This window comes from Paenibacillus sp. NPDC056579, assembly GCF_042793215.1.
Lineage (GTDB): Bacteria > Bacillota > Bacilli > Paenibacillales > NBRC-103111 > Paenibacillus_S.
In genome coordinates this window covers 56741-113418 of record NZ_JBHTVD010000001.1, presented here as the reverse complement: position 1 = coordinate 113418, position 56678 = coordinate 56741, and the positions used below count along the sequence as shown (strand labels likewise).

Here is a 56678-nt window from a genome sequence, read left to right as displayed (position 1 = left end):
ATTAATGGCAGTTCAAAAAGTTGTCTTTAGATCACGAAGGCATAAGAAGCTCAATTCGACTTCTCACAACCTTCATGGTTCTGAAACTCAACTTTTTGAACTGTAATGCTATTAATTCTTTCCTATTAATTTTCTCACAAATTCGTGAATTTGCAAGAGCGCTTGTGAACGAGTCTCATCCTGTTCAAATAAAGGCAGTACTTCTTCCACCTGACGAACCAGTGCGCTGCCGACGACAACGCCGTCGCAAATCTCTGCGAATCTAGCAAATTGTTCATTTGTAGAGACACCGAAGCCGATAGCAACAGGCAAAGAAGTCGACTGCTTGACGGTTTCTAAGAAGCCATCGATGCCGCTGTGGAATTCCGTTCTTGTCCCGGTAACTCCGAGCGAGGAAACGCAATAGACGAAGCCGGAGGCACGCGAAACAATACGGCGAATCCGGTCGTTCGACGTTGGTGCGACAAGCGGAATCAAATGAATGTTGTACTCGGCTGCCCGCTTGCGTACCTCTTCATCCTCTTCCATCGGAAGATCGGGAATAATAAGGCCGCTGATATCGCTCTCCTGCAGCATCGGGAAAATGCGGTCTAGACCGAACTGCAGAACAGGATTGTAATAGGTAAAAAGAATAAACGGCAGCTCGCAGCCTTCGCTCCGTGCTTGACGAGCCGCATTCATCACATCCAGGATGGATACTTGATGATTTTTCAACGCGCGCATCGAGGACCGCTGAATAACCGGACCGTCGGCTAGCGGATCGGAGTACGGTACTCCAAGCTCTACAATGCTCGCTCCGGATTGCTCCAGCTGCTTAATAATATCGACGGACGTCTTCAGGTCCGGATCGCCTATGGTCAGAAAAGGAATAAATGCAGGCTGCTTGCGCTCCTTCAGCTCGGCAAACGTGCGATCAATGCGATTCATGAACAGCACCTCCCAAGTAGCCCATAATCGCTTCCACGTCTTTATCTCCGCGGCCGGACAAGCTGACGACAATAATCTCGTCTTTCCCCATCGTAGGAGCAAGCTTCATCGTTTGAGCGATGGCATGAGCGCTTTCCAATGCCGGAATGATTCCTTCCGTACGGCTCAGCAGCTGCAGTGCCTCCAAGGCCTCTTTATCGGTAATAGGATAGTATTCGGCGCGGCCGGAATCCTTCAAATACGCATGCTCCGGTCCAATTCCCGGATAGTCCAGTCCTGCGGAGATCGAATGCGCTTCCTGCACTTGACCGAATTGATCCTGCAGCAAATAGCTCATGGAGCCCTGGAACACGCCGTGGCTGCCTTTGGTCATCGTTGCCGCATGCTCTTTCGTATCGATCCCTTTACCAGCCGCTTCCGCGCCGATCAAACGGACACCCTCGTCTTGAACGAACGGATAGAAAATACCGATCGCGTTGCTTCCTCCGCCTACCGCCGCTACTACTGCATCCGGCAGCTTGCCTTCGAGCTCTACGATTTGTCTGCGGGACTCGTCTCCAATAATGCGCTGAAAATCGCGAACCATCATCGGATACGGATGCGGGCCGGTTGCAGAGCCAAGAATGTAAAACGTATCGTCGACATGGCTCACCCAGTAGCGCAGCGTTTCGTTACACGCATCTTTAAGAGTTTTCGTACCGGAAGTAACAGGGACAACCTCCGTACCCAACAAGTTCATTCGGAATACGTTCAGCTGTTGGCGCTTCATGTCTTCTTCGCCCATGAATACTTTACATTCATAGCCTAACAGCGCCGCTACGGTTGCGGTAGCTACACCATGCTGTCCTGCCCCGGTCTCGGCGATCAGCTTCTTCTTACCCATCCATTTGGCCAGAAGACCTTGTCCGAGCGAGTTGTTGATTTTATGGGCACCCGTATGGTTCAGGTCCTCGCGCTTCAAGTACACTTTGGCCCCGCCCAAGTGCGCGGACAGCCTCTCGGCATAGTACAGGGAGGTCGGTCTGCCGGAATACCGGTGGAGCAAATAGTTCAGCTCCTGCTGGAACTTCTCTTCTTTTACGAATTTCTTGTAAGCTTCTTCCAATTCAATCAGTGCGTTCATCAAAGTTTCGGGAACGTAGCGCCCTCCGAATTTACCGAACCGGCCATGATCATCTGGAACGTTATACATGATGCTTCACCCTTTCGACAAAGCTGATAATTTTATTCCGATCTTTAACGCCATCCGTTTCAACACCGCTCGATACGTCCACTCCATCCGGCGCATAGGCGCCGAGCAGCTCTCCAACATTGTCCGGCTGAAGCCCTCCCGCAACGAGCAGAGGAATCCCAGCATGACGGCACCACTCCCGATATGGCGGAATGGTTTCCCAAGAGAACGTTTTGCCGGAGCCTCCGCCGTATACCGGATCGAACGTATCCAGTAACAAGGCATCGACGATTCCGATATACGGATTCAACACTGCTGCAATCGACTGCCGTGCGGATTCGCTGCTGCCGGCAGCATCCCCTTGGTTCGCCTGGCTAACCGATACGACCTTCCACAGCTTGACCCCAGGAAAAGTCTCACGGATCCAGCGGCATTCCTCCGGTGTCTCCTGCCCGTGCAGCTGCAAAATATCGATAGGCGCCTCCGCTATAATTGCGGTCAGCTCTTCCCTTGTCGGGTTTACCAGCACCCCGACGGTAAGCGGAGCGGAATTGCCCGCTTCCCGGTAATCCTTAATGACTCGGATCATATCGCTTGCTTGCGCCGGCGTAACCTGACGCTTGCTTTTGGCAAACATCAATCCGATATAGTCAATCGGCAAATGCAGAATGGATTTGAGCATCTCCGAATCTTTTAGCCCGCATATTTTTACCGTAGTCATCTTGGCAATCCTTTCGCCGCTTCGTAGACGCCCATCAGATCGTGTACCGCCTGCCCGACGACCGGCTGCCGCATGAAGTGCTCTCCGATCAGAACGGCTTTGGCGCCTATCGACTGCAAATAGCCGATCTCCGAAGGCTGTGAAATCCCGCTCTCGCTGACTACTGTTACATGGTCAGGTATATGGATAATCAGCTGCTCCGTCGTTTTCAAATCCGTTACGAAGGTTTTCAAGTTCCGGTTATTGATTCCAACCAATGTAGGGTTCAATTCGAGCACACGGTCCAGCTCTTCCTTATCATGCACTTCAATCAGCACATCAAGTCCTATGCTTCGGGCCGCTTCGCTGAACTGCTTCAGCTGCTCCGTCGTCAAGATCGCGGCGATCAGCAAAATCGCGTCGGCTCCGATGCAGCGGGCCTCATAGATCTGATGAAGATCGATCGTAAAATCCTTCCGCAGAATCGGCACCTTCACCGCTTGCCTGACTTGAGACAAATAGTCGTTCGAGCCTTGGAAATAGTCCACGTCGGTCAGAACCGAAAGGCAATCCGCACCTGCGCTTACATAAGCCTGCGCAAGCTTGACAGGCTCGAAATCTTCCCGGATAAGCCCCTTGGACGGAGAAGCCTTCTTCACTTCCGCAATAAGCCCCATGGAGCGGTTCCGACCTGAGGATATCGCTCTCTCGAATCCTAGGCAGGAAGGCAAGGACGCAATTTGCCGCTCCATTTCGGCGATGGTGATTTTCTCTTTCAATGCAGCAACCTCGTGCTGCTTGGTCGCAACGATTTTATCAAGAAACATGTCTGATTTCTCCTGTGAATTGGACTAGCTCCTGCAATTTGGACGATGCTTGCCGCGAATCGATCACATGAGCCGCATATTTGACGCCTTCCTGCAGCGTTGCGCACTTGCCGGTAACATAGAAGCACGCGCCGGCATTGGCCAGGACGATATCCCGGCATGCTCCGGTAGCGCCTTGGAACACGCTGCGAATAATCTCGGCGTTCGTAGCCGCGTCTCCGCCTACAACTTCCTTCAAGCTGTAGCTGCGCAGCCCGAGCGCGTCCGGTGTCAGGTCGTAGGTTGTAATATCCCCGTTCTTGAGCTCCGTAACCTGGGTCGCATCCGAGATGCTGATTTCATCCAGTCCGTCGAAGCTCGCAACAACCAATGCACGTTTGACGTCCAATGCCCGCATGACGTGCGCCATCGTCTCTGTTTTGCCTCGATCGAAAATGCCGAGCACCTGACGGTCGGCGCCTGCCGGGTTCGTTAACGGGCCAAGCAGGTTGAACACCGTCCGTACGCCAAGCTCTCTTCGCGGGCCCGCCGCATGCTTCATCGACTGATGATAGCGTTGGGCGAACATGAAGCAAATGCCTACCTGCGCGAGACAAGCAGCAGCTTGCTCCTGGTCCAGCTCGATATTGACGCCCAGAGCTTCCAGCACGTCCGCGCTTCCGCTCTTGCTGGACATGGCCCGGTTGCCGTGCTTGGCAACGCGCACCCCGCCTGCTGCGGCTACTATTGCCGCCGTGGTGGATATATTGAACGTGTCCGCACCGTCGCCGCCGGTTCCGCATGTGTCGAGCAGATTGACCTGCTCGGTTTGTACGCGGTTGGCCTTAAGGCGCATTGCTTCGGCAAAGCCGGTGATTTCCTCGATCGTCTCACCCTTCATACGAAGCGACGTGAGGAAACCTCCGATCTGCGATGGTGTAGCCAAACCGTCCATGATGTCGGACATGACAGCCTTCGCTTCCGCTCGTGTCAAATGCTGCTGCCCGATAATTTGTTGAATCGCCTGTTGAACCGTAACCGTAACTTTAGTTTCCATGTGAACTGCCTCCCCATTTTATATAAGCAGCCGACATTGGCTCCGAAGCCCTTCGGCTGAAAGAGCATTTTTTAATAGTAGTCGTGGTTAATAGCCGCATGAGCCAGCGGTTTGCGGGCGAACACCGCTTCCGCCGTACGAATGGATTTGAGCATCCCTTTCGCTTTATTGATCGTTTCCTGGTACTCGCTCTCGGCAACGGAATCCCATACGATTCCCGCTCCGGCCTGGACATACGCTTTGCCGTGCTTGAAAATAATCGTACGGATCGTGATGCACGTATCCATATTGCCGGAGAAGCCCAAGTAACCGATGGCGCCTGCATATGCGCCGCGGGCTTCATTTTCCACTTCCGCTATAATTTCCATCGCTCTCAGTTTAGGTGCTCCGGAAACGGTTCCTGCAGGCAAGCAGGAGATGAAGGCATCGAAGAAATCCTTATCCTTCGCGATTTTACCTGTTACGTTGGACACGATGTGCATGACGTGGGAATAACGCTCCACCTGCATGAACGTATCGCAATGCACGCTGCCGAATTCGGAAACGCGGCCGATATCGTTGCGTCCCAAATCGACTAGCATCAGGTGCTCCGCACGCTCCTTCTCATCTGCCAACAGCTCACGTTCGTATGCCGCATCCTCCTCCGGCGTTTTACCGCGTGGACGAGTGCCTGCGATCGGCCGGGTTTCGACCCGTTCTTCCTCTACGCGCACCAGCAGCTCGGGTGAAGTACCGACTATGACTTCGTCGTCCATCTTGAGACAATACATATAAGGAGAAGGGTTCATCGTTCTCAGGATCCGGTATACGTGAAGCGGCGACACGTCGGTTTCAATTTCAAACCGCTGCGACAGCACCACCTGGAAAATATCGCCTGCGCGAATATACTCCTTAGCTTTCTCCACGTTCGAGACAAACTGCTCTTTGGTCAAATTGGACTTGATCTCGCCAAGCTCAATATCTTCCGGAATCGGCTGCTGCGGGACTGCCAATGCGGGAACCGGACGCTTCAGCCGTTCGATCGTCTCTTCGATTTTGGCGCAAGTCGCTTCATATGCGACAACAATTTCGGCGTCCGAGCCATGATGGGGAACATGGACGTTCGCTATGACCTTCAACTGCTGCTTGAAGTGATCGAATACGATGACTTGGTCGCAGAACATGAATTGAATGTCGTTCATCTGCAGATCATCCTTGCGGTGAGCCGGCAGCTTTTCATAATATTGCAATAGATCGTAGCCGAAAAATCCGACCGCTCCGCCTGTAAATCGAGGTAAATCAGGCAAAGCAGGGCTTGAATAAGATCTCAAGTAAGCTTTCAGCACATCAATCGGCTTCTCGATCGATGCTTTCACTTCATTCTGGCTTTCGATTCGGGTCACGCCGTTTTTGGCTGTGATCATCAGGAACGGATCCGTGCCGATAAAAGAATATCGCGCCCATTTCACTCCGCCCTCTACGCTTTCCAACAGAAATGCGCGCTTCTCCTGATAAAATTGCTGGAATACGCGAATCGGCGTTTCCGTGTCGGCCATCAAAGAACGGACAACCGGAATCAAATTGTACTGCTTCGACAACCGGATGACTTCTTTCGCTTCGGGTGTGTACATCATCGCTCTCTCTCCTCTTCTCAACTCAATCGATTCTAAGCTCATTTCATGGTAAAAATAAAAAAACCTCTACGTCAAAGTAGAGGTGGTTTCGCAGATGATCATAACCGTCCCGTCGCTCCTGTGCCACAAAAAAGGCAACAATAAATAAACATAAGTGCATATAGCTGCACACAGGGCTATGGCGTTTCACTCGGCTCTTCTCTGGCTCTGCTCAAACTAAACTCTCGCTCTACTCTGCTCAACTGATCTTACAAATCACTACCGTAACTATACTATGGCTCTTATGCTTTTGTCAATTTGGATAAATCGGGACGAAGACGCATCGCTTCCTTCAAATACACATGCACGATTTCATCCTGTCTTTTTTCCGTATTGGTCATGACCATCAGACGGATACATTTAGGCAGGCTGCCCTCAACCGGGACCTCCAACGAGCACATCAGCGGAACAAGCTCCCAGCCTGGCAGCTGACGAACCGCAACCGCCGGGAATGTCGACGTCAGATCGTTTGTTACCGTAATGTACACACATGCGAGATCTTCCGGATGAATCTCATTTTCCGCGATGATTTGATCCAGCAGCTCTCTGGTCGCTGTCAATACTTCTTCCTTCTCATCATGCTCTACCGTAGTAGCGCCGCGTATTCCTCGTACGAACATGGATTATGCCTCCTGTTTCAGTTGCTCTACGACTTCTCTCACCCATGCCGCAGAAACGTTTTTGTTGATCTCCACTTTGCCGATTTCCGTCGGTATGATGAAAACCATCGTTCCTTCCTGGAACTTCTTATCGTGCATCATCGCGTTCATAATAGCATCCGTATCCAAATGCGCAGGCAGTCGGGTCGGAAGCTCAAAACGCTGCAAAATGCTCTTCGTTCTCGTATAAATGTGCTCCGGGTGACCCAATCGGAGAGCCAGCTTCGCCGCACCGACCATACCGATGGAAATGGCTTCACCGTGCTCAAGCTCGCCGTAGTTGGCTACCGCTTCCAGCGCGTGTCCGATGGTGTGCCCCAGATTCAAAATCGCACGAAGCCCGTTCTCCTTCTCATCCTGGGATACGACGATGGACTTCACCTTACAGCCTTCGTACAGGCCGTGTTGAAGCGCTTCTTGGTCCAAGGAGAGCAGCTTCCCGGCATTTTCCTCCAGCCATGCAGTGAACGCCTCGTCCCAAATGAGACCGTGCTTGATCATCTCGGACAGCCCCGCACGCACGTCACGCGGAGGCAGCGTCCTTAATGTCGCCGTATCGTACAATACCATTTCCGGCTGATGAAACGCGCCGATAATGTTTTTCGCCTTTGGATGGTTTACCGCCACCTTGCCGCCGACACTGCTGTCATGCGCCAAAATGGTGGTAGGAATTTGCACGAATCGAATTCCGCGCATGTAGCTGGCGGCAACGAAGCCGGCCAAGTCTCCTACAACGCCTCCGCCCAATGCGATGACCGTTGACTTCCGGTCCAATCCCGCATCCAGCGCAGTAGCCACCACTTCCTCCAGGACGTGCAGAGATTTGGACTTTTCTCCGGAAGCAACGATATGTGTTACAACGGTATAACCCGCTTCCTTCAGCTTGCCCTCTACATGCCCAAGATGGTACTTGGCGACATTGGTGTCCGTAACAAGCAGCAGCGGCGATGCCTTGCCAATACCGTGCTTGCCGAACAGACTGCCGATTTGCTCCAGAATGCCCTCCCCGATATAAATCGGGTAGGAACGCTCCCCTAAATCAACCGTTAGCTCTTTCATCCGATTCACGCCCCGCTTCTAATAACTTTTCACTTGCTCCAAAAAGCTATTGTAATTATTGCGGATTTCTTCCAGCGAATCTCCGCCGAACTTATCCAAGAATGCGCTCGCCACTTCCCAAGCGACGATGTTCTCCATAATGACGCCCGCCGCAGCGACCGCACAAGTATCGGAACGCTCCACTTGAGCCGTGAATGATTCTTTCGTATCGATATCGACGCTTTGCAGCGCTTTATACAACGTCGAAATCGGCTTCATGACACCGCGAACAACAATCGGTTCCCCTGTGGTCATGCCGCCTTCAAAGCCGCCTGCGCGATTGGATGCGCGATAGAAGCCTCTTCCTTCCTCGTACATGATTTCGTCATGCACCTTGGAGCCTCTCAGCTTAGCCGCTTCGAACCCGATGCCGATTTCACAGCCTTTGAACGCCTGAATCGACAAAACCGCTTGCGCAATACGTCCGTCCAGCTTGCGGTCCCATTGCACATGGCTTCCGAGTCCTACCGGAACGCCTTCGATTACGCACTCGACAATACCGCCGAGCGTGTCGCCGTCTTCCTTGGCTGCATCGATCGCTGCGATCATCTTCGCTTCCGCATCCTTGTCCACTACGCGGAGCGGGGATTCCTCCGTAATGCGGATCAGGTCTTCGATCGGCAATTCCTGGCGCTGAACCTCGATTTCGCCGATGCGAATAACCTGGCTCGCCACTTTAATGCCGAATGCGGACAAAAGCTGACGAGCTACCGCACCTATCGCTACACGCATCGTCGTTTCTCTGGCGCTCGAGCGCTCCAGAATGTTGCGAAGATCCCGTTGATTGTATTTCAAGCCGCCGTTCAAATCAGCATGTCCCGGACGAGGGCGGTTCACTCTGCGCTTCGTCTCATCGCTGCCTTCGATCGGTTCGATATTCATAACAGACGTCCAATGCTTCCAATCGTTATTCTCTACAACGAGCGCAATCGGAGCTCCTGTTGTTTTGCCGTGTCTTACCCCTCCGACAATGCTCGCGGTATCTTTCTCGATTTGCATGCGGCGCCCGCGGCCGTAGCCTTTTTGGCGGCGTGCCAATTGAAAGTTCACTTCTTCAAAATCGATGGTCACATTGCTTGGAAACCCTTCAATGATCGCAGTAAGCTGCGGACCATGCGTTTCCCCTGCTGTTAAATATCTCACGTGTTTGTCCCCTTTCGTCCTATCCCCAAAAAAGCGAAAACGTTCCGAACGGAACGCTTTAGCGCTTTTATGTACTCCATTCATGTGCTAATTATAGTATAGGCGCCACCGTTTGACAAGAAATCGTCGCAAATCCTCTAATAGGATGAAAGCTTGAAAGTCCGTCTAAACGCAGTCGCTATCGGCTGCAAAATAAAAGATACGCTAGCGCAGCTACAAAGCTGCAGAAGCGTATCTCCGGGTTGTCGCGTTATGCAAAAGTTCAGCCATTCACGTGCTGTTTTTTCATGGAACCGGAAAGCTCTTTAAGCTCTGGCTCATTCACCATACCCATCACTTGCAGCGAATCGATGCCCAATATTTGCGCACATTCCTGCATTGTGATGAAGCCTCTCCGGTAAGCTGTAATCACCTTACGTTTGTCCATCAGGTCCCTCCTGAACTTTGTCGACTATTCACAGTATTGGAACGGATGGAAAAACTTATACCTCCAGGCTCAGCTCTTTCTCCGATAAAAAAACGTTTCTGCCGGCTCCAGATCGTACTGTCCCGGGGAGAAGATTTGCTCCGTGCTGCCGACGAACAAGATGCCGCCGGGCTTCAAGGCATTCGAAAATTTTTGATATAATAAGTGCTTTGCTTCTTCGGTAAAATAAATCATCACATTGCGGCAAATGATCAGGTCGAACTGGGTATCGAACGTATCTGTTAGCAGATTTTGCTTTTGATACCGGATTTCCCGTTTCAGCTCGTCCGTAATGGAATACGTCAGATTCTCCTGCTTGTAATATTTCTTCAAGTAGCTCTGTGGAACGTCCCGAATGGAGCGATCCGAATACACCCCGGTTTTCGCTTTCCCCAGAGCCCCTTCATCAATATCCGTAGCAAGAACGTGCGCATCCTTCAGGACATTCAATTCCGCCAGGATCATCGCCAGCGTGTAAGGCTCCTCGCCCGTAGAGCAGGCGGCGCTCCAGCATTTGAGCTTGCGGGACTTGCGGATCATCTCCGGCAAAAACGTCTTCTCCAGCACTTCCCATCGGTTCGGGTTACGCCAGAACTCCGACACGTTGATGGTCATCCGGTCTAGAAATTCGTAGAAGAGCTCCTTGTCCTTCGCCATAGCGTCGAAGAAGGCCGCGAAGGTCGAATAGCCCTTTTTCAGCCTCAGCGTGGTCAGACGCCGTTTCATTTGAGCTTCTTTATACTGGGCCAAATCTATGGACGTGTAATCTTTAACCTTCTTGATGAATAAAAGAAAATCCTGGTCTTCCATGCAGCCATCCCCGTCCTAGATCCACTGTTGTATCGCCTTCGTGTATTTTACCAGCTCATGTTCCTGGAAAAAGTTAGCAATCTCTCTTTGCGCGCTTTCCACTGAATCCGAGCCGTGAATCAGATTGAATCTCGTATGTATAGCATAATCGCTGCGGATCGTTCCGGGTGCGGCCTCCAGCGCATCGGTCTTGCCGATCATGGCTCTGGACAGCGCGATAACTTGATCGCCTTCCCATACCATCGCGAATACGGGACCTGCCGTAATAAATTCGACGAGCTTGGCGTAGAAATCTTTGCCCTTGTGCTCGGCATAATGAAGCTCGGCCAGCTCCGTTGACATTTGAAGGAACTTGGCTCCGACCAGCTGAAACCCTTTTTGTTCGAACCGTTTGACAATCTCGCCAATCAGACCGCGCTGTACGCCGTCAGGCTTTACCATTAGAAAAGTGCGTTCCATGATCCTATTCCCCCTTTGACTCAATATATCACACATCATGTGCGCTGTTAAACGTTATTAGTACGAGCGGTTGCCGATAAAATGGGCTACCCCTATCAAATCCTTCTTGGCCTGAATATCCGGAAGCCCTTGGAGAACGGAGATCGCCTTGTCAATATAGCGGTTAGCCAGCTCTTCCGCCTGCTTGATCCCGGCACTGCCACGAATCAGCTCGATGAAACGGCTTATATCGGTTTGTCCGTCCGCTTCCTGAATACGTTTCAGCTCCGTCAGCAGCATCGGTCTCAGCTCCGGCTCCCGTAATGCGAAAATGACGGGAATCGTAATGTTGCCCTGACGGATGTCGCTGCCCGGCGGCTTGCCGATCTCTTTCTCCGTACCGCACAAATCGAGCAAATCGTCTCTCACCTGAAACGCCATCCCGACATTGTATCCGAACGAGTACAGCCGGTTCGATATGTTCTCGCTGGCTCCTGCGGCAATAGCTCCGAGCTGGCAGCTGATGGCAATAAGCAATGCGGTTTTGCGGCGGATGCGCAGCATATAATCCCGAACCGTTTGCTCTGCATTGAAGAAAAAGCGGATTTGCTCCATTTCGCCGATACTCATCTCGAGGATCGCCTTGGACAAAATTTTGTGGATTTCCGGATTCTCCAGCTTGGTCGCTACAAGTAGCGCTTTGGCAAATATGTAATCTCCGGTATACATCGCTATGCGGTTATCCCATTTGGACCGGACGGTCAGCTGTCCGCGGCGGGTCATGGCGTCGTCAATGACATCGTCGTGCACGAGCGAAGCCATATGAATCAGCTCGAGCGGCACGGCTACATGCTTGATCCGTTCCAAATCGTAGGTGCCGAACTTGGCTCCCAACAGGACGAAAACAGGCCGGATCCTCTTGCCTCCCGCCTTCAATAGATGGACGGAAGCTTCCCGGAGCAGGGCGTGATCCGTATCGATACTTCGTTCGAGCTGCTTCTCGATGTACGAAATATCTTTTTTCATTTTCGCGTACAACTCAATCAGTTTCATTCCGTCACCTGTGTCAAAAATTTATCGTGCCACAATTGAATCGGCACTTCTTTATCCAGTAATCCGAGCTCCCATGCATAACGGTAATACAACTGCAATCCAGCCTGCTGTTCAGGCCCGAACTCATAGGTCAACGCGGCAAAATATTGCTGCCAATACGATGCCGTTCCGCCGATCTGTGTCCTTGCGTCCTCTACAAGCGCTGTCAAATCCTCAAGCGATTTGCTTTTGCTCTCCATGAAAGCCTGATAAATAGGACCGATCAGCTCAGGCCGCTCTCTCACCACTTGCTTGCGAATAGCACAGACGGCAAAGGACATCCACTGTCCGGTTCTCTTGGTCCATTCTTCCGCCAAATCCGTAACCATCCAGCCGTGTTCTATCCAGCTTTCCCGAATTGCATGATCTCCAATCAGGAGAGCCGCATCGGCGTACTGCATCATATCGGACAGAACAGGAGCCGCATAATGGTATACAGGCTGAACTTGATGAAACTTCTGCAATATGATTTTAAGCAAATTGACCGAAGTCGCCGACGTAGTCGGCAATGCTATCGATGCGCCTGTCAGCTCACTCAAGGGCTTACGGTGAAACAGCAATATCGAATGCACTTGGTTATAAGCGCTGACCGACATATCGGGCAGAAGCATGTAATCTTCGAAATGCTCGCCATACGCGAAGGAGGATATAGGTCCGATATCAATCCGGCCCTCGGCCATCGCTTCGTTCAGCTGGGTCGGAACCTGCGTCACAAACTGTACGTCTCCGCGAAAGCGTTCTAAAGGAAAATAATAAAATAACGGCCAAACATTCGTAAAATCAATCCGGCCGATGCGGATTGCCCGTTTCTCGCTGCCCATCCGTCATCCCCCATCTTTTGTACAATTCATGATCCACATCCATATTGTCCAACACTTTACCGACCATGAAGTCGATGATATCTTCAATCGTCTGCGGCCCTTGATAAAAAGCAGGCATAGCCGGTATAATACGCACCCCCATGCGGGACAGCTTCAGCATGTTTTCCAAATGAATCGCATGGAGCGGCGTTTCTCTAGGGACGACGATCAACGGCCTGCCTTCCTTCAGCATCACGTCGGCGGTCCGTTCCAGCAAATTGTCGGAAGCGCCGTTCGCAATGCCCGACAAAGTGCCCATCGAGCAAGGAATGATCACCATGCCGCTGGTCCGGAACGATCCGCTTGCCGTGCTTGCTCCTATATCCTGTATAGGATGGTAGGTATAGCTGCCCGGCTGTCCTCCCAAATGCTTGTCCAGCATGTCTTTGCGGCGGGCTGCATCCCAGCCCAGCTCCTCCTTCAACACGCGCCAGCCGGCATCCGTTATCAGCAGATGAAGATCATAGCCGCGGGACAGCAAAAACCGGCAAAGGCGGACGCCGTATGCGGCGCCGCTAGCTCCGGTAATCCCGATGACCCATGGCCTGCTCATCGCTGAAACACCACCAGATCAATCAGCGTGAAGGCGAACATTGCAATGCTCAGTACGCTGTTAAGCGTAAAAAAGGCGGTGTTCAAACGGCTTAAGTTTTTTGGCGTTACAATTTTGTGCTCATAAAACAGCAGGACGTTGGCGATGATAAGACCGGCCAAGTAGACCCAGCTCAAGTCCGTCAAATAGAACAAGGTCAGCAATCCGACGGCCGTAACGCCATGGAACCAGCGGGCGATAATCAATGCTTTGGCGACGCCGAAGCGCTGAGGGATCGAATGAAGACCCTCATCGCGGTCGAATTCCGCATCCTGGCACGCATAGATAATATCGAAGCCTGCCACCCAGAAGGCGACGGCAACATAAAAGATGATTGCCGAAAGGGTTACTCCGTTCGTCACGGCTACCCAGCCCCCTAGCGGAGCCAGAGCGATCGTAAAGCCGAGAATGATGTGGCAAGCCCAAGTAAACCGCTTCGTGTAAGAATAAAAGACAAGGAAAAAGACCGCTATAGGAAGCAGCTTCATCGATAATGAGCTCAAATTGGCGGTAGCCCAAAACAGCAATGTGAAGGAAATCACAATAAATATAATAGCTTCCTTCGAAGAAATCAGCCCGGCAGGAATGGCTCTTGCCGCTGTCCGCGGATTCTTCGAATCGAATACTTTATCAATGACCCGGTTCAGCCCCATAGCCGCGCTTCTTGCCCCAATCATGGCGACGATAATCCACCCGATCTGTCCCCAGCCAGGCAATTTTTGAAAAATAACGACGGAACCGAGCAGCGCTCCCATAAAGGCAAAAGGCAGCGCGAACAGGGTATGCTCGATTTTAATCATTTCCATAAAAATTTTTGCTTTTTTCAACAGCATGAATGTCCATCTCCCATTTCCCTTATTCCGCTTCCTGCTTCTTGATGCCAATATGGAGTGCTGCGATGCCACCGGTAAGCGGAAAAGCTTGTACATGGGTCAGTCCTGTTTTTCTGAAAATATCGGCCAGCTGCTTATGATCAGGAAAATGAATCAATGATTCCGGAAGCCACTTGTACTGCTCGTAGCGTTTGGCAATCAATTTACCCATCAAAGGTAAAATATTTTGGAAATAAAAATAATACAAGCCTTTGAACGGCTGCCAGGTAGGCTTGGACAGCTCCAGCGAGACGACCATTCCTCCGGGCTTCACGACTCTCTGCATCTCTTCGATAACTTTGACCAGATCCGGCACATTGCGTAACGCGAAGCCGATCGTCGCGTAATCAAAGGTATTATCCTCGAACGGAAGCTGCATGGCGTTACCATGTACAAGCTTGATTTGCTGGTCGAGTCCCGCTTCGCGTACTTTGATCGCCCCGTAATCCAGCATATTTTGACTGAAGTCCAGGCCGACCATCTTCCCCGTCTTGCTTGCTTTGGCCATGCTGATGGTCCAGTCGCACGTGCCGCAGCACAGATCGATTGCCGTCTGGCCCGGCTGCACGTTCATCTTCTTCATGGTGAAGCTTCTCCAAGCCTTATGCTGGTAGAAGCTAAGAATATCGTTCATCATATCGTATTTGGGAGCAATGTTCTCAAATACGGAGTGTACGAATTCTTCTTTGGATTTGGCTTTAGATTGCAACGAAATTCACCTCATATTTCTTCCAGCGCTTTAGGTGTCGAGAGGTAACGCATAAACGGCTCGCCGATCGCATGAAGCTCTTTGCCCAATTCCTTCGATTCCAGCGTCTGCATCTTCTCCTGAAGCTGCTTCATACAATGGTTAAGCATTTGATACAGCTGCGGAGTCACTTTATATTTCAGCCAGATGGACCGTACTTTGGAGTAATCCGGCTCCTCTGCCTGAATATGCTTGCATTCGTCCTTGGACGCTTGCTGCAGCACGTGCCAATACCCCCAGCTGTCACGGTATTGCTGTGCAGCCTCCGAGCGGGTGATTTCCTGCAGCAGTACCTCGCATTGCGTAAAGAGCCGCAAAATGTCCGGCCATGCCTGATGCAGCGACTCCTCCATAAAACCGGTAAAAGCCAAGTAAAGCTGTGATCTTACTTCTACCGTACGTTTTATGTAATCGTCTCCGGTCATTTTCAGCTGCTTCATCGTTTGGTACAAATTCATTTTCAACCGGTTGACTTCGCAGATCGCATTGGACAATATTCCGATCAGATCAATCTGCCCTGCATGCGACAGCAAATAATAAAAGCGGCTGCTGAAATAGTCGCCGGCCAGCACCTTCAGCTGTCTGGATCTTGCCGCTTTCGTCTCCTTGACGTTATTGTTGACGCTGACCAAATCGTGCGTATCCATCCCTATTTGGACCAAGGAAGTCACCAGGCTGAATAGTTCGCTATAACCCGACAGCGAGCTGTGCTTACTCAAGAAAGCATACAGCAGCCGCGTACGAAATTCTGGAAAATGCGGCAAGTCCGTATGCTTCTGGATCATGTCGTACTCCATATATTTTCGGGCCATCTCCGGGATCCGATAAGAATTCATAATTAGCCTCCGAACCAGTACAAAGAATCGCAATTATCTCAATCTAAATTATTATAGCACAATCCCAAGATGGACGCACAATAGTTGGCTCAACTTTTTGTCTCGAACCGGTCGCGCCATTTCTGCGTATACGTCATTTGGAAATGGGATTGTAAATACTGCTCCATCTCCTCGACGCTTTCCGTCCTGGCAAACGTATCGCTTGGGAGCCACTTCTCTCTGCGCGCATCCGCCGCAAGCAACAGCGACGTGCTTTTGCCGCCGTCCTTGGAGCCGTCCAGTACCCGGATCAGGATTTGATTGATGTTCGTCGACGTTCTGAACATATACAGAGGCAATTCGTACAGATCCTCCACAATCTGCTTCTTGTCCGAGGATGGCGATGCGAACAAATCGATCGAGACAATCGCGTGGTTTAACTCGACTTTTCGGATCCGAAGGTGCAGCTGCGTTTTGCTCAGCACATCCACGATATTCGATTCGGAGACAGGCTGTGCTTTGGCGGAGCGGAATACGGCCATATTTTCCAATTGCGGCAGCAAGGAAAGCCCTGCGGCGAGAGCTATCGATAGTACAACGGTTAGCAGAAGACGGGAAATCCATTTCATCGGGCGAACTCCTCCTTCAAGGCTCGTTCGAATGCTTGACCGATCCCTCTTCTATCATTGTACAACGAAAAAAAGCAGGCTATGCCTGCGCAAACTGAAAAATTATTCCTCCGTATCCATAACCCCGTATTTCGTCATAATAACGGCTTTCCCTCTGATTTTGACTGCCGAGGTGTGAGTAGTGAACTGGGCAATCATCACTTCGCCTTTGTCCAGCTTCTCGGTGTGATGGAATTTCGTATCCTGACCACGGGTTAGACCGATCACCTGAACTCCGTTTTCCTTGGCCTTGATGATAAAATAATCCCCTTGCGGTTGCTGTGGTTCCATCATGATCTTCCTTCCCTGTTCCAATCTTTGTTCTACTTGTATGATGCAAAAAATTAAGGGCGATGTCAACTGCACACAGCCGTTTGCATGAAAAATAACAGGCGCTCCGTCCAACTCCCCGGAGACACTTTTTTCAGCAAAAAAGCTGCCTTGTCAGGCAGCCATCGTTCCCTTGCCGTATACGGCCTCTTTCTTGCCGCTGTAGAAGCCCTTGATCCGAGCCGGCACCAAACGCGTCGCCAACCGGATGACAAGATCGGCAAGCTTGACCGTGCCAAACGCGAACGCCATGCCCACAATAACATCCAGCACCCAGTGGATTTGCAGGTACATCGTCGAGAAGATGATCAGTGCGCAATACGTAACCATCATGTATTTGAAAATGCGGTCTTTCTCCCGCAATGCAAGCAGCAGCATCGCAAACGAGATGGAGGTGTGCATGCTAGGGAAGCAATTCATCACCGCCACCAGCTTATCGTTCTCCGTCGCAAAGACGCGGCCGAGCAAGTCAGGCTGCCCCTTTACCCACCATACTTCGCGAAGCAGAATCAGATTGTAAAACGGCAAAATGAGAGGAAACTGCATAATATGCCCGGATAATGCATAGGACATCATCTTCTTGATGCTTTTCGTCCAGAAGCTGCGAACGATGCAAATCCAAAGCGACAGCACAAACCCGTAATTATAAATCCACACCATAATGCGGTCCAGAGATGCACGATGAAACGCTCTCGCCCATGCGGCGTCGTTTCCGGGGATATTCCTCATCATCGTGTCCCAGGTCCAGGGATGGCGGTTATTTTCGAACATCCAGTTGGCTATTTTCCACCACAAGCCGTTGCCCGATCCATAGAAATAGTAAAACACGCCCAATAACGGTATGGCAAAAACAAAAAAACGTTTCCAATCGACGTCGATTTGGTCTTTTCTAACGCCGAGCAAGCATACGAGCAGCAGAATCCAGCATTCCGTGGTCCATCCTCCCGCTACGCCGATACGCCAAACGAGAAAAATGGACGCAATGATGCCGTACATCGTCCAGTCGTTGGATGTGAGCCACACACGCGCTCTGTCTTTCACTCTAGTAGTCCCCCTCTGAAAAGCATAGCTCCAATCACATTTATCCAGTATACCAAATTCGAATCCGTTTGGCTTCATGAAATTTTAATAATACAACTAAACTAAACCAAAAAAGAAAGAGACACCGCTATAACGATGTCTCATCCATGTATGGTCGGAGTAACACGATTCGAACGTGCGACCTCACCCACCCCAAGGGTGCGCGCTACCAGGCTGCGCCATACCCCGATTCACAATGTACTGTTAATTATAAAATGGAAGCGCTGACTTGTAAAGAAGCATTTCCCAAAAAAATGAAACACCTGAATGCAGCCATTCAGGTGTCTCTTATAGAAAGCATGAAGCATATGTACAAAGACTTTGGAGCCGATTATTGAATTCCGTCTCTCAGTGCTTTCCCTGGTTTAAACGCAGGAATTTTGCTGGAAGGAATATCGATCTCTTCGCCGGTTTGCGGGTTACGTCCTTTACGAGCGGAACGTTCACGAACCTCAAAGTTACCAAATCCTACCAATTGCACTTTATCTCCGCTTTGCAGAGCTTCGGAAATTGCTTCAAAAACAGCTTCCACCGCTTTAGTCGCATCCTTTTTGGACAGCTCGCTAGTTTCTGCTACCTTGTTGATCAATTCAGATTTATTCATGCCATTCACCTCCCCCCAAAGCTAATTAAGAGCGATGCCTAAAAGCAACTTTGTCCCGTTACTTCCTTTGTTAACCGAAAAGTCGCAAAATATACATAGAAACGCGCTAATTGCTTGTAAATCAAGACTATAGTAATACACACGCCTTACTTTTTCAAGTAAAAACAAAAAAATGCACCCTCCGGAGTGCATTTTTATAGCCATTTGTGAAGTATATTACAGAATGATGGCAATCAGGCCGCCGGAGCCTTCGTTAATAATGCGTCCCAGCGTTTCCTGCAATTTGTATCTGGCGTTGTCCGGCATCATGGCAAGCTTGCCTTGAATTCCTTCGCGAACGATGGAGTGCAGCGAGCGGCCGAAAATGTCGGATTCCCAAATTTTCAGCGGGTTGTCCTCGAAGTCCTGCATCAGATAGCGTACAAGCTCTTCGCTCTGCTTCTCTGTACCAATGATGGGAGAAAACTCCGACTCGACGTCTACGCGGATCATATGAATGGATGGCGCGGTTGCCTTCAGGCGTACGCCGAAGCGGGAGCCTTGACGAATGAGCTCAGGCTCATCCAAAGCCATTTCCGCCAAGGTCGGAGGCGCGATGCCGTAGCCTGTCGTCTTGACCATCTCAAGCGCTTCGGCAAAGTGGTCATACTCCCGCTTGGCATGGCTGAATTCCTGCATCAGCTGGAGCAAGTGGTCTTTGCCCCGGATTTCGACGCCCACGACTTCCATCAGAATGCGGTCATACAATTCGTCCGGAGCGTACAGGTCGATTTCCGCAACCCCTTGGCCCATATTCATGCCGGCCAAAGCGGCTCTATCGATAAATTCATACTCCTCGAAGTGGCTCACTACGCGGTCCACATCACGCAGCCTGCGGATATCCTGGACGGTTTCCCGTACCGAGTTCTCGAAGTGGGAACGGAGCCAGTGGTTTTCCTCCAGCACCATCACCCAGCTCGGCAGGTTGACGTTGACTTCGTGCACCGGGAATTCGTACAGCACCTCGCGAAGTACGGAGATCATATCGTCTTCGTTCATATTCGCTACGCTCATCGCAACTACAGGAACGTCGTGCTTCGTTTGCAGCTCGCTTCTCAATTCCTGAGCGATCTCGCTGTTCGGCTTCGTGGAGTTGACAATGACGATAAACGGCTTGCCGACTTCCTTCAGCTCGGAGATGATTCTTGCTTCGGCATCAACATAAGATGAGCGGGGAATTTCGGCGATCGAGCCGTCCGTCGTGATTACGACGCCCAAGGTCGCATGCTCTTGAATGACTTTGCGAGTGCCGATTTCTGCCGCTTCCTGGAATGGGATCGCTTCATCGAACCAAGGGGTGTTGATCATGCGCGGTCCGTTCTCGTCCTCATAGCCTTTGGCGCCTTCCACCACATAGCCTACGCAATCCACCAGACGAACATTGACATTCAGTCCTTCAGCAACATGCAGCTGTACTGCATTGTTCGGTACGAATTTCGGCTCCGTCGTCATAATGGTTCGGCCCGCCGCGCTTTGTGGCAATTCATCGGTTGCCCGAATGCGATCCGCTTCGTTTTGAATATTTGGAAGTACGATCGACTCCATAAAGCGCTTGATGAACGTTGATTTTCCCGTACGGACCGCTCCAACGACCCCCAGGTAAATATCCCCGCCAGTACGCTCTGCAATGTCCTTAAAGATATCCACTTTTTCCAATGAGAATCCCTCCTACAGGTTGTTTAAGACGAAACTCGTACACATGCTTTTTGGACTAGTAAAAATATATGTACTAGCTAACAAAATATGATGAACCTTATCATATTTTATTTTTGAATCACTCCTTAGCTGACAACGGCATGGCACCGCGGCTTAATCTCTATGAGAATATATGAACGGCACCGCCGCGTTATTCTTTGGATGAACAAAAAAGAAAAGCCTCTATCTCCCTTGTAAAGGTTAATAGAGGCTTAGATGATATTATTCAACCACCGGTGTCGGTTGGCCGTTCAGCCAGTGATACGGGCCGGTCCGCGCCGGTACATAGAACGATTCCTTAACCAGCAGCTCTCGCAAATCCTGCTTGCTGTCGAGGCTCTTTTGAAGCGATTTTTTGTCGATAAGCCGCATCATTTCCTCGGCATAGTCTATCGATACGCGTCCGGTGTCGTCCAGCAATAGCGGAAGCATGACTTGCCGCGTATACATGCTGGCGGCTTGAACCGGCTTTTTGTTCATTTTGGCAAAATCGATCCGGTAAAAGGACGGCGCCACCTGTTCTCCGGTAGGAAGCTTGCCGTAGTTTTTGGCTCTATAGTCGTCCACCTGCTTCTGAACCTCGGCCGTTAGCTGGAACGAAATCAGATCCATCATTTTGACCGTCGGCTTCGTCTCCACGTCCACCAGGACATAGACCGCGGTGCCGCCGTTCTCGAAGGCATTCGCCGGGATGCTGCTAATCATCGCTCGTTCTTTCAGCTTTTTGAAATCGATGGGATACTTCTCATACAGCGGGGTCGTTTGCTCGCTGTTTTTTATCGGCAATACGCCGGTTTTGGTGTGGAACTGGTCAACGGCATTTTGCACCACGACGACAAATTCGCCGGTGGCGATTTGATTTTGCTTCAATTGATCTTTCGGGTACATGCAGCCCGACAGCATCAGGCTGAGTACAACAATGATTATGGCCAGGCTTGAATTTCGAAGCTTTGCTAGCATTTATAGATCCTCCTGCTGACGTTCCAGCTGTTTCCTGATAGCTGCTTTCAGCGGGTCCTCGGGTGTCGTAACCGTAACATCGCCTGTCACCTTTGCTTGACATGCAAGCCGGTATCCTTGCTCCTGCAGCCCGCCCAGCTTCAATCGCTCGTTTATATTCATCGGAGCAAGACCGCTTCCGTCTGATGCTATTACCTTGCACATCAAACAGGCGGCTTTCCCTCCGCATCGGGTACGGATATTGACTCTTGCTCTGCGGGATGCATCCAACAAAGTCGTTCCCGGCCTCACTTCAACCGATTTCCCGTCTGGCAAAAAGGTAACCCGTATTGGCATCCGCATATACTCCTTCAACGATCAGATTTTATTACCGCTTAACAGCTGCCCCAGCTTCATCGTCACCTTGTCGCTCAACCGGTTGCTTACCGCAAGCTCCTGTAGCGTCCGCGTTGGTCCGCCGTGCCGCTCCAGCATCACCCGGGCTATCGCTTCATACCGGTCGGGACGGTCTCTAAGGATATTGAACACCAGTTCGTGCTCCAAAGGCATGAGCTTGATCGCATTGCTGCTGCGCTCACTGCTTAAGGTATGGGTTACGGCGTATTGCTCGTAATATCGGGCGGCATCGACCCGATACACGCTGTCGCAGGCGGTCACTTGAAAGTCCCCGACCAATTCTACCTTGACGCCACCGATTTGGTAATGGCTTAAGATCGAATAATATATCGCAGAGCGATCCTCTGTCTGTTCGTCAGTGGAATAGGCTTTCAATTCGGCGTGAATGCGCCTTGCCGCTTCGCCGTCCGCATACACATCAAGGTCATGCGGGGCCTCGGCAAGCGCTACCCCCTGCATCAGCAGCCCGCAGCTGCCGCCGACGAGCCACGGCTGACCTATGCCGGTCAAGTCTTCCGCCAGCTGTCTCAGGGCATCGCCCAGATTCTCTATATGTGACACTCTTAGTCCCCTCTTCGTAACAACCGGCGGCTGCCGGTTTTAGAAATATGGCTTGTACAATACGGTCACGGGGCCGTCCTGCTTCACAACCGCTTGGCAGCCGAGACGAAAGCCCTTCTCTATTTCTTCCGGCTCTAGCCGATCCAGCTCGGCGTCCGTCGGCTCGTTTAATAATTCGGCGCCTTCTTTTACATAGCATCTGCAGCGGGCGCACGTCCCTCTGGTACAGCTGAACGACCAATCTACCTCATGCTTCATGGCCAAATCCAATATCGTAAGACCGCTATCGAACTCGACCTCTTTTTGTACTTTACGTCCCATCAATGTGATCATAAATGACTAACCCTCCGCAAGTAAACTAATGGATGCATATCAGGACGTTGGCGCTAGCCCCGCCGCATCAAAGCAAGGAAACTACCATATACAATAAAATAGGAATAAACAGTAAAAATGCGACGAACGACAAAATCGCCCGAACCGCGCCTTTCGTTTTTGTCCTTGCAAAAGAAATAAGCAACGATGCCAGCACCATTAGCCCGATGGCGATAAACGATGCCCACATTTTATCCATGGGTGACATATTCAGACCCCTATCCTTTTATTTTTATGTATCGTCCGGAATACCCAAAATATTCTTTGCTATTATAACATAAAAAAAGCATAAGCGTGCCAAATGGCCGCCTATGCCACGAAACTGTTACTTTTTCGAAAGCAGCTTCATCAGCTGCTCCAATGTATTGCCGTTTTTGCTGCCTTTGACGGATTGAATGATCTCGTTGATCGTCGACTCCGACACCGGTACGTTGACCAGATTGGAAACCTGCTTTATCAATTGTCTAAGCTGAGCCTCATTTTGCATGGTGGAAGGCTTCACACCGCTGGCCAGCTTATAAATGTCCTTCTCATCGATGGATTTGCCGGTTTTCTTCTTGACGACGTTCAACACGTCTTTCGGCGTATTCTTATCAGCCACTGTTCTGTCCCTCCTTACCCTCATAGCTCCTTGCCATTGGCGGAGTTACGAATCTAAGGTATTGTATGAACAGAAGCCTTCAGCCGTGTAGGCTTATAACTAGCTGAACCACTTAGTTTGCACGGGCTTGGCTACTTCTTCAATCTCGTGAGTACGCCCTCTGCCCATCAAATCTTCAACGGCAGCTTCAGGCGTTTTCCCGTTGAACAATACGGCATACAGCTCATCGGCAATAGGCATAGTGGCATCATACTGGCGCGACAGCTTGTAGGCCGCTTGCGTCGTCTTGACGCCTTCCACGACCATTCCCATCTGCTTCAGCACCTCGTCCAAAGGATGCCCTTGTGCCAGCAAATAGCCGGCTCTCCAGTTGCGGCTGTGCTTACTCGTACAAGTTACGACGAGATCTCCGACTCCAGCCAGCCCGGAGAAGGTAAGAGGATTGCCGCCCATAGCCGTTCCCAAGCGGGAGATCTCGGCTAATCCGCGCGTTAACAGCGCCGCTTTGGCATTATCGCCATAGCCTAGACCGTCCGTTAAGCCCGCGCCCAGCGCAATAATGTTCTTGAGCGCTCCGCCGACCTCTACTCCGATGACATCGGGGTTCGTGTACACGCGGAAGCTGGAGTTGATAAGCAGGTCCTGAGCAGCCTCCGCCGCTTCTACGCTTTCTGACGCTACGACGACTGTCGTAGGGGATTGCTGTATGACCTCCTCGGCGTGGCTAGGCCCGGACAGTACCACAATGCGGGAAGCGTCATAATCGGGCAGCTCGTCGGCAAGCACGGTAGACATTCTTTTCAGCGTCTGCGCCTCGAAGCCTTTGGTCGCATGGATGAGAAGGGTCTCCTTGCTCAAATACGGCCGCATTTGCGACGCTACCTCTCTCATCGCCGCCGAAGGGGCAACGACAACAACAGCGTAGGCGTCCTCCAGCGCTTCTTTCATGGAACTGGTCGCTCGAATGGCGGGAGACAGCGCAACATCCCCCAAAAACCGCCGATTGCGGTGCTCCTTATTCATTTCTGTCACCTGCTGCTCATTTCTCGACCACAGCAGGACGTCCAAACCGTTTTCCGCCAATACAGAGGCAATGGCCGTTCCCCAGCTTCCAGCTACAAGCACAGCTACTTTCTTGGGCAAAAGTCAACACCTCCGGATCATTTTTTGGAACCGAGCTTGTTTTCCTGTCCTTTGACTAACTTCACGATATTGGTGCGGTGACGGAACCATGCGAATACGAACAGCAGCAAGCTTAGCCAGAAAATTTCGTTCGGTCCCTGCATAAACCAAAGTAAGATGGGTAAGAGTGCAGTAAACACCAGAGAGCCTAGCGAAACATATCGGGTAAGCGCGATGGCCAAAATGCAGACAATACCGGCGTACACTACGGCCATTGGGGCCAGCGTGATCATGACGCCGATCGTAGTAGCGATCCCCTTGCCGCCTCGGAAGCCGAAGTAGACGGGCCAATTGTGGCCAGATATCGCTGCAATGCCGCACAATACTTCGATCAGCATATCGCCTTGTCCCAGCCATCGGCCGATCCATACCGCCGCAACCCCTTTTAACGCATCGAGCAAGAGTACCGTTATGGCCGGCCCTTTGCCGAGGACCCTAAGCGTGTTGGTTGCCCCGGCATTGCCGCTTCCATGATTTCTAATATCGATTCCCTTCAGCATTTTCCCCGCAAGATAACTAAAGCTGATCGATCCTAACAAATACGCTACAATGATGGAAATTACTGAGAACACCGCTTATCTCTCCCTATTCATCATCCGATTTCTTTCGAGTAAACATTCTTAACGGCGTTCCTTCAAAGCCGAATGCGGCCCGAACCTTATTCTCCAAATACCGCTCGTACGAGAAATGCATCAGCTCAGGGTCGTTGACAAAGAACACAATCGTCGGCGGCTTCACGGACACTTGCGTAGCGTAATTGATCCGCAATCTTCTTCCTTTATCCGTAGGCGGCGGGTTAATCGCAACCGCGTCGGAGATGACATCGTTCAGCACGTGCGTTTGTACGCGCATAGCATGCTGCTCGGCCACTTGGTTGACGATAGGAAGCAATTTATGAACACGCTGCTTCGTCTTCGCGGACAAAAATACGATCGGCGCATAGGTCATAAACAGGAAGTGATCGCGAATTTTTTGCGTAAATTGCTGCATCGTTTTGTCGTCCTTGTCGACGACGTCCCATTTGTTCACCACAAATATGGCCGCTTTCCCCGCTTCATGAGCGTAGCCCGCAATATGCTTATCCTGTTCGATAATGCCTTCCTCACCATTGATGAGAACCAGGATCACATCCGCGCGTTCAATCGCCTTTAGCGCCCGCATCACACTGTACTTCTCCGTATTCTCATACACCTTGCCGCGCTTGCGCATCCCAGCCGTATCGATGATAACGTACTTATGCCCGTCTTTCTCGAACGGCGTGTCGATGGCATCGCGTGTCGTACCGGCTACATCACTGACAATGACGCGCTCTTCGCCCAAAATCGTATTGGTCAAGGACGATTTGCCGACGTTAGGCCGACCGATCAGCGCGACACGGATCACTTCCTCTCCATACTCGTCTTCCTCGGTATCCGGGAAGTGCTGAATGATTTCGTCCAGCAAGTCGCCGATGCCTGTGCCGTGCGAACCGGAAATACCGAACGGCGTGCCGAAGCCGAGACTGTAAAACTCGTAAATATCGTCCAGACGCTTAATATTATCTACTTTGTTGACTGCAAGAACAACCGGTTTTTTCGCGCGAAACAGCATCTCGGCAACCTCCGAATCAGAGGCGGTGACACCCGCTTTGGCGTCAACCATGAACACGATAACGTCCGCTTCCTCAATGGCCAGCTCCGCTTGGGCGCGGATCGATTTCATCATTTCATTATCCCCGTCGATTTCAATACCGCCGGTATCTATTACACTGAAACTCCGATCCAGCCATTCTCCGACTCCATATAACCGGTCACGGGTAACCCCCGGCATATCTTCTACAATTGCAAGCCTGTCTCCGATAATGCGGTTAAAAATAGTAGATTTGCCCACATTCGGACGGCCGACTATAGCCACAATGGGTCTTGCCACTTGACTTCATTCCCTTCTAGCTGCAACATACCGCAACATGAAAAATTTCACAATCTACATCATAGCATTTGCCTTCATTGAAAGCAATGCAATCTATAACCAACTTATCCATCGGACGAGCTTTTGTGATCGACCAGAATGAGCGTTCCATTCTCCAAATCGTGGGCAGACGCATCCAGTATTTTTTCCAGCTTAAACGCCACTTTTTGCTGCTCCTCCGCATTGTGGACAATAAAGATGGGCGCCCCTCCCGCAACCTGGTCTCGATTCGCCGTTACAATCGCCATAATTTTACCCATGTGAATTATGCTTCTCCTTTACTTGGACTGACATCCGCCTCGGAAGGCATTCTTACCGCACTTTCGAGAACCGGCGATTTCAGCAGCACCTGCCTCGCTCTATCCCCATTCAACTCCTGCGGGAGCAGGAACACGGCCAGTCTGCCGTCGGCCATATCCAGCTTGGCGAGAGGCAAAAGCGAAGGCTCGCCCTCATCCCTGTATACGCCCATAATGGTGGACAAATCGTGCAGCATCGCCTGGCGTTGTCCGACATTGGCCAAGGTTACGCGGCAATTTTGGTTTTTGGGAGTCAGGATGAACCCCATTCCGCGCTCCTTGATAATGTTTCTCGTATCCTCCAAGCCTACGTTCATAATGTAAATGTCGCCTACAAAAAGATTCGGCCCGTCCATCCGCACCTTCGCTTCGCTGACATCGGCTATATGGGAGATGCTTTTGCCGCTTTTGAAATGATTCGTGATCATGATGGCGCCGATGCCGGCGACGATTCCCCAATACCAGGCCAATACGATACTGAATAGGGCGGTAACGAACGAGGTGAAGATGACCATATAGTTGCGTCCTTCAAATACCATCGCAATGCCCTCTATGTACGTAGCCCCTCGCGGGACGAGCTCCATGCTGTCGATTTTGGACAACGTTTGCCTCTCCATATTCCGGACGTCGCGAAATTGCTGTGCCGCTAGCGACAGGAAGGTAATCGCGGTATAGTTTTTATCCAGAAGCGACGGCACCGCTACAGAGCCTAATCCGGCTGCTATGACGCCGAGCGAAATATGAATGATCTTTCCGTGAGGATAAGTAGGATATTGCCGGTAATCCGTCCGCAGCATGCTTAGCCTTGCGCCGATCCCGAACAGAACCCCGAGGACGATCCCAACCGTATATTTTTGTTCCACGATCCAATCCAGCATGGTCATCGCCCCTCTTTATTCACTATCGCCGCCGCTCATTCTTCTTATACCATCCGTCACCCAATGGACGCTTTTTTTGCATGCGAACATCGCGCTGGCCAAGAGCAACGAGCATATCCTAGTCATATATACGGTCAGCCACCAGCGATCCTGAAATAGCGGGAATCCGAGCTGAAACCCGGCAAAATCCCGGTGCATATAACCGCGGTACAGCTCAGCAAGCAGCAAGCCTATGGATACCGAAGCCAATTGAACGGCAGGCAGGCGGGTCAAGCCGCTCACTAAGGCTCCTATGAGGAGAGCCATGGATATCTCCGTGCTGCCCATGATCCAGGCCGGTACGAGATGAATCGTCTCCAGCATAAAAAAGTAGATGGAGCCGAGCAGCGCTCCCGCCGATAAGATATGGATCCGGTACAACCAGCCGTGTGCCCGCCATAGAACGCAGATGATAAGTATGCATAGAACGGCAATGCATAAGTTGATTTTCCCGCCCTTGAGCGTTAGGGAAAACTTCGTAGCGATGAACCACGAAATAAAAAAAAGAAGTATCACCTTTGAAGTTATACCTCTTACCAATAAGTCTTTCCAGCCGCTGGCGAACAGGATCAGTGTTACGACCATGAGTAATAAGGACAAGTATCCTGGATTCATGTGCACCCACCTAAGAGCTATAGTTGCTGCGGAGACATAGACGGGATAATGCATCAGCCGAATTTGTCATCCGTTCCTTAGTATGGCTGGGTTATTTAGTTTTTATCAAAACCGGATCGATTTGCATAGCTGGTGATATCGATTCCGCGGGTCATGCACCAGTGCGCGGTCTCGCCGCCAACGACCACCGGAACGTTCCATAGATCAGCTATAGCAGGAGCCCCAAGCGCCGTCATGACAAGCGTCAATTCATGATGAATGGAGCGAATTCGATCTATCAACGCGGCCGTTCCGTCCGTTCGCAATATGCTTAAGAAAGCTCCTGCAATCCCCACCGCGGAAGCGCCGAGAATTAACGCTTTGCTGACTTCCCTGCTGCCGGAGATGCCGCCGGTGGCAATAATCGCTTCCCCCGTCTGAGCTTTACGGCTCTTCAGAGCATGGAGTGCCTCAAGCAAAGCGACCGCCGTCGTGCTGCCCCAATCGTTCAGCCATGAGATCGGCTCGGATCGGCGCGCGTTCTCGATGGCGGCAAAATTGGTTCCGCCGGAGCCTCCGATATCGAACAAGGTGACCCCTAAGCGCGCCAGCGCCGTGACACTTTCGTGAGCCATCCCGAAGCCCACTTCCTTAACAATAACCGGAACGTGTACCCGCTCCATTATGGATGCTATCCTCTCGGACGTCCCGCGAAAATCACGATCCCCTTCCGGCATGATCAGCTCCTGCATCACATTCAAATGGATTTGCAGCGCGTCCGCACGAAGCATCTCGACTGCCTGCTCCGCTTGATCGGGCGTAGCTTCGCTTCCCAAATTGCCTATGACGATGCCTTCCGGATTCATTTGCCTGACGACCCTATAGCTTGAAACGACTTCACGGTTCTTAATCGCCGACATTTGCGACCCAACCGCCATCGCCAATCCGGTTTCCCTAGCGGCAACGGCCAGCTCCCGGTTAATCTCCTCTGTTTCCCGAGCGCCGCCAGTCATCGCATTAATAATAATCGGCGAGCTCAAATTGAGTTCGCCGATCGTAGTTTGCAATGAAATTAGCTTCGTGCAGGATTCAGGGATACAGTTATGAATCAGCTTGATGTCGGAGAAGCCGTGGCTTCCCTTCTGTCCAAGCTTCAGAGCATAATGAACATGCTCCAGCTTCCTAGGAATACGCACCCTGTTTCCCCCTAATTTCCGATGCTTATTTAAATTTGCTCAGTTTATCGCCGAAACGCTCGCCGAGCGTCAGGTTCAAGCCTTGGTTTTGATACTCTTCAGCAATAACCGTTTCTTTTTGGTTTCTTGCAGGCTTCTCCGATCTAGGAGCCGGGGCTGCATCGGCAGGAGCTTCTTCGGTTTCTTTGATGCTCAAGCTGATGCGCTTCTCGTCCACGTTCAGATCGAGCACCTTCACCTTCACTTCTTGTCCTTCTTTCAGTACTTCGAACGGAGTTGCAATATGACGATGAGCGATTTGGGAAATATGAACCAAACCTTCCACGCCAGGAGCAACCTCAACGAAAGCGCCGAACGGTGCAAGACGTTTTACGGTACCTGTCAAGATGTCGCCGATGTTGAATTTGCCGCTCACTTGCTGCCAAGGACCAGGTTGAGTCGCTTTAATGCTCAAGCTGATGCGCTCGCTGCCCGGATCCAGCTTCAAGATTTGCACTTTCACTTGATCGCCTTCTTTAACGACCTCGGAAGGAGTTTCTACATGGTGCCATGCCATTTCGGAAATGTGCACCAAGCCGTCGATGCCGCCGATATCTACGAATGCGCCAAACGGAGTCAGGCGTTGTACTGTACCGGTCAATTCTTGACCAACGGACAGGCCTGCGATCAGATCTTTTTTCTTAGCTTCGAACTCTTCGTCCAGAACGTCTTTTTGCGAAAGAATCACTTTGTTTTTCTCGCGGTCCATTTCTTTCACGCGAAGTTTCAATGTGCGGCCTTTGTAGTCGCTGAAATCTTCAACGAACGTACGCTCAACCATGGAAGCAGGCACAAAGCCGCGCAAACCGATATCCACTACGAGACCGCCTTTAACAACCTCGGCCACTCTAGCTTCGATAATCGTTTTGTTCTCCATGTCGGCTTGCAGCTGTTCCCAAGCTTTTTCGCTGTCCACTACGCGCTTGGAAAGAACAAGCTTTTCTTTGTTATCGTCAATGGTCAATACTTTCAATTCAACATCTTGTCCTACTTGAACGCCTTCGCCGGCGCTTCCCAGGTTAACGGAGGAAAGCTCGCGGATAGGAATTACGCCGTCATACTTATAACCTACATCGACGAAAGCTTGGTCATCGTCGACTTTGATGATTTTCCCTTTTACGGTATCTCCCTTTTTCAGTACGGAAACATTAGCCATGGATTCCTCTTGGGATACCTCTTGCTGTGCTTGCTCTTCTTGTTCGTTTTGCTCCACTCTTGTCTCTTCTGACATGGTTCAATACCCTCCTCAATTAGCAACCTAACTCAATAATAGTAGTTACAATTGCTGCTATCTTATATAATTTACCGACGCATAAAGAATACGCGGTTAATTGTTTTACTAAGTATTCCACAATTTATCATTTCGATTCGTATTCCTTGACCATGGAACGGATAACCTTCAAGATTTTATCGGTTGCCTGCTCCAGGCCTTCACCGCCTGCATCGGCGAACTCGCTTATATCGACGGGCTTGCCGTAGACCAGCTTCATTTGCCGGAACGGCTTGTATTTGCCTACTATAGCGGCTGGAACTACTGTAGCGCCGGACTTCAAGGCCAGCATAGCAGCGCCCTTCTTGCCCATTCCTTCCGCGTTATTGCGGGTACCTTCCGGAAAAATACCGAGAATCTTGTTCTCCTTGAGCAGTTGAAGCGACAACCGGATGGATTCTTTGCTGACGCCGCCGCGTTTTACGGGAAAAGCGCTGATTCTGGGCAGCACCCACCCCAGTACGGGAACGTCGAACAGCTCTGCTTTCGCCATATAATGAACTCTGCGCCCTACAAGCGGCGACCCGAGAAGAGGTGGATCGAAATTGCTCGTATGGTTGGCGCACAGAATGACGGGTACTCCTTCGGGAACGTTTTCTTTGCCGATCACTTTTAAACGGAACACGGTCCGGAATATAAAATGAAATAAGGCACGAAGCGTAGAGTAAAGCATATTACTTCCCTCCGACTTTGGCTCTGCAAAGTTCCAAGATCCGCTCAACCACTTCCGCTATCGACATTTCCGTCGTATCGAGCAGCACCGCATCAGGAGCTTGTACAAGCGGAGACGTTTCTCTCTGCTCATCCATTCTGTCGCGGGACGCAATTTCTTGCTCGAGCTGCTCCAAAGTGACTTCAGGCCTGTCGTCCTGAATTTCCTTGAACCGTCTCTCGGCGCGAATTCTGACGCTGGCGGTTAAAAATATTTTGAGCTCCGCATCCGGAAGCACGCTGCTCCCGATATCTCTTCCGTCCATAACAACACCTTTGTCGGCTGCAAGCAGCTTCTGCTTATCCGTCAAAATGCGACGCACTTCTGGAATTTGCGAAATACGGGACACGTTACCGGTTACCTCGGCGGAGCGGATTGCCGCTGTTACCTCTTGTCCGTCAAGATAGACCTGCTGACCGTCTTTCCCTGGAACCAGACGAATGTCAAGCCGCGTAGCGACTTGTACAACCTCCGCTTCCTGATCCGGGCGAAGATCCGCTTTCAATATACTCCATGTGACAGCTCTATACATGGCACCGGTGTCCACATAAACGAAGTCCAATTCGTTCGCGACAAGCCGAGCGATCGTGCTCTTCCCAGCTCCTGCCGGACCATCTATAGCGATATTGATCTTTTCCAAAACGCGGGCCTCCCAGCACTATAATGAACAAAGTTGAATAAAAACAGGCCCAGCCTGCGATCGAAGAAAATTATACCATAGGTGTTAGAAGGATTGCAAAAGTCTTCGATGCCTACTCGCCCGATAACGAAGCGGTCTAAGAAGCGGTTCGGGAGTATGGAACTCCTTCCAACTGCTCCACTTTGACCATATAATATCGTAGAAAAGGTACTTGCAGCAGCAGCTGGCTCAAGATCAGCAAGGATACGAGCACCAGCAGCACTCTTTTGACCCATCGTTCAAAAATCGAGGAAAATTGTAAAAATAGGTCCTCGTACCCATTTTCCTTTTCCACGCTTGTCTCTTCTTCCATCATCTACCACTCCAAAAAAAGCTCTTTTCGTGGTAGTCTATCCATATTTCGACATTTCATGCAGCGGATTATTTACGCAAGTCCAGCTGCCTTTCGAAGCAATAACGGATGATTTTTTGCCTGTCTCGGTCCGTAATTTCCGCGAACCTCATCATAACCTGCTGTTTGCCTGTTTCCAGCGGCTTGATTCGAACCAGCTCCCCGCGAAAAGGAACATGCTCGATTTGCCCGTTCTTGTAAGGAACCAGCATCCAGCAATGAACCGACTGCTGAATATTCAGCGGTATGTAACCGTCGCAGAGGAAGGAGATCCCTCCCCCGCCGACATCATCGGTTAGAGCGACAAATCGCAGCTGCTCCGAATAAGTAACCGCAAGCTCCAGCTCCGCAGGTACCCGCAGGAAGTTGCGCCGCTGCACCTTCGTTATCGTCTCGGGCTCCGGTTTTTTAATATGAACCATCCGGATCGTTTCTTCCGAGAAGGCGAGCACAGACGTGTTGAAATAATTTTTAACCCCGCCGTCGGTAATAAAATAAACGGACAATTCATCGCCCATATAGAGTCTTTTCAATCGTCCCGTCTTCTCGTTTAACGGTACCTCCATAATGATTTGGCGATCATTGATATCGGCGATTCTCGATTTGAACTCTTGCTTCGCCTCTTCATCGTCGATGGAATTGACTTGTATATGTAAAATCTGATTGACTTTCGGCAGCAAAAAGCTTCCTCCCCCCAGAATTTGACAAAAAACAGTGCCTAAGAACTAGAATCCACCTATATTATACCATGCGGCTTTCATATGGGAAGAAAAAAAGAAGAAGCCTCTCAGCTTCTTCCATCGGATGTTATGTTTGTACTTGTTGATCTTCCTTGCGGACATGCTCGATTTTTTCTTCGGCACCCGTATCGGCGTTAATAAAAATTTTATAGATGCCGCCGTTGATTTTCCCCGTGTACTGATAGCACTGCACTTCTTCCTTCATATCGTTGCGGATCAAAGCCATCGCTTCTCCATCGACTTTGAAATTCGGATTCAGCACCTTGCGCGCCTCCTCCTGCGTCAGCTTAGGTGCCTTCAGCTGGCGTTCCTTGTGATCAAACACGTAGTCGGTTGCCTGAAGCCCGACGATTTCTCCATTATCCATCGCCACCTTGACCGCTACTTTGTCGAGGTAGTTGATCATGTTATTGTCACGGCTGGCAAACGTAATATTGGCATTGTTGCTGTATTCGTCGTAAGCTACCGCCGTCATATTTTTGAAGTCGTGGCTATCGAGGAACTCAGCCGCCGCGTCGCGGGCCCGGCGGAAATCCAGCTTCTTCTCAGGCACTTCTCTGTCGGCCGAGAACCAGAGCAGCTGGCCTCCTTTGGTGCTGTAATCCATTTGGATTCCGCCCGGATTATTGCCCCGATTGGCTGAAACGCTGAACGAATGGTACTCGGTGCCCGCTCCATTCTCGACGACCTGCAGAGCGGAAGGATCGATGTTCAGGAAGGTCGCCGCCTTCTGTTTCACTTCGTCTGCGGTGACGTCGTTGCCGGACAGCATTTTCATATCGCGAGTCTGGAACAGGTTCATGATCGAAGGACTCCACTTGACGTCGGAGTATTCGGATACCTTCTTGTCGACCGTCTGGAAGCCGTCGATGATCGTATTGTCCAGCGGCTCTTTCTCTGTCGCCAGCGCCATTTCAACGTCCATCCATCGCAAATTGTTCGCCAGCACTTTGTTTTGCATGCCGCGCAGATCTTTGCTGATTTCGTCCGCATGGGTGTACAATGCGTTTAATGTGGCCATTTCCTCCTGATTTAACGGCTGCTTGTTAAGATCTCTAACGGCGGCCCGGTACGCGAAGTTCGACATGTTCGCCAGAAATTCCCCCGTTTTATTGAACGGCAGCAGCGATAGTGGAAGCTGGCTTATTTCACTTTGAGCCTGATTCGTTATACGCCATACATTGACCAACCCTTTTTTGTAGCTGTCCTGAGATGCGGTATTAATGGCCAATGTGTTGCCCAGCTCGTTATGGAGCCGGTCCACATGAAAGGAAAGGTCATGGAATGCCCGCTGATACTGGTTTTCCGCTTTAATGAGAATCGCGTTTTTCTCCTGATGCTCCAAATACCCCCATACGCCCGCCCCGATCAAGGCAACGACTAAAATCGGAAACATTACGATGCTTAATCTTCTGTACATGGATGTGAATTCTCCCTTCTTCAGCCAAACTTGGCTTTAGTTTTCGCCCAAGGAAGATGTCTTATTCACAAAAAAAAGAAGCCTGCATCAGGCCTCTCCCGTTTAGAAATCATGGGTTTCGATATCAAAGTCGTTCTCGTTGTTGCAGATGCACTGCTTGAATCCCGTATCGATCTTGCCCTTGTCTCTTCTTCCTTTCAAAATGAACCGTTCCCCGCACCAGTTGCAGCGAATCGTTACCTTTACTCGTTCGTTTACGGTCATGTTTACCCTCCCGGCATGAATTCTATACTGACAAGTATAGACAAACCGGTTAAATTTTAATCTGCTCCTCCCTGCGCACGACGCGCAGCGGCGATCGGGCATTCGCGCGGTTGACCTTCCTTATGCTTCTTATCCACAAGAATGCCATTAACGGGATCATAAACCAGATCCAATACGCCTTGGCGGTAAGGAGCACATAATCGAATACCCCGTGCCAAAAAATCGGGAGCATAAGCGAGAAGATCAAGTGGCGCGTCCTCAGCTCCTCTACGAATTTGGCTCTTCCCAAATGATAGCCCATGATAACGCCGAACATCGCGTGCCCCGATACCGGCAGCAGCGCTCTGTATAACAGACTCGAAATGGACGAGGAATTGAGCAGCGCATAAAATACGTTCTCTAGCGTAGCAAAGCCGAGCGAAGCGGCTACCGCATAGACGATTCCGTCATAAGGCTCGTCGAACGAAGTATGCTTGTAGATGATGAAATAAACGAGAAACCATTTCAGAAATTCTTCAATTCCGGATGAAATGATAAAGCTGAATACGAACGGATTCTCACCCAAGCCATGAACCAAGGCGCGCTGGATGACCATGACCGGGAATACCAGCAGCACTCCGAATAAAAATACTTTCATGACGAGATGGATCGGCTCCGTATCGTAACGGTCCTTCAAATAAAAATAAGCCATCAGAGCGACACCGGGCGCTATCGCTGCCGTCAAGACTGAGAAGACGCTCATGTGTCCCCCTCCGTTTCCGTGTTTTTGATTGAAGCCAACGCGTAGACAAATCCAATGAATACAGGCAGAACTGTGTCTCCGGCCGCTGTTGAAATCGGGTTAAAATGATGAGAATTGGCGGCGATAACCCGATTTCAAAGGCGGCACGTAAACTCTTCCGGCACAACTTCTGCCCTCCATCATCTCATTTGTCGAAGAGAAAAGGCCCCAATCAAAAACATGCCATTAATTATAAAATTAAACCCACCCGCGAAAACGGGCGGCTTCAGCCATCTTACGAACGCCCACCATATAAGCGGCCAAACGCATATCCACATTTCTTGTAATATGAATATTATAGACATTTTCAAAGCCTTTTTCCATTACTTCTTGCAGCTTGGAATGCACTTCCGCTTCCGTCCAATAATATCCCTGATTGTTCTGCACCCACTCAAAGTAAGATACGACCACCCCGCCTGCGCTCGCCAGCACATCGGGAACCAGCAGGATGCCGCGGTCGGTCAAAATTTTCGTCGCTTCCAGAGTCGTAGGACCGTTGGCCGCTTCCACCACGATGGATGCCTTGATCCGATCGGCATTGTCCAATGTGATCTGATTCTCGATCGCGGCCGGGACAAGAATATCGCAATCTTGCTCGAGCAGCTCCTTATTCGTAATTGTATTCTGGAACAGCTTGGTTACGGTGCCGAACGAATCGCGACGGTCCAGCAAGTATTCGATATCCAGCCCGTCTTTGTTGTACAGCGCGCCGTAAGCATCGGATATCCCGATAACCTTCGCTCCCGCTTCATGCATGAATTTGGCCAGGAAGCTCCCGGCATTGCCGAAGCCTTGGATGATCACCTTGGCGTCTTGAATCCGGATCCCTTTCTTCTTCAGTGCCTGATCGATCATGATCGTTACCCCCTTGGCCGTAGCCGTCTCCCGACCATGAGAGCCTCCCAAGACGACCGGCTTGCCCGTAATAAAGTTCGGGGCGTCAAATTCGCGGATCCGGCTGTACTCGTCCATCATCCAGGCCATAATCTGCGAGTTCGTCATGACATCAGGCGCCGGAATGTCCTTGGTCGGCCCGACGATTTGGCTGATCGCCCTAACGTATCCTCTGCTTAGCCGCTCCAGCTCCCGAAACGACATTTGCCGCGGGTCGCAAATAATGCCCCCTTTGCCTCCGCCGTACGGCAAATCGACAATGCCGCACTTCAAGCTCATCCAGATGGACAGAGCTTTGACCTCGTCCTCGGTTACGTCAGGATGAAAGCGGACGCCGCCCTTGGTCGGACCTACAGCGTCATTATGCTGCGCGCGGTAACCGGTGAAAATTTTGATCGAATCATCATCCATACGAATCGGAATGCGAACCGTCATAATCCGCATCGGCTCTTTCAGCAGGTCTACCATCGCTTGTGGGTAGCCCAGCTTGACGAGCGCCTGCTCAATGATTACCTGTGTAGCATGAAGCACGTTAAGGTTTTCAGCCATCGGAACCATCCTTTTTGCTTTCTATTTTTCCGTAAACATTGCTTTCTCCTGCTGGAAGCTTAGCGGAATGTCGACCAGTGTGCCGTTTCTGTTTTTCAGAAGTTTCAGCATGACGGAAGTCATCTCCGTTTCCTGATTTTCTTTAGCCTCTTGCGGTTGGAGCAGCATGATGACATCGGCGCACGCTTCAATGCCTTCCGGGAACCGGTTGGGACTGCATTCCCCGGGCATCGCCGCTATGACCGTTGCATTCCATTCCTTGGACCACTGCTTAAGCGCATAGGTGATCAACGTCCGGTGATCGTCGGAAGACGAAGCATGCCCGGAAGCCCGCGCCGGCACCCTATTCAAATGGTCGATGAAAACAACCGGTGTCTTATCGGCCAGCGAAGCTATTTTTTCAATAGAGCCCATCACTTTATCGAGCGTTGTATCGAGCGAGCATTCCAATGTCCACAGCATTTTGCTTATAGGCAGATACGCTTTGTTTGCTTCGTTTATTTGCTCGGGATCGACCTTTCCGTTCAATACCTTCTGCGGCTCGACGCCGATAATTCTCGCGATGCTTCTCGCCCACAGCTCAAAGCTCGTCATATCCCACGACACATATACGACCGGGGTTTGTCCTTCGGCAATGTGATCGGCCATCTGCTTCATCAGCATCGTCTTCCCGCTGGAAGCCGCCCCGCATATCAAATACAATCCGCTTTGGAAGCCGCCGTACAGTACTTCGTCCAAACGGCTGATACCGCTCGAAACGCCAGTTACCTGCCCGCGGTACCGCTTCATGTACTCTTCGGCATATACCGTAATATTTTTCACATCGGGAGCAACCGGTACAAGCATCGCTTCTTCCATCGTTTGATTCAGAAGCTGCATGAACGTTTCCAGCGGATTTTGGACTTTAACGAAAAAGTCGTTCAAATCGCGGATCGATTCCGGCAAATTAACAATATACGTTTCCGCAGCCGTTTCCTGCAGCATCGTTTGTATTTTGACACTTTCCCTTCTGCCTAATTCATCGTTCCCCATGCAAATAAACACCCGTTTCCCTTTCAAACGCTCGGCATGAATGTCCTTAAAGCCGAACCAGTGAGGGATGCAGACGGCAGGGAGCCTTGCTTGGGCCAGACTCATCACATCGAACAGCCCGTTGCACAGGATGATATCTTCCGTCTCCTCCAATATTTGTTCATTGAACATGTAATCCTCGATGCCGAGAAGCGCTTTATATTTGGGCTCCCGGTGATCGACGGCGCGGCCGATCAGTTCAATGACCGCTCCATTAGCATCACAGACGGGAATAATGACCCGGTTGGCAAAGTAATCGCTCAGAACATCCGGATTGACGGTAAAGCCTATTTTCCCCTGATCGAAGCCCAAGCGATACTGCTCGATCGTCTCTTCCTCGATCCCTCTTTTATACAAATACAAAAAAGCTTCATCCCGAAGCTGCTTCTGATAACGATGGACCAAATCCTCCAAATCGAAGGTGGACTTGGACGCCCCCATATTCATTGCCGTCATACGGTCTCCCCCTACATGCTGCTATCGTCTGTTTGCAAAGCTATCTATTTATGCGCGGCTGCTGTCATTCTCAGCAAAAGAAGCCGCAAAAAAAGCACTCCGCAAAAACTACTGTTTTTGAAGAATGCTTCCGCCAACCTGTTTCTTAATCGTTCATATGGGTTATTTAAAATGGGAACACAGCACTTGTACGGCATTGGTTTCAATCACCGTCTTGCCATATTCCTCAAGCACGGCTCTTGTTACGGTAGCAGCATCGCCAAATTCCGATAATACCGCAATTACTGCTTGGTATCCGCTCTCATCAAGTTCGTCGGCATTTAACAGCAGGAACCATCTGTTCTTGTATGAGAACAGGGTACCTCCGTCAGTAACGAGTGGATTCAACACCTTGGCCATACGGATCAAGTCTTCAAAGTCATGGAAAACGTAAGAAATTTGGTCGGATTGCTCTAGAGTAACCTCCAGCTCATACATTTCCTCCACTTCCTCGTCATAGGTCTCGACGGAGGATTGGAAATCGACTTTACCGCGGGTAACGATGACAACCATACCTTGTGCTGGCAGCTGCAGCACTTCTACGGCTAACGGACCGGATGGTTCGAATCCGAGCTCGCTGTATGCCTGATCCATCATGTCGCTAAACAGCTCGTGTACTTTCGGAATTTCTCTCCACATGTCATCCTTTTGAATGCCTCGCTCCGTCAAGTCGTCGAATGTGAGGAAAATCCGTATCTTGTCCTGACTTAAACGCTCCATTTTCATACAGGTTTCCTCCTTGCCGACGCATATATTAACAGCTTATGAAGTAAGGTTAAAAAGGTGAGTAAGCTTTTACAGCTTGTATTCAATTATATGACTATTATATCACAACATAACAAGAAATGTGCGAATGTCCTGAAAAAAAGAAAAGACACAAGCAGGTTGCTCTGCCTGTGTCTGGTGCTTATGATCCATCTACAACCATCAGTGCTTCTGGTATACTTCTTCTTGGCCGTTCTCGGCTAAAATTTCGTTGACGGTCGATTTGAGCTCGGGATCCTGGCTGATGATTTCCTCTACCTTACCGAGGGTCGAAGAGGATGATAAAGATGAAGATGAATGCTCATCTTTTTTCAGGCTAGAGGCGGCAGTTTGATTCATTTTTGTTTTGTTTTGATTCGATGAATCCATCGAACGCTCATTCGATCTGCCCCTATCGGCCGAGCTGCCAAGCGACTGATTGCTGCTCATCGCGGAGAACAGCATGGACTTGCTTTTATTATTGATATAGATAACCGCAGCAGCGCCGACAAGTCCGCCGAGCAAGAAAGATCCGAATTTCATGGCCATCCCTCCATCAGAGTAGTATTCGAATGTATTTTCCGCTATGATGGGACGAACCATGCATGATAAAATCAGGAAACCATCTGAGAATAGGAGTTACCAACATGAACAAAAAGCTGCTGTGCGGACTTGCCGCCCTTCTTCTCATGGCCGCGGCCGCCTGCCAAAACGAATCGAAGCCGCCTGTCCCATCCGCCGCAGAACCGACGAATGCCGCGCCAGCTCCTAACGCCGGCTCCTCTGCAAATGAGACGAAGCAAGTCCAGCCCGCCCAAGGAAACGGAGCTGCTGACAATAAAGCCGGCATTACAGCTGCTGCAACTCCTGCTCCTACACCTGCCCCGCCTCAACAAGCGAAGCCCTTGTACCGAATGAATCCGAAAAGCTACGATATCGTTCCTATAGATTCTGCCGCGACGGAGAAAAAGGTCGTCCTTTTAACGTTCGATGATGGCCCCAAAGACAAAGACATGCTGGAGTCGATGCTGAACACGCTGGACAAGCATCATGCCAAAGCGATCTTTTTCGTCAACGGCTACCGAGCCAAGCAAAAGCCCGAGCTGTTGAAGCTGATCCATGACAGAGGCCAGACGATTGGCAACCATTCGTGGGATCATATCGATCTCAAGAAGGAAAGCAAGGAGAAGGTGAATCAGCAGATCGGGGACGTTCAGCAGTTAGTAAAAGATACGATCGGCACCGCACCGAAATTTTTCCGTCCGCCGTTCGGTTCCGGGAGCGATGAGGTTCGGGCCAAGGCGCTGGAGGAGCAAATGCTCTTCATGACCTGGTCCAACGGTTCGAAGGATTGGGAAATGACTTCCAAAAGCAATAACCCGGATAAGGTCGTAGCCAATGTGTTGGAACAACTCCGTCCGGGCAGCAATATTTTGATGCACGAGCTCGCATGGACCGATAAAGCTCTGGATAAGCTGCTGACGGAGCTCGAGCAGAAGCAGTACGGATTTGTCGATCCGGCTTCCATCGAGGTCGCACCTTAAACCATACACCTTACAAAAGTCCGTTGATATAACGGCGCCATCCCCATACAAGCAGTCCAACGACAAGCGCAATAAATAACCAAAGCAAGGTCCGGTAAAAGATCGGGAGCCACTTTTCCTTCTCCGTAGCATGAACGGTCTTACGGGGAGGGAGAAAGGTTTCCTCCTTCTCCTCTATCGGATGCTGCATCATTATGCTGTTATCCTCTGGCTGTCTGGAACTCATTAATCCTCTCTCCTGTAACGAATAATACAACCCATAACGAAATCAATGACAAAATGTGCGGCGATAGGCGCCCACAAGGAGCCCGATTGAATATAGATCCAGCCGAGTCCGTAGCTGATGCCGAAAACAAGTCCCGTCATAAGCCAATGCTGCAGGTAGCGGATATGAATGGCTGCGAACAATATGCTTGTCCAATAAGGCCCCCAAGCCGCCTGGACCGCTCCGCGAAACAACAGCTCCTCGCAAAAAGCTACAATAAACGACATTACGGCGATATGCCATAACGGCCGATTTTTGAACAGCATATCGTTGATGCCGCCGTCATCCGTCACTTCAGGCGGTACCCATCTGGAGATGAGAATATCTACAATCAGGACGGCCGCGGCATAAGCGACGCCCCAGAGCAGAATCCAATACCCGCCCTTAATAGAGAACATGGCGCTTAGCGAAGGCTTTTGAAACAGCATAATGATGACGCCCAATAAAAGAACGATAAGTTGCGTTACGTACAAATTGATGAGCAGAAACCGGTCGTCCATTTCGTCAATACTCAATTTCCTGAATTTAAACGGTTTGAAATCGAATTTTTTCATGCAAATTATTCCTTTTATCGACAATATCACCTATACTATCAATTGATAACATACTGCGAGGAGCATGCTTATGGACAGAAGTCTTAACCGTACAGATTACTTGTTTGTCCTCACCTTCATTTTTATGCTTGTCTTATCGGTTGGCACTTTTTTCATGGGGTTGAAACTAGGACAGGAACGATCCGCAGCCAAGTATGAGGAGCTCTTCTCCAAACAAAACGAAGCTGCCAAAGGTTATTCCGCTTATCATCAACAGTATTTGGTGTCATATTATCATACCATTTATGAGCCGTACAGGGAATTTCAGCAGAGCTGGTTCGACAAAACTCACGAGTTGGAGATCAACCGATCGGCTGACGCCTCCTTGATTCTTAAAGATTTGGGCAAGCTGGCCAAAGCGAAGTACGACGCGGTAAGCTCCACGTCCATGCCGGATTCGTCGCCTCTGCTTCAGCAAGGCCAACAAAATTATGCGAAAAGCCTGAAGCTGTTCCATGAAGCGCTGACGAGCTTCCAGGCCAAAGCCAATTCCATACCGGGAAGCGAGCTTGTAAAAGCGATGAATAGCGACCCTTACTTCACTGAAGCACGGAAGTTCGCCTTGGCCGCGCAAAGCAATTATTACGAATCCATCGTGAAATGGAACGAATCGGAAAATCCTCAATTCAAGCACGCGGGCAAAGACAATCCGCTCGCAATAGCGGAGTGGAATACGCTGTCCTTAAATGTGAAGAACTTATACATAGCAAGCAAGCTTGCGCAAGACAATGTGTTCAAGCCGTTCACGCCGCAGGATTTGTCGATGAAAATCGACGAGATGATTGCATCCGGCCAATCGGGCAAGATGAATTTATCCCAGGTGCAGAACGTCATCGACGTGCTGTTGGCGACCAATGCGGTTGGTTCCGGCGATTTTGCCCGCAACAAAACCCGCTGGTACGCGAACGAAACGCTGCCGCAAATCCCGTTTTTCGCCAGTGCGAATTGAGAAAACATTAATTAGTTCCAATATGGTAAGAAAAACAAAAGCCGCTAAGACCAAGACAGCAGCAGCTGACTTATGACTTAGCGGCTTTATTGAATTGAATGCCCTGAAGACGAAATCAATCGTATTGAAACCCTCTCAGCATGGCCACTGCGGCCATTCCGCCCTCTACATTGACCACATTCTCGTATCCCTGCTGGCGCAAATAATAGCACACATTCGCGCTTCGAACTCCATGTGCGCAAACAATATAAAGGGTTTGCTCCTCGGGCAGCTCCCCCATCCTCGCCGGAATCGTATTCATCGGAATGAGCTTCGCTTCGTCCAGATGATAGTACTCCCACTCCCACGACTCGCGGACATCGATGATCAGCGCATCTCCGAGCTGTTTGGTCTCGAGCTTCTCAACAAACGATCTCGGATCTATCATTTCAAACGGTTCCATGACCTTCATCCTTTCCTTCGCGCTGTACTGTATAGAAGCATAACGAAAAATTCACAATTAAACAAGTAAAAACCATTGCAATTCCGGTGAAATTGCCATAAAATATGGTTTGTGACCCGGTAAAGACGAACAATCTATCAATCTTCTCTATGTTATGTACGTAGATTTACCGAGTGTTCCAATGCTGTTACAGGGTGCGTTAATCGTTTTCGACACCTATTGACACAAGCTTGAGGGTCATGTTACGCTAATGAAAATTTCATCTAGTAATCAACACCGACGGAGACAGTGTGAACCGGTAATGCGCAGAGAGCCGATGGTAGGTGCGAATCGGACATTATCTTTTACACGGAGCACTTCAGAGTTGCTGTATTGAACCTCTACCGATTATTCGGACAGAGCCCTAGTAGGTACAGCCGGTTAGAAACCGTTACATTTCTGAGTCATTGGACTCGACAAGGCTGCAACGTGCGAACGCGCAGCGAATTAGGGTGGTACCACGAGAGTTACTCTTCGTCCCTTCATAATACGGCAATCGTATGGGGATGAGGAGTTTTTTTATGCCCAATTTGTCTCCGGCTGCATTCCTACTCGCCACCCGGCAAGCATTCTGGCAATGAAAATGATTATAAATGGAGGTCAATGAACAATGTTTAAAGTGTTAGTAATGGATGGCATCAGCGACATGGGGATTCAAATGCTGTATGATGCGGAAGATGTAACGGTTGAGAAGAAAAACGGATTGTCCGAAGATGAGCTGGTTGCCATTATCGCCGAATACGACGCTTTGATGGTTAGAAGCCAGACAAAGGTAACCGAGAAAATCATGGCTGCCGCTTCCAACCTGAAGGTCGTCGGCCGTGCAGGCGTCGGTGTAGACAACATTGACCTTGAAGCTGCTACCAAACGCGGTATCGTCGTTATCAACGCTCCGGACGGCAACACTATCGCAACTTGTGAGCTGACCTTCGCCATGATGATGTCGGTGGCACGCTCGATCCCTCAGGCTTACAAAAAAACCGTTGGCGGCGAATGGGACCGCAAAACGTTCGTTGGCGTAGAGCTGCGCAACAAAACGTTAGGTATTTTGGGTATGGGACGTATCGGAAGCGAAGTAGCTAAGCGCGCCAAAGTTTTCGGTATGAACGTAGTCGGCTACGACCCGTTCTTGACCGAAGAGCGTGCCGAGAAGATCGGTGTCAAATTGGGCACGGTGAACGAGATTTGTGCGCAAGCCGATTTCATTACAGTTCATACTCCGCTCACGAATGAAACGCGCCATATGATTTCGCGCCCTCAATTCGAGCTGATGAGAAAAGGTGTACGCCTTATCAACTGTGCTCGCGGCGGTATTATCGACGAAATGGCTTTGGTAGAAGCTATCGATGCCGGAATCGTTGCCGGCGCTGCATTTGACGTATTCGAGCAAGAGCCGCCTAAAGCGGATCATCCGTTCCTGAACAATCCGAAAATCATCGTAACTCCGCACTTGGGAGCTTCTACTGTAGAAGCGCAAGAGAACGTTGCGATCGACGTATCGGAAGAAGTACTGCACATTTTGCGTGACCAGCCGTTCAAAAATGCGGTTAACATGCCGCCGGTACCTCCGACCGTCCTCAACAAGCTGCAGCCTTACTTCAACTTGGGCGAGCACCTGGGACAATTCGTCGGCCAAATGACCGAAGGCGCGGTGCAGGAAATTATCGTTAACTACTCCGGTGATTTGAGCGATGTCGACACGACTCCTCTAACCCGTTATATTGTAAGAGGCGTTCTGGCCAACCAGCTCGAAGGCGTAAACATCGTCAACGCTATGCATTTGGCTAAAACTCGCGACGTGAATATCGTGACTCAAAAATCTACGGCATCCAAAACATTTACCAACCTGGTATCCGTTACATTGAAAACCAAAACCGAAGAGCGCACATTGGCAGGAACGCTTCTGTCCGGCTATGGCGAGCGTATCGTGCAAATCGATCAATACCCTGTCGATATTGCGCCTCAAGGCAACCTGCTTCTGATCTCCCATAACGATAAGCCGGGAATCATCGGCCGCGTCGGTACGCTGCTCGGCAGCAACGACGTCAACATCGCTACGATGCAAGTAGGACGTAAAGTGATCGGCGGTTCCGCAATCATGGTGCTCACCACAGATAAACCGGCGCCGAAAGACGTGTTGGATCAACTGGGTCAGCTTCCAGAGATCGAGAAAGTAACCGAGCTGACTTTACAATAATCCATCCTTTGTTTCACGAACAACAAGATTTACTTTGTTTTTTCAACAAAAAAAGAGGGCATCCGATACGATTATCGAATGCTCTCTTTTTTTTCGAGCAAAAACGCGCTCTGGAGTCAGTTGTAAAAAGGAGTTAATCTCTATGCCTGCCGGCACGGAATAATGACGGAGAACGTCGTTCCCTGCCCTACCATACTCTTCGCTTGTACCGTTCCCTGGTGCGCATCCACCAGGTTTTTCACAATGGAGAGACCTAAGCCGGTTCCCCCTGTCGTGCCTCGCGTACGCGCCTTATCCGCCTTGTAAAACCGTTCAAATATAAAAGGCAGATCGCCTGCAGGGATCCCCTGCCCTTCATCGGATATTTCCAGCAGCGCGGCCTCCCTGCCCATATGCATCACAGTTACGGCACGCATCCGAATTTGTGCTTGCGAAGGTGTATGCCGGATGGCATTGTCGAGCAAATTCGTCATAACCTGTTCCAGCCTGTCTTCGTCCGCCTGAATGTTCAGGCTGTCTTCCGGCAGCTCCAACGTCATGGTAATGCCCCGCTCCTTCGACAGTACGGCGAATTTGCGATGCATCCTTCTCATGAAGCCCCCGACATCGACCTGCCGGATGTGAAGCTCCAGATTGCCGGTCTCCATCCTTGCGAGATCTAGCAGATCGCGAACGAGTCTGCCCATACGCAGCGATTCGTCATGGATGACTTGAGCGAGCTCCTGCCGCTCCTCCGGCGAGGAGGCGATATCGTCGAGCAGCGCCTCGCTGTAGCCCTGCAGCATGGACAGCGGCGTGCGAAGCTCGTGGGATACATTCGCCACGAAATCTTTGCGAAGCTTATCGAGACGGAACTCTTCGGTCACGTTCCTCATTACGGCGACGACGCCCCGGACGACATCCCGAGAATGTAGCGGAGCCATCACAATGGACCATACTTCATTCTTCACGTGAAGGTTTTCCGTTATTTCATTGGCTCCGTTAATCACTTCTTCGAACAACGGCCGGACCGGAGGCGGAATCGTGCCAAGCTGCGTACTCTGCTGCGGATCCGTGTCTGGATCGGCGTCAAAATCGTTCCATTCGAGCTGATTCCAGTCGCGAACGATCTTGTAGCCCTGCGGATTGGTCAAGATCACCTGCCCGTCGGCATCGAACGTAATGACCGCATCGGACATACTGCGCAGGACGCTGGATAAATGCTCCTTCTCGTGGTTCAACGCCTTGATCGTATCCGACAGCTCCTCGCCCATCCGGTTGAACGTCTTGGACAGTTCCCCGAGTTCATCATCGGACGCGATAGGCACTCTCGTTCCAAATTCCCCATGGGATATGAGATCGGCCGCTTTTCTTAGCTGCTGCAGCGGCTGGGTAATCTTGGTCAACAGGAAGAACGCAAAAAATGTGGTCATCAGAAACCCGGCGATGCCGACATAAACGAACAATCGCATGACATACGTCTGCGTCGCCTCAACCGACTGGGTCGACTGATACAGCACGGCGGCACCTATAATCTTTTGCTGAGAAGCATCCATCAGAGGAACGGCAACGGCCGAATACAGATTGTTGGCCCGCAGCTTCACTCCGGCTTTCCCTTCCAGCTGATTGTCGATCGATTCGCCGGCAAACACCTTTTGCATATCCTGATTGCTGAAAAAGTCGTCGTAATGCAGATCCCCAAGCGATCCGTCGTCGAAAAATCCGGATTGCTTGAACTGGGTATCCACTATAAAAACCGTCGCTTCCTGAGCGCTCAGAAGATCGTTAACCATCGTAATATAATGATCGTCTTCACTGTGAACCGAAATGCCGCTGGCTACCTTCTTGGCGAGCTTATGCAGGTTCTCGATCTGATCCTGAGACTTCGGGAACGAGGTTTGAATGTAATTCAGCAAAAACAAGCCCAACAGCATCAATATGACCGCTACCAGCCCGATGATCGTTATCCACAGCTTGCCGACGATGCTTCTTAGAATAAACACCTATTTAGGCACCTCAAGCTTGTACCCGACGCCCCATACGGTTGTGATCATGGACGCTGCGTCAGGGGAGACTTTGTTCAGCTTCTCGCGAAGCCGTTTTACATGGGTATCTACCGTCCGCAAATCCCCGAAAAACTCATAGTTCCATACATCCTTCAGCAGCTCTTCACGGGAAAACACTTTATCGGGCGATACAGCCAAATAATGAAGCAGTTCGTATTCTTTCGGCGTCAGAGCCACCTCTTGACCGCCTGCCGTTACACGGTGCGCATCATGCTCGATCACGAGATTAGGAAATACGATATTGTTGCTCGAATTGACCTCTTTGGACAAATACGCGGTTACCGAAGAACGGCGAAGGATCGCCTTCACCCGGTAGATGACCTCACGCGGGCTGAATGGCTTGACCACGTAATCGTCAGCCCCCACTTCAAAGCCCTGCACCCGGTTCGTTTCTTCCCCTTTGGCCGTCAGCATAATAACGGGTGTCGATTTCACCTGGCGAAGTCTGGCGCATACTTCATTCCCGTCGATGCCGGGAAGCATAATATCGAGCAATATCAGATCGTAGTCCGACTCCACCGCTTTTTTCAAAGCAGTCTCGCCGTCCTCGGCTTCATCTATAGCGAAGTTTTCCTTTTCCAAATACATCCGAAGCAAACGGCGAATCCGCTCTTCATCGTCAACTACCAAAATAGTCATCTTTCTTTCCGACATGGGCCTCAATCCTTTCTTATTGCACTGCGCAATGGGTTATACTCCGGCGTAGGAATGAAGTCCGGCAATGACCAGATTTACTCCTACCAGCGTAAACATGACGACCATAAATCCAATTACGGACAGCCAGGCCGACTTCTTCCCCTGCCAGCCTCTCGACAGGCGGAGGTGCAAGTAAGCGGCATAGTACAGCCATGTAATCAAAGCCCATACTTCCTTCGGGTCCCAGCCCCAGAATCGGCCCCAGGCCTCAGCAGCCCAGATCATTGCAAAGATAAGGGCACCCAGCGTAAAGATAGGATAGCCGATAGCGATGGCCCGATAGCTGATTTCATCGATGTCCTCTTCCTCCATCCCTTTCATCAAGGGGCTGATAGCGGCGGACAGCGGTTTGCGGGCAGCTAGACGCAGCAAGAGATATAGGACAATACCGCCAAGGATGGACCAGACCACCGTATTTAATTTTCTTCCTGCATCGCTGCCCTTGAAGAACGACGGAGCTTCGAGCAGCGGTTCTGTCATGCCGAGGAACGGCTTCATCTCAATCACTTCGGAATTATCCGGCGCAAAAATAGGCGGAAGCACATACTTGGAAGTTGACTGCACCGTATTGCCGGTATCGTCCGTACTCGTAACGGCAAAGGAAGCATGATACCCTGCGGCATTGAAGCTGAAAATGGATACGACGAAGGCTACGATAACGATCAGGAAGCCCATCGTGATTTCTACGCCGACGCGTTCTTTCTTCGAAGACCTGTCCTTATTGCCGAAATCAATGGTCCGAAGCAAATACATGAGTCCCGCTGCGAACCCTACTGCGAAGAAGGCTTCGCCCAAGGCGGCCGTCGTCACGTGAATTTTCAACCAGTAGCTTTGCAGCGCCGGGATGAGCGGCTGAATTTCTTTCGGGAATACCGATGCGTACGCGATAATAATAATGCCCACCGGCAAGGCGAACACGCCAAGCACCGGCGTCCGGTAAATAAAGTACACGATAATGAAGGCAAGCATAATCATCATTCCGAGGAACGTCATGAACTCGAACATATTGCTCGTCGGAATATGTCCGGCCTCCGCCCACCGCAGGAAGAAGAAGGCCGCGTGACAGGCAAAGCCGATAATGGAGGCGATGATGCCCACCTTGCCCCATTTTGCCACATGCTCCTCAGGGTTTTGCTGATTCCACTGCTTCCCCGTTATCGCCACGACAAATATTAAAAAGGCAACGCTATAAACAATAAAAGCAAGAAATAAAAATGAACTGCTATCCATTGCGACCCACCCCTGCCTCTAACGTTTTAGGATCCACATCAATCCCTGATTTTTTTAAGATGTGTTCTACTTCTTTGCGGATGCCGTACCAGTTTTTGTTCGTATGGGCGCCCAACGAAAGCTTGCCGTTATCGATCCGGATCCATATACGGCGGTGATGCCAGTAAAAGCCCATAACCAGTCCGATCATCGAGATGGCAGCCCCCGTCCATATGTACGGCAGCGCGCGATCGACACGAATATTCAAGTAGCTGGTGTACTCTGAGAATTGAACGTCCTGCATGGAGTTTACGGATAGATCGAGCTTGTCCGCAATCTCGCGGTTAATCGCATCCTGCTTGAACTCTTCCTTATCGACGGGCAGCGGGAAGTAGATGTAAGGCTGTCCTTCCGGCGCAAGATCGGGACCGGTAATATGAAAGATAAATGCCGGAGCCACCGGATCTTTGGACTTCGTAATCGGCATTCCGTTCTCGATGCCGAAGTCGGGATAATACCCTTTGAGCTTCAAATCGTAAGGGCCGATTTTATAGCTTTCCACCGGTCTGGACATCGATAGATCGATGCTCCCGTAGTTTTCCCCTGTCTTCTTGTTCTTTAGGGAAGGCTTAACGGAGATGAGAAGCGGAAATTGCGAATATTCGCTTTGGTACGCGAGCAGCCCCCTGTAATTCAGCGGCTTGTTGACGATGATATCCTGACGGTGAACCTCTTCCAGCTTCGGCTCGTTCAGCGGGTCGTCGCAATTCGCGGTACATTTGTACAAAACGGCCTTGGTCTCGAAAATTTTCGGTACCGCCATATTCTTCGCTCTGAACTCCTCGGACATTTCCTCCGGGCTGTAATATTCCAGCGTGAACTTCTCGTTCTTCAAATAAAAAGACGTATCCGGCAGCTTGACGGTCTGCCCTTCGGCTACGGAAACGTATTGGTCCATATGCCATCCCGGCAAGCTTCGCATGAGAACGGCCATCAAGAAAATGATTAGACCGATATGGTTGATATAGGGGCCCCACCGGCTGAAGCGGTTTTTCTCCGCAAGGAGCGCCGAACCGTCCGTATGTACGTTGTAGCGGTATTTCTTAAGCGCCTTGGCTGTCTGCTCGATCCATGCCTTGGATTCCGATTCGGAATAATCGGTGTCCCCGCTCTTTAATTGCCCCGAGTACCTTACTTTTTGGCGCAAAATAAAGCTGAGATGCTTACGGATCTGCTGCTTGCTGAGCGCCCGGTACAACGGAAGCACCCGGTCCAGACTGCATACGACCAGCGACGTGCCGATCATAAACAGAAGCGTAATGAACCACCAGGATTCATAGGTGTGGGACAGCCCCAACTTGTAATAGATGTCTCCGAACGTCCCGTAGTTTTCTTTATAATAGGTGGACGGATCGAAGTTGATGAAATTGCTCTCCTGCCGGAATATCGTTCCGAGAGACGCGCCCAATAATGTAATAATAATTAGGTATACGGCAATTTTGACAGAGGAGAAGAAATTCCATACCTTGTCTATCAAGCCTGGATTCGTTTTTTGCGATCTCCTGGCTACTCCGTCGTAACGCATCTCAAGCGGAGCCGATTGATCGTCCTCGAACAGCGGCTTCCCGCATGATTCGCAAAGTACGGTACCGACAAAATTTTGGTGGCCGCATTCGCATTTTGTATTCTCAATCATGATGTCCTCCTGAGCACCTTTCTCTTAGAAAAGCTTACTTCGACTTCGAAAGCGTACGTAGGGAAGCTCCGGACGGTCGTTGAAACATCCGATTGGAAAAGGAAGCGCCTCCGGCCGACATTGAAAATGGGTAATTTAATATGGATGTCTCCGGCAATTACCCATTTTCAAAGGCGGCAAGCAAACGAACTCGCTCCGCAGAGCCAGCGCGTTTGCTTTCCCGGCACTGTTCTCCTTAAGCTGCCAGCCGTTGTGGGACAAGCCGGCGTTTATTTGCCGCTAGCTCCCTGGATGGAAGCCATAGTCTGCTCAATGAACGCTTCATCCATTTCCCCGATCCGAATCTTGGCTATCTTGCCCTCCGGGTCAATAAAAAACGTCGTTGGATATTGCATGACGCCATACCGCTTACGCACTTCTTCCTTATCGTCCAGCAGGATCGGGAAATTAATCTTATACTGATCAACGAAGCTTTGAACGGTAATTTTGCTTTCACCCAAATTCAATGCCAGAAACTCCGCGTTCTGCTTGTTCAGCTTGTCGTACTGGTGCTGAATTGCCGGCATCTCGTCTTTACAGGGTGGACAGAAGGTTCCCCAGAAGTTAACCATAACCGTCTTTCCCTTATACTCGGATAGCTGATGCTGCTTGCCGTCCAGGCCGACGAGGGTGAAATCCGGAGCTTTGGAGCCTTCGACAGGCTTCTTGTCTGTCGCATACAAATTGTTGATCAGGGTCAGCGCCCCGATTACAATGACCACCGTAAAAATAGCCAGCTGTACCCAACGTTTATTTTTTCCCATTGTTCCCCACCTCAAACGATCTCTAGTCGAGTCTATCCTCATTATAGCGAAATTTACCGCATACGCTTATTTCCCTTTTTGAATTTTATGTGTCTTGAGAGCGCTATCGGTGAGTTCCTTCACTTCCTGCGGCTTCAAAAACCGGTATTTGCCCCGAGGCACTCCCGTTAACGGAATATGGCCGAATTGTACGCGCCTGAGCTTGATCACGGGAAACTGAATGGCGTCGAACATTCTTCTTACTTGACGGTTGCGCCCTTCATAAATCGTAATCGTTACGATAGTTTCATTAGTTTCCTCTTTAACATCGTAATATTCCACTTCGGCAGGAGCCGTCATGCCGTCCTCCAGCTCGATCCCGTCTCTCAGCTTGTCCAGCAGGGAGCCGTGGGGCACGCCTTTGACCGTAGCATGATATGTACGAGGAACGTGATGCTTAGGGTGCGTCAACAGGTTCGCAAACTCCCCGTCATTCGTAAGCAGCAGCAGCCCTTCCGTATCGTAATCCAATCTTCCGATCGGATAGATCCGTTCTTTGATATCCTTCATATAATCCGTTACGATTTTCCTGCCTGCCGGGTCGGACGCGCTCGTAATAACCCCTTTCGGCTTATTGAACAGCACATATACTTTTTTCTGCTGCCGGATTACCTTTCCGTCAACCTGAATAACATCCTTCTGAGCGTCGACCTTAACCCCTAATTCGGTTACCACTTTATCGTTCACCTGCACGCGGCCTGCGGTGATCAATTCTTCACATTTTCTCCGGGAGGCCACTCCCGCTTCTGCCAACACTTTTTGTAATCGTTCCATTGGACTCTCTTCACCTCAACCCTAATGATACCTATCCTCAGGTGAAATCACAAGCTGAGACCAAGGAAAAAGCGGACCTGGACACGAAATATCGTGCGGAAACAGATCATCCGGCTCGAACCGGTACACTTCCGCAAGGCGAATGATCAATTTATTCAATACGAAAAACTGCTCTTGCTCGGCTGGCGTCAAATGGGTGCGGGGCGCGGAGAAGTTTCCCTCCACGCAAATATGAATGTAAAGGGGATCGGTCTTGTCAGAGGATGGAATGATGGAACCGTCTCGGGTTATAAAATAATCGTAGCCCTTGCCGTTAATCGAGGAACAGGCGGAGTGATGAATGATAATTCCGTAATACTGCACACAGCTCACCTCTGCTTTGTCTGGCTGGTACAGTATATGTGCGGAGAAAAACAGGGGTTCTAGGCAAATACCAAATAACAGATGACGATGGAGGCAATGAAGCCGACCGCATCGGAAATCAGTCCTACCTTCAGAGCGTAGCTGGCTTTGCGGATGCCGATAGCTCCGAAATAAACGGTAATCACGTACATCGTCGTGTCCGTACTGCCCTGGATGGTCGAGGCGATTCGTCCGATCATCGAATCCGGACCGAATTGCTGCATTAAGTCGGTGGTAAAAGCAAGCGAGCCCGCACCGGTGATAGGTCGCAGAATGGCCAAAGGCAGTACCTCGCTCGGAATGCCGAGCATGGCGCATAACGGGCGGATCCAGCCGATCATCAGCTCCATGGCTCCGGACGCGCGGAACACGCTGATGGCTACCATCATGCCGACCAGGTGCGGAATAATCCGGATCGCGGTATCGAAGCCGTCCTTAGCCCCGTCTACGAACGATTCGTAGACGGGAACCTTGCGGTAAGCGGCAAACAAAGGGATGAACACGATGATCACCGGAATGGCCCATGCGGAGATTAAACTGACGAACGAGTACAAGTCGGATCATCCTTTCCCTTTCGGATTGACAGGAGGCCTTCCCGTAATAAACCGGCTCTTGCGCCGGTACCATTTATCGACCAGAATGGCAGCGAGCGTGGAGATCGCCGTGGCCATCAGCGTCGTACCGACGATTTCCGCCGGATTGACCGAATTGTAGTTCATTCGGATGGCAATCAGCGTCGTCGGGATCAGCGTTATGCTGGCCGTGTTCAAAGCAAGCAGCGTGCACATCGCAGGACTCGCCACATCCTTGTCGGGATTCAGCAGCTGCAGCTCCTGCATCGCTTTAATCCCCATCGGAGTAGCTGCATTGCCGAGTCCCAATATGTTGGCGCTCATATTGGACATGATGTAGCCCAGAGCGGGGTGATCCTTAGGGACGCTCGGGAACAAGAAGCGTACAATAGGCCCGAGCAGCACAGCCAGCTTCTGCAGCAATCCGGCGTCTTCGGCAATACGCATCATTCCGAGCCAGAACACCATCACGCTGATCAGCCCGAAGCAAACGGTAACGCCGCTCTTGGCCCCGTCAAAAGCCGCTTGGGTTACTACCTCGATGTTCCCTTGAAAGGCTGCGACGGCAAAGCCGGCAACGATGAAGAACAGCCAGATCAGATTGACCATAAACCGAGCCCCTTTCTTTCTAGTTCATGAACTTATACAGATCGGCCGGTGAACAGGACGCGAACCAGGAACTGGATCGTATACAGCCATTTATCGGCAAAGCCCACTACCGGTTTATCGGACTGGTTGAACGTAAAAGCCGGCCGCTCGGGCAGCTTCAGCCGCGGGCTTCCTTTGGTATACACAGGAATACTGCCTATAGGCTTGCCGCTTAAGCTAAGCTGAAGCTTTCCGGCCTCTCCTAGTCTATTGTTGATGGAATTCGCGGCGTTCAGCTGTACTTTGGAAGTGAACTGCCCTTTCTCGGAATCCAGCACCGGATACATAAAGGTAGTGCCTGCTACGTACTCCGTGCCTTCCACGGGGTCTCCCTTGCCGATCACCTTCTGAAGAGGGTAATTTTGGAACCCGTAATCGAGCAGCTTGGCATGATCGGCCCAATCGTCGCCGTCGTTTAAAGTGACCACGGCCAACTGCTGTCCGTTGCGGGTTGCCGAGGAGACGAGGCACCGCTTTGCCGTCTTCGTATAGCCTGTTTTAACGCCGTCGGCACCATCGTACATGTTCAGCATCTTATTTTTGTTCAGCCACGTATAATCCCATGGATCGTTAGGATTGGGGGCTTTTTTCACCTTTGTTTTGACAATTTCCTGGAACACCGGATTATGAAGCGCATAAGCGGCAAGCTTTGCCATATCGTTCGCTGTAGACAAGTGGCCGTCGGCATCGAGGCCGTGAGGGTTTTTGAAGGTCGTTCGCTCCATGCCGATCATGCGCGCCTTTTCGTTCATCATGTAAGCGAAGCCCTCGACAGTGCCCCCCACATGCTCTGCAATCGCAGTTGCAGCGTCGTTGCCCGAGCGCAGCATCATCCCGTACAGCAAGTTATTCAAGCTCATTTCCTCATCCAGCTTCAAGTAGATCGAGGAGCCTTCCTTGCCGAACGCGTTTTTGCTCACTCTGACCTTATCCGACAGGTTGCCGTGCTCGATAGCAACTATAGCCGTCATGATCTTGGTCAAGCTGGCGATCCGCATCGGCTTGTCTCCCTGCTTGCTGTACAATATCCGTCCTGAGGTCACATCGATCAATGCGGCCGTTTCCGCATTCGTACTAACCGACGGCGGAGCAGCTTGTACCGTAAACGGCCAAATCAGCACGGCAGCAGACAATATTCCCGCCATCCAAAATGAAACCCAACTTTTCATGTGGCTATCGTTCCTCCTACACCGTTATACACTCGGCGAGAACATGGCACGCTTCTCAACCGCATTCTGCCATCTTGTACATGTATATGCTTATCCACCTAGGTTATGTCCAATGTCTGCTTGAGAAAGGACTCATTCGGCCGAATGCGCCGGCAGCACAAAATAACCCCACAAAGCGGAACTTTGGCTTCGAAGTCAATCAGATACTTTGCGGAGAGCCACTATTTTATAAATTCTATATATGCAAAAAAACCTGTACAGCAGCTAAGTGCCATACAGGTTTTATGTAAGCTTTGTTACCAAAGCGATTGTAAAGGCTCGATACAATCCGCCTCGTCGTACCGGGAATTGCCTACTTTCCGGTCGACTTCATACGCCCTCATTTGCTCCTCGGGAAAGGTTTGCAGCAAAGGGATCAGCTTTTTGGCGTCTATCACGGACCGGTCCAGCCAAAGGCTCTCCGCTTCGCGAGGCAAAATGACGGGCATCCGGTTATGAACTTCGGCCACAAGCGGATTCGGTTCCGTAGTAATGATCGTACAGGTGTGCAGCTTCCCGCCGTCCGGCTGAATCCACGTATCGTACAGAGCGGCCATTCCGAACAACGACTGGTCTTTCATGATAAAGCGGACCGGCTGCTTGGCATTTCCGGATTTTTTCCATTCGTAAAAGCCGTCGGCTGGAATGAGGCATCTTTTCCGGGTTAACAGCTGCTGAAAAGAAGGCTTCTCGGCAACGGTTTCCGCACGCAGATTGATCGGCTGCGCTCCGCCTTTCTCCTCCTTGGACCAATGCGGCACAAGCCCCCATCTAAGCTCGCCTATGCGGCGTTGATCCGCAGCTTCACTGCCGATGATGGCTGGAATCCATTGACCAGGGGCGATGTTGTATCGGGGACTGTATTGAAATGAGTTGCCCAGCATAAAGTGCAGCATCAGCTCTTCCATCGTAACGGTAACCGTGTATCGTCCGCACATGGCTTTCCCCCATCTCCCTTCTCCAACTCATTCGTCCACGCGGTTTATAAACAGCGTAAGCTTCTCCGATAAATCAATCTCGTAAGGCTGTGACAATCTCTCTTTGGCTTCGTTCTCCAAAATCCGGATTACCGGACGCTGAGGAACCGCCGGATTAATTCGCACCACTACGCCCCGCTCCCCGGTACTGAGCTCTACCGAAAGCCCCAAAGGGTAAATCGCGACATTATCCCGGAACAAGGCCACCTTCTTATGATCATAG

66 protein-coding genes, 1 tRNA gene and 1 other annotated feature (1 of these 68 cut by a window edge) are annotated in these 56678 nt (G+C 50.6%); of the genes, 3 read left to right on the top strand and 64 right to left on the bottom strand.

Annotated features, from left to right (window positions below):
- Window positions 1-111: 111 nt before the first annotated feature.
- The 49 genes from trpA to ACFQ88_RS00390 form a co-directional block, all read right to left on the bottom strand.
- Window positions 112-927 carry a tryptophan synthase subunit alpha gene (trpA, locus tag ACFQ88_RS00630; protein ID WP_239634409.1) on the bottom strand — a complete coding sequence of 272 codons (816 nt, stop codon included), beginning with the start codon at window positions 925-927 and terminating at the stop codon, window positions 112-114.
- The gene (gene trpB / locus ACFQ88_RS00625; RefSeq protein WP_239634408.1) at window positions 914-2119 is read right to left on the bottom strand and encodes a tryptophan synthase subunit beta; all 1206 of its coding nucleotides are present in this window, start codon (window positions 2117-2119) and stop codon (window positions 914-916) included. The genes trpA and trpB overlap by 14 nt, the downstream gene beginning before the upstream one ends.
- A complete protein-coding gene (locus tag ACFQ88_RS00620; RefSeq protein WP_379451304.1) occupies window positions 2112-2819 on the bottom strand; it encodes a phosphoribosylanthranilate isomerase in 708 nt (235 codons plus the stop codon). The genes trpB and ACFQ88_RS00620 overlap by 8 nt, the downstream gene beginning before the upstream one ends.
- Window positions 2816-3625, bottom strand: a complete 810-nt coding sequence (gene trpC / locus ACFQ88_RS00615) for an indole-3-glycerol phosphate synthase TrpC (protein WP_239634406.1) — start codon at window positions 3623-3625, stop codon at window positions 2816-2818. The genes ACFQ88_RS00620 and trpC overlap by 4 nt, the downstream gene beginning before the upstream one ends.
- Entirely contained in the window at window positions 3615-4661 is a 1047-nt protein-coding gene (trpD, locus tag ACFQ88_RS00610) for an anthranilate phosphoribosyltransferase (protein ID WP_239634405.1), read from the bottom strand. The genes trpC and trpD overlap by 11 nt, the downstream gene beginning before the upstream one ends.
- A 71-nt stretch (window positions 4662-4732) precedes the next feature.
- Window positions 4733-6271, bottom strand: coding sequence for an anthranilate synthase component I (trpE, locus tag ACFQ88_RS00605; protein ID WP_379453511.1), 1539 nt, complete (start codon window positions 6269-6271; stop codon window positions 4733-4735).
- Between the two features lie 284 nt (window positions 6272-6555).
- Window positions 6556-6933, bottom strand: a complete 378-nt coding sequence (gene aroH / locus ACFQ88_RS00600; RefSeq protein ID WP_239634404.1) for a chorismate mutase — start codon at window positions 6931-6933, stop codon at window positions 6556-6558.
- 3 nt (window positions 6934-6936) lie between these two features.
- Window positions 6937-8031, bottom strand: coding sequence for a 3-dehydroquinate synthase (gene aroB / locus ACFQ88_RS00595; RefSeq protein ID WP_239634403.1), 1095 nt, complete (start codon window positions 8029-8031; stop codon window positions 6937-6939).
- An 18-nt stretch (window positions 8032-8049) separates the two neighbouring features.
- Entirely contained in the window at window positions 8050-9213 is a 1164-nt protein-coding gene (gene aroC, locus ACFQ88_RS00590) for a chorismate synthase (protein ID WP_379451303.1), read from the bottom strand.
- 262 nt (window positions 9214-9475) lie between these two features.
- Window positions 9476-9640, bottom strand: a complete 165-nt coding sequence (locus ACFQ88_RS00585) for a hypothetical protein (RefSeq protein ID WP_239634401.1) — start codon at window positions 9638-9640, stop codon at window positions 9476-9478.
- 69 nt (window positions 9641-9709) lie between these two features.
- A complete protein-coding gene (locus ACFQ88_RS00580; protein WP_379451302.1) occupies window positions 9710-10489 on the bottom strand; it encodes a CheR family methyltransferase in 780 nt (259 codons plus the stop codon).
- Window positions 10490-10504: 15 nt separating this feature from the next.
- Window positions 10505-10948, bottom strand: coding sequence for a nucleoside-diphosphate kinase (gene ndk, locus ACFQ88_RS00575; protein ID WP_239634399.1), 444 nt, complete (start codon window positions 10946-10948; stop codon window positions 10505-10507).
- A gap of 57 nt (window positions 10949-11005) precedes the next feature.
- Window positions 11006-11980, bottom strand: coding sequence for a heptaprenyl diphosphate synthase component II (gene hepT, locus ACFQ88_RS00570; protein WP_379451301.1), 975 nt, complete (start codon window positions 11978-11980; stop codon window positions 11006-11008).
- The gene (locus ACFQ88_RS00565; protein WP_379451300.1) at window positions 11977-12840 is read right to left on the bottom strand and encodes a menaquinone biosynthesis protein; all 864 of its coding nucleotides are present in this window, start codon (window positions 12838-12840) and stop codon (window positions 11977-11979) included. The genes hepT and ACFQ88_RS00565 overlap by 4 nt, the downstream gene beginning before the upstream one ends.
- A complete protein-coding gene (locus ACFQ88_RS00560) occupies window positions 12800-13432 on the bottom strand; it encodes a UbiX family flavin prenyltransferase (RefSeq protein WP_239634396.1) in 633 nt (210 codons plus the stop codon). Before ACFQ88_RS00560 ends, ACFQ88_RS00565 begins: the two co-directional genes overlap by 41 nt.
- Window positions 13429-14301 carry a UbiA-like polyprenyltransferase gene (locus ACFQ88_RS00555; protein WP_379453509.1) on the bottom strand — a complete coding sequence of 291 codons (873 nt, stop codon included), beginning with the start codon at window positions 14299-14301 and terminating at the stop codon, window positions 13429-13431. The genes ACFQ88_RS00560 and ACFQ88_RS00555 overlap by 4 nt, the downstream gene beginning before the upstream one ends.
- Before the next feature lie 25 nt (window positions 14302-14326).
- Window positions 14327-15052, bottom strand: coding sequence for a demethylmenaquinone methyltransferase (locus tag ACFQ88_RS00550; protein WP_379451299.1), 726 nt, complete (start codon window positions 15050-15052; stop codon window positions 14327-14329).
- A gap of 11 nt (window positions 15053-15063) precedes the next feature.
- Complete coding sequence (locus ACFQ88_RS00545; RefSeq protein WP_239634395.1) at window positions 15064-15927, bottom strand: heptaprenyl diphosphate synthase component 1; 864 nt, start codon at window positions 15925-15927, stop codon at window positions 15064-15066.
- Window positions 15928-16016: 89 nt separating this feature from the next.
- Window positions 16017-16535 (bottom strand): hypothetical protein, encoded by a 519-nt coding sequence (locus tag ACFQ88_RS00540; RefSeq protein WP_239634394.1) that lies wholly within the window; start codon window positions 16533-16535, stop codon window positions 16017-16019.
- A 102-nt stretch (window positions 16536-16637) separates the two neighbouring features.
- Window positions 16638-16865: a trp RNA-binding attenuation protein MtrB gene (mtrB, locus tag ACFQ88_RS00535; protein WP_239635367.1), complete on the bottom strand. Its 228-nt coding sequence runs from the start codon at window positions 16863-16865 to the stop codon at window positions 16638-16640.
- Window positions 16866-17018: 153 nt separating this feature from the next.
- Entirely contained in the window at window positions 17019-17945 is a 927-nt protein-coding gene (locus ACFQ88_RS00530) for a phosphatase PAP2 family protein (protein WP_379451298.1), read from the bottom strand.
- A gap of 151 nt (window positions 17946-18096) precedes the next feature.
- Window positions 18097-18173 (bottom strand) — tRNA-Pro (locus ACFQ88_RS00525).
- Between the two features lie 142 nt (window positions 18174-18315).
- Window positions 18316-18588: an HU family DNA-binding protein gene (locus ACFQ88_RS00520; RefSeq protein ID WP_239634392.1), complete on the bottom strand. Its 273-nt coding sequence runs from the start codon at window positions 18586-18588 to the stop codon at window positions 18316-18318.
- Between the two features lie 216 nt (window positions 18589-18804).
- On the bottom strand, window positions 18805-20283 hold the full coding sequence (gene spoIVA / locus ACFQ88_RS00515) for a stage IV sporulation protein A (RefSeq protein ID WP_239634391.1): 1479 nt from the start codon (window positions 20281-20283) through the stop codon (window positions 18805-18807).
- A gap of 261 nt (window positions 20284-20544) precedes the next feature.
- Complete coding sequence (locus ACFQ88_RS00510; RefSeq protein WP_379451297.1) at window positions 20545-21282, bottom strand: hypothetical protein; 738 nt, start codon at window positions 21280-21282, stop codon at window positions 20545-20547.
- Window positions 21283-21618 carry a 2Fe-2S iron-sulfur cluster-binding protein gene (locus ACFQ88_RS00505; protein ID WP_379451296.1) on the bottom strand — a complete coding sequence of 112 codons (336 nt, stop codon included), beginning with the start codon at window positions 21616-21618 and terminating at the stop codon, window positions 21283-21285.
- Window positions 21619-21639: 21 nt separating this feature from the next.
- Window positions 21640-22239 carry a nucleotidyltransferase domain-containing protein gene (locus ACFQ88_RS00500; RefSeq protein ID WP_379451295.1) on the bottom strand — a complete coding sequence of 200 codons (600 nt, stop codon included), beginning with the start codon at window positions 22237-22239 and terminating at the stop codon, window positions 21640-21642.
- Between the two features lie 39 nt (window positions 22240-22278).
- Window positions 22279-22572, bottom strand: a complete 294-nt coding sequence (locus ACFQ88_RS00495) for a 2Fe-2S iron-sulfur cluster-binding protein (protein WP_239634387.1) — start codon at window positions 22570-22572, stop codon at window positions 22279-22281.
- Between the two features lie 67 nt (window positions 22573-22639).
- Window positions 22640-22819, bottom strand: coding sequence for a DUF2768 family protein (locus ACFQ88_RS00490; RefSeq protein ID WP_239634386.1), 180 nt, complete (start codon window positions 22817-22819; stop codon window positions 22640-22642).
- Window positions 22820-22936: 117 nt separating this feature from the next.
- Entirely contained in the window at window positions 22937-23236 is a 300-nt protein-coding gene (locus ACFQ88_RS00485; protein ID WP_239634385.1) for a stage VI sporulation protein F, read from the bottom strand.
- A 75-nt stretch (window positions 23237-23311) separates the two neighbouring features.
- Complete coding sequence (locus ACFQ88_RS00480; protein WP_379451294.1) at window positions 23312-24355, bottom strand: NAD(P)H-dependent glycerol-3-phosphate dehydrogenase; 1044 nt, start codon at window positions 24353-24355, stop codon at window positions 23312-23314.
- A gap of 17 nt (window positions 24356-24372) precedes the next feature.
- Window positions 24373-24966, bottom strand: a complete 594-nt coding sequence (plsY, locus tag ACFQ88_RS00475) for a glycerol-3-phosphate 1-O-acyltransferase PlsY (protein ID WP_239634383.1) — start codon at window positions 24964-24966, stop codon at window positions 24373-24375.
- A gap of 13 nt (window positions 24967-24979) precedes the next feature.
- A complete protein-coding gene (gene der, locus ACFQ88_RS00470) occupies window positions 24980-26302 on the bottom strand; it encodes a ribosome biogenesis GTPase Der (protein ID WP_379451293.1) in 1323 nt (440 codons plus the stop codon).
- 104 nt (window positions 26303-26406) lie between these two features.
- Window positions 26407-26601, bottom strand: a complete 195-nt coding sequence (locus tag ACFQ88_RS00465; protein ID WP_239634381.1) for a capping complex subunit for YIEGIA — start codon at window positions 26599-26601, stop codon at window positions 26407-26409.
- Between the two features lie 5 nt (window positions 26602-26606).
- Window positions 26607-27518 (bottom strand): YIEGIA family protein, encoded by a 912-nt coding sequence (locus tag ACFQ88_RS00460; RefSeq protein WP_379451292.1) that lies wholly within the window; start codon window positions 27516-27518, stop codon window positions 26607-26609.
- Window positions 27519-27533: 15 nt separating this feature from the next.
- Entirely contained in the window at window positions 27534-28172 is a 639-nt protein-coding gene (locus ACFQ88_RS00455) for a hypothetical protein (RefSeq protein ID WP_379451291.1), read from the bottom strand.
- Between the two features lie 95 nt (window positions 28173-28267).
- Window positions 28268-29347: a type 2 isopentenyl-diphosphate Delta-isomerase gene (fni, locus tag ACFQ88_RS00450; RefSeq protein WP_379451290.1), complete on the bottom strand. Its 1080-nt coding sequence runs from the start codon at window positions 29345-29347 to the stop codon at window positions 28268-28270.
- A 25-nt stretch (window positions 29348-29372) separates the two neighbouring features.
- Window positions 29373-30617: a 30S ribosomal protein S1 gene (gene rpsA / locus ACFQ88_RS00445; RefSeq protein WP_239634377.1), complete on the bottom strand. Its 1245-nt coding sequence runs from the start codon at window positions 30615-30617 to the stop codon at window positions 29373-29375.
- Between the two features lie 127 nt (window positions 30618-30744).
- A complete protein-coding gene (locus ACFQ88_RS00440; protein ID WP_239634376.1) occupies window positions 30745-31329 on the bottom strand; it encodes a lysophospholipid acyltransferase family protein in 585 nt (194 codons plus the stop codon).
- A gap of 1 nt (window position 31330) precedes the next feature.
- Window positions 31331-32008, bottom strand: a complete 678-nt coding sequence (cmk, locus tag ACFQ88_RS00435) for a (d)CMP kinase (protein ID WP_379451289.1) — start codon at window positions 32006-32008, stop codon at window positions 31331-31333.
- Window positions 32009-32144: 136 nt separating this feature from the next.
- On the bottom strand, window positions 32145-32360 hold the full coding sequence (locus ACFQ88_RS00430) for a hypothetical protein (RefSeq protein ID WP_379451288.1): 216 nt from the start codon (window positions 32358-32360) through the stop codon (window positions 32145-32147).
- A gap of 68 nt (window positions 32361-32428) precedes the next feature.
- Complete coding sequence (locus ACFQ88_RS00425) at window positions 32429-33079, bottom strand: flagellar brake protein (RefSeq protein ID WP_379451287.1); 651 nt, start codon at window positions 33077-33079, stop codon at window positions 32429-32431.
- A 127-nt stretch (window positions 33080-33206) separates the two neighbouring features.
- Window positions 33207-34559, bottom strand: a complete 1353-nt coding sequence (gene ypeB, locus ACFQ88_RS00420) for a germination protein YpeB (RefSeq protein WP_379451286.1) — start codon at window positions 34557-34559, stop codon at window positions 33207-33209.
- A gap of 102 nt (window positions 34560-34661) precedes the next feature.
- The gene (locus ACFQ88_RS00415; RefSeq protein ID WP_239634371.1) at window positions 34662-34823 is read right to left on the bottom strand and encodes a hypothetical protein; all 162 of its coding nucleotides are present in this window, start codon (window positions 34821-34823) and stop codon (window positions 34662-34664) included.
- 49 nt (window positions 34824-34872) lie between these two features.
- Window positions 34873-35565 carry a glutamic-type intramembrane protease PrsW gene (gene prsW, locus ACFQ88_RS00410; RefSeq protein ID WP_239634370.1) on the bottom strand — a complete coding sequence of 231 codons (693 nt, stop codon included), beginning with the start codon at window positions 35563-35565 and terminating at the stop codon, window positions 34873-34875.
- Window positions 35566-35802: 237 nt separating this feature from the next.
- Window positions 35803-37047: a Glu/Leu/Phe/Val family dehydrogenase gene (locus ACFQ88_RS00405; RefSeq protein WP_239634369.1), complete on the bottom strand. Its 1245-nt coding sequence runs from the start codon at window positions 37045-37047 to the stop codon at window positions 35803-35805.
- Between the two features lie 21 nt (window positions 37048-37068).
- Window positions 37069-38574 carry a DnaB-like helicase C-terminal domain-containing protein gene (locus ACFQ88_RS00400; protein ID WP_379451285.1) on the bottom strand — a complete coding sequence of 502 codons (1506 nt, stop codon included), beginning with the start codon at window positions 38572-38574 and terminating at the stop codon, window positions 37069-37071.
- Window positions 38575-38736: 162 nt separating this feature from the next.
- A complete protein-coding gene (locus ACFQ88_RS00395) occupies window positions 38737-39339 on the bottom strand; it encodes a genetic competence negative regulator (protein ID WP_379451284.1) in 603 nt (200 codons plus the stop codon).
- 201 nt (window positions 39340-39540) lie between these two features.
- Window positions 39541-39900 carry a hypothetical protein gene (locus ACFQ88_RS00390; protein WP_239634366.1) on the bottom strand — a complete coding sequence of 120 codons (360 nt, stop codon included), beginning with the start codon at window positions 39898-39900 and terminating at the stop codon, window positions 39541-39543.
- 104 nt (window positions 39901-40004) lie between these two features.
- On the opposite strand from ACFQ88_RS00390, the gene ACFQ88_RS00385 reads away from it, so the two are divergent.
- Window positions 40005-40901: a polysaccharide deacetylase family protein gene (locus tag ACFQ88_RS00385; protein ID WP_379451283.1), complete on the top strand. Its 897-nt coding sequence runs from the start codon at window positions 40005-40007 to the stop codon at window positions 40899-40901.
- 10 nt (window positions 40902-40911) lie between these two features.
- Here the strand turns inward: ACFQ88_RS00385 and ACFQ88_RS00380 are convergent, their stop codons facing one another.
- Together ACFQ88_RS00380 and ACFQ88_RS00375 are read right to left on the bottom strand one after the other, a co-directional pair.
- Window positions 40912-41127, bottom strand: coding sequence for a hypothetical protein (locus tag ACFQ88_RS00380; RefSeq protein WP_379451282.1), 216 nt, complete (start codon window positions 41125-41127; stop codon window positions 40912-40914).
- Complete coding sequence (locus ACFQ88_RS00375; protein ID WP_379451281.1) at window positions 41127-41720, bottom strand: CPBP family glutamic-type intramembrane protease; 594 nt, start codon at window positions 41718-41720, stop codon at window positions 41127-41129. Before ACFQ88_RS00375 ends, ACFQ88_RS00380 begins: the two co-directional genes overlap by 1 nt.
- Before the next feature lie 70 nt (window positions 41721-41790).
- On the opposite strand from ACFQ88_RS00375, the gene ACFQ88_RS00370 reads away from it, so the two are divergent.
- A complete protein-coding gene (locus ACFQ88_RS00370; protein WP_379451280.1) occupies window positions 41791-42708 on the top strand; it encodes a hypothetical protein in 918 nt (305 codons plus the stop codon).
- A gap of 115 nt (window positions 42709-42823) precedes the next feature.
- On the opposite strand, the gene ACFQ88_RS00365 is transcribed toward ACFQ88_RS00370, so the two are convergent.
- Window positions 42824-43150, bottom strand: a complete 327-nt coding sequence (locus tag ACFQ88_RS00365; protein ID WP_239634361.1) for a rhodanese-like domain-containing protein — start codon at window positions 43148-43150, stop codon at window positions 42824-42826.
- Between the two features lie 267 nt (window positions 43151-43417).
- Window positions 43418-43674 (top strand) — a binding site (T-box leader).
- A 125-nt stretch (window positions 43675-43799) separates the two neighbouring features.
- Between ACFQ88_RS00365 and serA the strand changes: the two genes are divergently transcribed.
- A complete protein-coding gene (serA, locus tag ACFQ88_RS00360; RefSeq protein WP_239634360.1) occupies window positions 43800-45386 on the top strand; it encodes a phosphoglycerate dehydrogenase in 1587 nt (528 codons plus the stop codon).
- 140 nt (window positions 45387-45526) lie between these two features.
- Here the strand turns inward: serA and ACFQ88_RS00355 are convergent, their stop codons facing one another.
- From ACFQ88_RS00355 to ACFQ88_RS00300, 12 genes are all read right to left on the bottom strand, one after another.
- Complete coding sequence (locus tag ACFQ88_RS00355; RefSeq protein ID WP_239634359.1) at window positions 45527-47368, bottom strand: ATP-binding protein; 1842 nt, start codon at window positions 47366-47368, stop codon at window positions 45527-45529.
- Window positions 47369-48085, bottom strand: coding sequence for a response regulator transcription factor (locus ACFQ88_RS00350; protein WP_239634358.1), 717 nt, complete (start codon window positions 48083-48085; stop codon window positions 47369-47371).
- A gap of 36 nt (window positions 48086-48121) precedes the next feature.
- Window positions 48122-49357: a c-type cytochrome biogenesis protein CcsB gene (gene ccsB, locus ACFQ88_RS00345; protein WP_239634357.1), complete on the bottom strand. Its 1236-nt coding sequence runs from the start codon at window positions 49355-49357 to the stop codon at window positions 48122-48124.
- Window positions 49350-51032, bottom strand: coding sequence for a cytochrome c biogenesis protein ResB (gene resB, locus ACFQ88_RS00340; protein ID WP_239634356.1), 1683 nt, complete (start codon window positions 51030-51032; stop codon window positions 49350-49352). The genes ccsB and resB overlap by 8 nt, the downstream gene beginning before the upstream one ends.
- 269 nt (window positions 51033-51301) lie before the next feature.
- Entirely contained in the window at window positions 51302-51835 is a 534-nt protein-coding gene (gene resA, locus ACFQ88_RS00335; protein WP_239634355.1) for a thiol-disulfide oxidoreductase ResA, read from the bottom strand.
- Between the two features lie 66 nt (window positions 51836-51901).
- A complete protein-coding gene (locus tag ACFQ88_RS00330; protein WP_239634354.1) occupies window positions 51902-52648 on the bottom strand; it encodes a pseudouridine synthase in 747 nt (248 codons plus the stop codon).
- 21 nt (window positions 52649-52669) lie between these two features.
- Window positions 52670-53011 carry a peptidoglycan recognition protein family protein gene (locus ACFQ88_RS00325; RefSeq protein WP_239634353.1) on the bottom strand — a complete coding sequence of 114 codons (342 nt, stop codon included), beginning with the start codon at window positions 53009-53011 and terminating at the stop codon, window positions 52670-52672.
- A gap of 59 nt (window positions 53012-53070) precedes the next feature.
- Complete coding sequence (locus ACFQ88_RS00320) at window positions 53071-53604, bottom strand: spore maturation protein (RefSeq protein ID WP_239634352.1); 534 nt, start codon at window positions 53602-53604, stop codon at window positions 53071-53073.
- Between the two features lie 6 nt (window positions 53605-53610).
- Window positions 53611-54231: a nucleoside recognition domain-containing protein gene (locus tag ACFQ88_RS00315; protein ID WP_239634351.1), complete on the bottom strand. Its 621-nt coding sequence runs from the start codon at window positions 54229-54231 to the stop codon at window positions 53611-53613.
- A 32-nt stretch (window positions 54232-54263) separates the two neighbouring features.
- Entirely contained in the window at window positions 54264-55439 is a 1176-nt protein-coding gene (locus ACFQ88_RS00310; protein ID WP_379451279.1) for a D-alanyl-D-alanine carboxypeptidase family protein, read from the bottom strand.
- A gap of 296 nt (window positions 55440-55735) precedes the next feature.
- Window positions 55736-56416 (bottom strand): SOS response-associated peptidase, encoded by a 681-nt coding sequence (locus tag ACFQ88_RS00305; protein ID WP_379451278.1) that lies wholly within the window; start codon window positions 56414-56416, stop codon window positions 55736-55738.
- A gap of 27 nt (window positions 56417-56443) precedes the next feature.
- Window positions 56444-56678, bottom strand: the final stretch of a protein-coding gene (locus ACFQ88_RS00300; RefSeq protein WP_379451277.1) for an HD-GYP domain-containing protein. Its footprint extends 851 nt past the window's final position; the window shows 235 of its 1086 coding nt (coding positions 852-1086); its start codon lies beyond the right edge, outside the window; the stop codon is at window positions 56444-56446.

What these genes read in the sequence shown, in the direction of transcription:
- trpA (WP_239634409.1), bottom strand. Translation starts at nt 927, where the DNA reads ATGAATCGCATTGATCGCACGTTTGCCGAGCTGAAGGAGCGCAAGCAG.
- trpB (WP_239634408.1), bottom strand. Translation starts at nt 2,119, where the DNA reads ATGTATAACGTTCCAGATGATCATGGCCGGTTCGGTAAATTCGGAGGG.
- ACFQ88_RS00620 (WP_379451304.1), bottom strand. Translation starts at nt 2,819, where the DNA reads ATGACTACGGTAAAAATATGCGGGCTAAAAGATTCGGAGATGCTCAAA.
- trpC (WP_239634406.1), bottom strand. Translation starts at nt 3,625, where the DNA reads ATGTTTCTTGATAAAATCGTTGCGACCAAGCAGCACGAGGTTGCTGCA.
- trpD (WP_239634405.1), bottom strand. Translation starts at nt 4,661, where the DNA reads ATGGAAACTAAAGTTACGGTTACGGTTCAACAGGCGATTCAACAAATT.
- trpE (WP_379453511.1), bottom strand. Translation starts at nt 6,271, where the DNA reads ATGTACACACCCGAAGCGAAAGAAGTCATCCGGTTGTCGAAGCAGTAC.
- aroH (WP_239634404.1), bottom strand. Translation starts at nt 6,933, where the DNA reads ATGTTCGTACGAGGAATACGCGGCGCTACTACGGTAGAGCATGATGAG.
- aroB (WP_239634403.1), bottom strand. Translation starts at nt 8,031, where the DNA reads ATGAAAGAGCTAACGGTTGATTTAGGGGAGCGTTCCTACCCGATTTAT.
- ACFQ88_RS00585 (WP_239634401.1), bottom strand. Translation starts at nt 9,640, where the DNA reads ATGGACAAACGTAAGGTGATTACAGCTTACCGGAGAGGCTTCATCACA.
- ACFQ88_RS00580 (WP_379451302.1), bottom strand. Translation starts at nt 10,489, where the DNA reads ATGGAAGACCAGGATTTTCTTTTATTCATCAAGAAGGTTAAAGATTAC.
- ndk (WP_239634399.1), bottom strand. Translation starts at nt 10,948, where the DNA reads ATGGAACGCACTTTTCTAATGGTAAAGCCTGACGGCGTACAGCGCGGT.
- hepT (WP_379451301.1), bottom strand. Translation starts at nt 11,980, where the DNA reads ATGAAACTGATTGAGTTGTACGCGAAAATGAAAAAAGATATTTCGTAC.
- ACFQ88_RS00565 (WP_379451300.1), bottom strand. Translation starts at nt 12,840, where the DNA reads ATGGGCAGCGAGAAACGGGCAATCCGCATCGGCCGGATTGATTTTACG.
- ACFQ88_RS00560 (WP_239634396.1), bottom strand. Translation starts at nt 13,432, where the DNA reads ATGAGCAGGCCATGGGTCATCGGGATTACCGGAGCTAGCGGCGCCGCA.
- ACFQ88_RS00545 (WP_239634395.1), bottom strand. Translation starts at nt 15,927, where the DNA reads ATGAATTCTTATCGGATCCCGGAGATGGCCCGAAAATATATGGAGTAC.
- ACFQ88_RS00540 (WP_239634394.1), bottom strand. Translation starts at nt 16,535, where the DNA reads ATGAAATGGATTTCCCGTCTTCTGCTAACCGTTGTACTATCGATAGCT.
- mtrB (WP_239635367.1), bottom strand. Translation starts at nt 16,865, where the DNA reads ATGGAACCACAGCAACCGCAAGGGGATTATTTTATCATCAAGGCCAAG.
- ACFQ88_RS00520 (WP_239634392.1), bottom strand. Translation starts at nt 18,588, where the DNA reads ATGAATAAATCTGAATTGATCAACAAGGTAGCAGAAACTAGCGAGCTG.
- ACFQ88_RS00510 (WP_379451297.1), bottom strand. Translation starts at nt 21,282, where the DNA reads ATGCTAGCAAAGCTTCGAAATTCAAGCCTGGCCATAATCATTGTTGTA.
- ACFQ88_RS00505 (WP_379451296.1), bottom strand. Translation starts at nt 21,618, where the DNA reads ATGCCAATACGGGTTACCTTTTTGCCAGACGGGAAATCGGTTGAAGTG.
- ACFQ88_RS00495 (WP_239634387.1), bottom strand. Translation starts at nt 22,572, where the DNA reads ATGATCACATTGATGGGACGTAAAGTACAAAAAGAGGTCGAGTTCGAT.
- ACFQ88_RS00490 (WP_239634386.1), bottom strand. Translation starts at nt 22,819, where the DNA reads ATGTCACCCATGGATAAAATGTGGGCATCGTTTATCGCCATCGGGCTA.
- ACFQ88_RS00485 (WP_239634385.1), bottom strand. Translation starts at nt 23,236, where the DNA reads ATGAGGGTAAGGAGGGACAGAACAGTGGCTGATAAGAATACGCCGAAA.
- ACFQ88_RS00465 (WP_239634381.1), bottom strand. Translation starts at nt 26,601, where the DNA reads ATGGGTAAAATTATGGCGATTGTAACGGCGAATCGAGACCAGGTTGCG.
- ACFQ88_RS00460 (WP_379451292.1), bottom strand. Translation starts at nt 27,518, where the DNA reads ATGCTGGATTGGATCGTGGAACAAAAATATACGGTTGGGATCGTCCTC.
- ACFQ88_RS00455 (WP_379451291.1), bottom strand. Translation starts at nt 28,172, where the DNA reads ATGAATCCAGGATACTTGTCCTTATTACTCATGGTCGTAACACTGATC.
- rpsA (WP_239634377.1), bottom strand. Translation starts at nt 30,617, where the DNA reads ATGTCAGAAGAGACAAGAGTGGAGCAAAACGAACAAGAAGAGCAAGCA.
- ACFQ88_RS00440 (WP_239634376.1), bottom strand. Translation starts at nt 31,329, where the DNA reads ATGCTTTACTCTACGCTTCGTGCCTTATTTCATTTTATATTCCGGACC.
- ACFQ88_RS00430 (WP_379451288.1), bottom strand. Translation starts at nt 32,360, where the DNA reads ATGGAAGAAGAGACAAGCGTGGAAAAGGAAAATGGGTACGAGGACCTA.
- ypeB (WP_379451286.1), bottom strand. Translation starts at nt 34,559, where the DNA reads ATGTACAGAAGATTAAGCATCGTAATGTTTCCGATTTTAGTCGTTGCC.
- ACFQ88_RS00415 (WP_239634371.1), bottom strand. Translation starts at nt 34,823, where the DNA reads ATGACCGTAAACGAACGAGTAAAGGTAACGATTCGCTGCAACTGGTGC.
- prsW (WP_239634370.1), bottom strand. Translation starts at nt 35,565, where the DNA reads ATGAGCGTCTTCTCAGTCTTGACGGCAGCGATAGCGCCCGGTGTCGCT.
- ACFQ88_RS00405 (WP_239634369.1), bottom strand. Translation starts at nt 37,047, where the DNA reads ATGGCTGAAAACCTTAACGTGCTTCATGCTACACAGGTAATCATTGAG.
- ACFQ88_RS00400 (WP_379451285.1), bottom strand. Translation starts at nt 38,574, where the DNA reads ATGACGGCAATGAATATGGGGGCGTCCAAGTCCACCTTCGATTTGGAG.
- ACFQ88_RS00395 (WP_379451284.1), bottom strand. Translation starts at nt 39,339, where the DNA reads ATGAAAATGGAGCGTTTAAGTCAGGACAAGATACGGATTTTCCTCACA.
- ACFQ88_RS00390 (WP_239634366.1), bottom strand. Translation starts at nt 39,900, where the DNA reads ATGAAATTCGGATCTTTCTTGCTCGGCGGACTTGTCGGCGCTGCTGCG.
- ACFQ88_RS00385 (WP_379451283.1), top strand. Translation starts at nt 40,005, where the DNA reads ATGAACAAAAAGCTGCTGTGCGGACTTGCCGCCCTTCTTCTCATGGCC.
- ACFQ88_RS00380 (WP_379451282.1), bottom strand. Translation starts at nt 41,127, where the DNA reads ATGAGTTCCAGACAGCCAGAGGATAACAGCATAATGATGCAGCATCCG.
- ACFQ88_RS00375 (WP_379451281.1), bottom strand. Translation starts at nt 41,720, where the DNA reads ATGAAAAAATTCGATTTCAAACCGTTTAAATTCAGGAAATTGAGTATT.
- ACFQ88_RS00370 (WP_379451280.1), top strand. Translation starts at nt 41,791, where the DNA reads ATGGACAGAAGTCTTAACCGTACAGATTACTTGTTTGTCCTCACCTTC.
- ACFQ88_RS00365 (WP_239634361.1), bottom strand. Translation starts at nt 43,150, where the DNA reads ATGGAACCGTTTGAAATGATAGATCCGAGATCGTTTGTTGAGAAGCTC.
- serA (WP_239634360.1), top strand. Translation starts at nt 43,800, where the DNA reads ATGTTTAAAGTGTTAGTAATGGATGGCATCAGCGACATGGGGATTCAA.
- ACFQ88_RS00350 (WP_239634358.1), bottom strand. Translation starts at nt 48,085, where the DNA reads ATGTCGGAAAGAAAGATGACTATTTTGGTAGTTGACGATGAAGAGCGG.
- ccsB (WP_239634357.1), bottom strand. Translation starts at nt 49,357, where the DNA reads ATGGATAGCAGTTCATTTTTATTTCTTGCTTTTATTGTTTATAGCGTT.
- resB (WP_239634356.1), bottom strand. Translation starts at nt 51,032, where the DNA reads ATGATTGAGAATACAAAATGCGAATGCGGCCACCAAAATTTTGTCGGT.
- resA (WP_239634355.1), bottom strand. Translation starts at nt 51,835, where the DNA reads ATGGGAAAAAATAAACGTTGGGTACAGCTGGCTATTTTTACGGTGGTC.
- ACFQ88_RS00330 (WP_239634354.1), bottom strand. Translation starts at nt 52,648, where the DNA reads ATGGAACGATTACAAAAAGTGTTGGCAGAAGCGGGAGTGGCCTCCCGG.
- ACFQ88_RS00315 (WP_239634351.1), bottom strand. Translation starts at nt 54,231, where the DNA reads ATGGTCAATCTGATCTGGCTGTTCTTCATCGTTGCCGGCTTTGCCGTC.
- ACFQ88_RS00310 (WP_379451279.1), bottom strand. Translation starts at nt 55,439, where the DNA reads ATGAAAAGTTGGGTTTCATTTTGGATGGCGGGAATATTGTCTGCTGCC.
- ACFQ88_RS00305 (WP_379451278.1), bottom strand. Translation starts at nt 56,416, where the DNA reads ATGTGCGGACGATACACGGTTACCGTTACGATGGAAGAGCTGATGCTG.